This is a genomic window from Micromonospora sp. C97, from assembly GCF_018070385.1.
Taxonomy (GTDB): Bacteria; Actinomycetota; Actinomycetes; order Mycobacteriales; family Micromonosporaceae; genus Micromonospora; species Micromonospora parva.
In genome coordinates this window covers 55,823-100,858 of sequence record NZ_JAGPXU010000022.1, presented here as the reverse complement: position 1 = coordinate 100,858, position 45,036 = coordinate 55,823, and the positions used below count along the sequence as shown (strand labels likewise).

General features: G+C 72.4%; 42 protein-coding genes (1 of these 42 running past the window's edge). 17 read left to right on the top strand and 25 right to left on the bottom strand.

The genetic code is table 11. The annotated features are described in order from the left end of the window. Nucleotides 1-239 precede the first annotated feature (239 nt). Nucleotides 240-770 carry a M48 family metallopeptidase gene (locus tag KBX26_RS24250; protein ID WP_030337586.1) on the bottom strand — a complete coding sequence of 177 codons (531 nt, stop codon included), beginning with the start codon at nt 768-770 and terminating at the stop codon, nt 240-242. Nucleotides 771-1,283: 513 nt separating this feature from the next. Here KBX26_RS24250 and KBX26_RS24245 point away from each other — a divergent pair. The 3 genes from KBX26_RS24245 to KBX26_RS24235 all read left to right on the top strand — a co-directional run bounded on the left by KBX26_RS24245 (nt 1,284) and on the right by KBX26_RS24235 (nt 4,134). Then, complete coding sequence (locus tag KBX26_RS24245; RefSeq protein ID WP_167457767.1) at nt 1,284-1,454, top strand: DUF5679 domain-containing protein; 171 nt, start codon at nt 1,284-1,286, stop codon at nt 1,452-1,454. 224 nt (nt 1,455-1,678) lie between these two features. After that, the gene (locus KBX26_RS24240) at nt 1,679-2,791 is read left to right on the top strand and encodes a TOMM precursor leader peptide-binding protein (RefSeq protein ID WP_030337585.1); all 1,113 of its coding nucleotides are present in this window, start codon (nt 1,679-1,681) and stop codon (nt 2,789-2,791) included. Beyond that, nucleotides 2,788-4,134: an AarF/ABC1/UbiB kinase family protein gene (locus KBX26_RS24235; protein WP_030337584.1), complete on the top strand. Its 1,347-nt coding sequence runs from the start codon at nt 2,788-2,790 to the stop codon at nt 4,132-4,134. The genes KBX26_RS24240 and KBX26_RS24235 overlap by 4 nt, the downstream gene beginning before the upstream one ends. Nucleotides 4,135-4,487: 353 nt before the next feature. On the opposite strand, the gene KBX26_RS24230 is transcribed toward KBX26_RS24235, so the two are convergent. The 3 genes from KBX26_RS24230 to KBX26_RS24220 all read right to left on the bottom strand — a co-directional run bounded on the left by KBX26_RS24230 (nt 4,488) and on the right by KBX26_RS24220 (nt 7,519). Then, a complete protein-coding gene (locus KBX26_RS24230; protein ID WP_030337583.1) occupies nt 4,488-4,853 on the bottom strand; it encodes a WhiB family transcriptional regulator in 366 nt (121 codons plus the stop codon). 130 nt (nt 4,854-4,983) lie between these two features. Beyond that, nucleotides 4,984-5,232: a hypothetical protein gene (locus KBX26_RS24225; RefSeq protein ID WP_210866499.1), complete on the bottom strand. Its 249-nt coding sequence runs from the start codon at nt 5,230-5,232 to the stop codon at nt 4,984-4,986. Between the two features lie 121 nt (nt 5,233-5,353). Next, nucleotides 5,354-7,519, bottom strand: a complete 2,166-nt coding sequence (locus tag KBX26_RS24220) for an ATP-dependent DNA helicase UvrD2 (protein ID WP_210866498.1) — start codon at nt 7,517-7,519, stop codon at nt 5,354-5,356. Between the two features lie 92 nt (nt 7,520-7,611). On the opposite strand from KBX26_RS24220, the gene KBX26_RS24215 reads away from it, so the two are divergent. Beyond that, nucleotides 7,612-7,854, top strand: a complete 243-nt coding sequence (locus tag KBX26_RS24215; RefSeq protein ID WP_030337579.1) for a mycoredoxin — start codon at nt 7,612-7,614, stop codon at nt 7,852-7,854. Between the two features lie 9 nt (nt 7,855-7,863). On the opposite strand, the gene KBX26_RS24210 is transcribed toward KBX26_RS24215, so the two are convergent. After that, nucleotides 7,864-9,216, bottom strand: a complete 1,353-nt coding sequence (locus tag KBX26_RS24210; RefSeq protein WP_210857828.1) for an MFS transporter — start codon at nt 9,214-9,216, stop codon at nt 7,864-7,866. Nucleotides 9,217-9,429: 213 nt separating this feature from the next. Here KBX26_RS24210 and KBX26_RS24205 point away from each other — a divergent pair, with 213 nt between their 5' ends. The 3 genes from KBX26_RS24205 to KBX26_RS24195 all read left to right on the top strand — a co-directional run bounded on the left by KBX26_RS24205 (nt 9,430) and on the right by KBX26_RS24195 (nt 11,233). Continuing rightward, complete coding sequence (locus KBX26_RS24205) at nt 9,430-10,410, top strand: helix-turn-helix transcriptional regulator (protein ID WP_030337576.1); 981 nt, start codon at nt 9,430-9,432, stop codon at nt 10,408-10,410. Nucleotides 10,411-10,482: 72 nt separating this feature from the next. Then, nucleotides 10,483-10,722 carry a DUF397 domain-containing protein gene (locus KBX26_RS24200; RefSeq protein ID WP_030337575.1) on the top strand — a complete coding sequence of 80 codons (240 nt, stop codon included), beginning with the start codon at nt 10,483-10,485 and terminating at the stop codon, nt 10,720-10,722. A gap of 235 nt (nt 10,723-10,957) precedes the next feature. After that, nucleotides 10,958-11,233 carry a hypothetical protein gene (locus KBX26_RS24195; RefSeq protein WP_210866497.1) on the top strand — a complete coding sequence of 92 codons (276 nt, stop codon included), beginning with the start codon at nt 10,958-10,960 and terminating at the stop codon, nt 11,231-11,233. Between the two features lie 126 nt (nt 11,234-11,359). On the opposite strand, the gene nudC is transcribed toward KBX26_RS24195, so the two are convergent. Genes nudC through KBX26_RS24180 form a run of 3 tightly spaced genes read right to left on the bottom strand, consistent with a single transcriptional unit; the run spans nt 11,360 to nt 14,963 of the window. After that, nucleotides 11,360-12,319, bottom strand: a complete 960-nt coding sequence (gene nudC, locus KBX26_RS24190) for an NAD(+) diphosphatase (protein WP_210857825.1) — start codon at nt 12,317-12,319, stop codon at nt 11,360-11,362. Then, nucleotides 12,316-13,656, bottom strand: coding sequence for a pitrilysin family protein (locus KBX26_RS24185; RefSeq protein WP_210857824.1), 1,341 nt, complete (start codon nt 13,654-13,656; stop codon nt 12,316-12,318). The genes nudC and KBX26_RS24185 overlap by 4 nt, the downstream gene beginning before the upstream one ends. Next, nucleotides 13,653-14,963, bottom strand: coding sequence for a pitrilysin family protein (locus KBX26_RS24180; protein WP_030337570.1), 1,311 nt, complete (start codon nt 14,961-14,963; stop codon nt 13,653-13,655). Before KBX26_RS24180 ends, KBX26_RS24185 begins: the two co-directional genes overlap by 4 nt. Before the next feature lie 354 nt (nt 14,964-15,317). Here KBX26_RS24180 and KBX26_RS24175 point away from each other — a divergent pair, with 354 nt between their 5' ends. From KBX26_RS24175 to KBX26_RS24160, 4 genes are read left to right on the top strand one after another with little or no spacing between them, the layout of a single operon-like run. Next, nucleotides 15,318-16,382 carry an ABC transporter substrate-binding protein gene (locus KBX26_RS24175; protein WP_210857823.1) on the top strand — a complete coding sequence of 355 codons (1,065 nt, stop codon included), beginning with the start codon at nt 15,318-15,320 and terminating at the stop codon, nt 16,380-16,382. Next, complete coding sequence (locus KBX26_RS24170; protein WP_030337567.1) at nt 16,379-17,158, top strand: ABC transporter ATP-binding protein; 780 nt, start codon at nt 16,379-16,381, stop codon at nt 17,156-17,158. Before KBX26_RS24175 ends, KBX26_RS24170 begins: the two co-directional genes overlap by 4 nt. Beyond that, nucleotides 17,148-18,032: an ABC transporter permease gene (locus KBX26_RS24165; protein ID WP_030337566.1), complete on the top strand. Its 885-nt coding sequence runs from the start codon at nt 17,148-17,150 to the stop codon at nt 18,030-18,032. The genes KBX26_RS24170 and KBX26_RS24165 overlap by 11 nt, the downstream gene beginning before the upstream one ends. 1 nt (nt 18,033) lies before the next feature. Then, complete coding sequence (locus KBX26_RS24160) at nt 18,034-18,480, top strand: Rrf2 family transcriptional regulator (protein WP_210866496.1); 447 nt, start codon at nt 18,034-18,036, stop codon at nt 18,478-18,480. 248 nt (nt 18,481-18,728) lie between these two features. On the opposite strand, the gene KBX26_RS24155 is transcribed toward KBX26_RS24160, so the two are convergent. The 7 genes from KBX26_RS24155 to KBX26_RS24125 all read right to left on the bottom strand — a co-directional run bounded on the left by KBX26_RS24155 (nt 18,729) and on the right by KBX26_RS24125 (nt 29,809). After that, nucleotides 18,729-18,929: a hypothetical protein gene (locus KBX26_RS24155; protein ID WP_036412564.1), complete on the bottom strand. Its 201-nt coding sequence runs from the start codon at nt 18,927-18,929 to the stop codon at nt 18,729-18,731. Nucleotides 18,930-19,157: 228 nt separating this feature from the next. Next, nucleotides 19,158-20,471 carry a DEAD/DEAH box helicase gene (locus KBX26_RS24150; protein ID WP_030337563.1) on the bottom strand — a complete coding sequence of 438 codons (1,314 nt, stop codon included), beginning with the start codon at nt 20,469-20,471 and terminating at the stop codon, nt 19,158-19,160. Nucleotides 20,472-20,694: 223 nt separating this feature from the next. Further along, nucleotides 20,695-20,898 (bottom strand): cold-shock protein, encoded by a 204-nt coding sequence (locus KBX26_RS24145; RefSeq protein WP_007464836.1) that lies wholly within the window; start codon nt 20,896-20,898, stop codon nt 20,695-20,697. A gap of 226 nt (nt 20,899-21,124) precedes the next feature. Further along, entirely contained in the window at nt 21,125-24,616 is a 3,492-nt protein-coding gene (locus KBX26_RS24140) for an ATP-dependent helicase (protein ID WP_210866495.1), read from the bottom strand. An 86-nt stretch (nt 24,617-24,702) separates the two neighbouring features. Next, complete coding sequence (locus tag KBX26_RS24135; protein ID WP_210866494.1) at nt 24,703-28,257, bottom strand: ATP-dependent DNA helicase; 3,555 nt, start codon at nt 28,255-28,257, stop codon at nt 24,703-24,705. 140 nt (nt 28,258-28,397) lie between these two features. Beyond that, complete coding sequence (locus KBX26_RS24130; RefSeq protein ID WP_210866493.1) at nt 28,398-28,943, bottom strand: TIGR00730 family Rossman fold protein; 546 nt, start codon at nt 28,941-28,943, stop codon at nt 28,398-28,400. Continuing rightward, nucleotides 28,943-29,809: a TIGR00730 family Rossman fold protein gene (locus KBX26_RS24125; RefSeq protein WP_030337558.1), complete on the bottom strand. Its 867-nt coding sequence runs from the start codon at nt 29,807-29,809 to the stop codon at nt 28,943-28,945. Before KBX26_RS24125 ends, KBX26_RS24130 begins: the two co-directional genes overlap by 1 nt. A 154-nt stretch (nt 29,810-29,963) precedes the next feature. Between KBX26_RS24125 and KBX26_RS24120 the strand changes: the two genes are divergently transcribed. After that, nucleotides 29,964-30,131: a hypothetical protein gene (locus KBX26_RS24120; RefSeq protein WP_156057972.1), complete on the top strand. Its 168-nt coding sequence runs from the start codon at nt 29,964-29,966 to the stop codon at nt 30,129-30,131. Nucleotides 30,132-30,173: 42 nt separating this feature from the next. On the opposite strand, the gene dapE is transcribed toward KBX26_RS24120, so the two are convergent. Continuing rightward, nucleotides 30,174-31,247, bottom strand: a complete 1,074-nt coding sequence (dapE, locus tag KBX26_RS24115; protein WP_210866492.1) for a succinyl-diaminopimelate desuccinylase — start codon at nt 31,245-31,247, stop codon at nt 30,174-30,176. Between the two features lie 78 nt (nt 31,248-31,325). On the opposite strand from dapE, the gene dapD reads away from it, so the two are divergent. Continuing rightward, nucleotides 31,326-32,285: a 2,3,4,5-tetrahydropyridine-2,6-dicarboxylate N-succinyltransferase gene (gene dapD / locus KBX26_RS24110; protein WP_210866491.1), complete on the top strand. Its 960-nt coding sequence runs from the start codon at nt 31,326-31,328 to the stop codon at nt 32,283-32,285. A 51-nt stretch (nt 32,286-32,336) separates the two neighbouring features. Here dapD and KBX26_RS24105 read toward each other — a convergent pair whose 3' ends face one another. After that, the gene (locus KBX26_RS24105) at nt 32,337-35,675 is read right to left on the bottom strand and encodes a S8 family serine peptidase (RefSeq protein WP_247681011.1); all 3,339 of its coding nucleotides are present in this window, start codon (nt 35,673-35,675) and stop codon (nt 32,337-32,339) included. Between the two features lie 156 nt (nt 35,676-35,831). Here KBX26_RS24105 and KBX26_RS24100 point away from each other — a divergent pair, with 156 nt between their 5' ends. Next, nucleotides 35,832-36,389, top strand: coding sequence for a sugar O-acetyltransferase (locus tag KBX26_RS24100; RefSeq protein ID WP_307857893.1), 558 nt, complete (start codon nt 35,832-35,834; stop codon nt 36,387-36,389). Between the two features lie 45 nt (nt 36,390-36,434). Next, nucleotides 36,435-37,073, top strand: coding sequence for a dihydrofolate reductase family protein (locus tag KBX26_RS24095; protein ID WP_210866489.1), 639 nt, complete (start codon nt 36,435-36,437; stop codon nt 37,071-37,073). A gap of 21 nt (nt 37,074-37,094) precedes the next feature. Here KBX26_RS24095 and KBX26_RS24090 read toward each other — a convergent pair whose 3' ends face one another. From KBX26_RS24090 to fdxA, 5 genes are all read right to left on the bottom strand, one after another. Then, nucleotides 37,095-37,742 (bottom strand): nucleoside/nucleotide kinase family protein, encoded by a 648-nt coding sequence (locus KBX26_RS24090; protein WP_030337549.1) that lies wholly within the window; start codon nt 37,740-37,742, stop codon nt 37,095-37,097. Beyond that, the gene (locus tag KBX26_RS24085; RefSeq protein ID WP_030337548.1) at nt 37,742-38,389 is read right to left on the bottom strand and encodes an SIMPL domain-containing protein; all 648 of its coding nucleotides are present in this window, start codon (nt 38,387-38,389) and stop codon (nt 37,742-37,744) included. The genes KBX26_RS24090 and KBX26_RS24085 overlap by 1 nt, the downstream gene beginning before the upstream one ends. A 10-nt stretch (nt 38,390-38,399) precedes the next feature. Beyond that, nucleotides 38,400-39,419 carry a prephenate dehydrogenase/arogenate dehydrogenase family protein gene (locus KBX26_RS24080; RefSeq protein ID WP_030337546.1) on the bottom strand — a complete coding sequence of 340 codons (1,020 nt, stop codon included), beginning with the start codon at nt 39,417-39,419 and terminating at the stop codon, nt 38,400-38,402. Nucleotides 39,420-39,554: 135 nt separating this feature from the next. Continuing rightward, nucleotides 39,555-40,658 (bottom strand): succinyldiaminopimelate transaminase, encoded by a 1,104-nt coding sequence (gene dapC, locus KBX26_RS24075; RefSeq protein ID WP_036412562.1) that lies wholly within the window; start codon nt 40,656-40,658, stop codon nt 39,555-39,557. Further along, on the bottom strand, nt 40,655-40,981 hold the full coding sequence (fdxA, locus tag KBX26_RS24070) for a ferredoxin (RefSeq protein ID WP_007464872.1): 327 nt from the start codon (nt 40,979-40,981) through the stop codon (nt 40,655-40,657). Before fdxA ends, dapC begins: the two co-directional genes overlap by 4 nt. Before the next feature lie 79 nt (nt 40,982-41,060). Here fdxA and KBX26_RS24065 point away from each other — a divergent pair, with 79 nt between their 5' ends. Then, nucleotides 41,061-42,146 carry an N-acetyltransferase gene (locus tag KBX26_RS24065; RefSeq protein ID WP_210866488.1) on the top strand — a complete coding sequence of 362 codons (1,086 nt, stop codon included), beginning with the start codon at nt 41,061-41,063 and terminating at the stop codon, nt 42,144-42,146. Between the two features lie 192 nt (nt 42,147-42,338). Here KBX26_RS24065 and KBX26_RS24060 read toward each other — a convergent pair whose 3' ends face one another. The 3 genes from KBX26_RS24060 to mshB all read right to left on the bottom strand — a co-directional run bounded on the left by KBX26_RS24060 (nt 42,339) and on the right by mshB (nt 44,301). Then, nucleotides 42,339-42,803 carry a hypothetical protein gene (locus tag KBX26_RS24060; RefSeq protein WP_030337542.1) on the bottom strand — a complete coding sequence of 155 codons (465 nt, stop codon included), beginning with the start codon at nt 42,801-42,803 and terminating at the stop codon, nt 42,339-42,341. Nucleotides 42,804-42,919: 116 nt separating this feature from the next. Continuing rightward, nucleotides 42,920-43,378, bottom strand: a complete 459-nt coding sequence (locus tag KBX26_RS24055) for a hypothetical protein (protein ID WP_030337541.1) — start codon at nt 43,376-43,378, stop codon at nt 42,920-42,922. Then, nucleotides 43,375-44,301, bottom strand: a complete 927-nt coding sequence (gene mshB / locus KBX26_RS24050) for an N-acetyl-1-D-myo-inositol-2-amino-2-deoxy-alpha-D-glucopyranoside deacetylase (RefSeq protein ID WP_030337540.1) — start codon at nt 44,299-44,301, stop codon at nt 43,375-43,377. Before mshB ends, KBX26_RS24055 begins: the two co-directional genes overlap by 4 nt. Before the next feature lie 86 nt (nt 44,302-44,387). Between mshB and KBX26_RS24045 the strand changes: the two genes are divergently transcribed. Beyond that, nucleotides 44,388-45,036: the 5' end (the start) of a prolyl oligopeptidase family serine peptidase gene (locus KBX26_RS24045; protein WP_030337539.1), read on the top strand. It continues 1,496 nt past the right edge of the window; only the first 649 of its 2,145 coding nucleotides appear in the window; its start codon is at nt 44,388-44,390; its stop codon lies off the right edge, out of view.

Genomic DNA, 45,036 nt, shown 5'->3' with positions numbered 1-45,036 from the left:
CGACCCACCCGGCGCGGCCCGACCTGCCCGGCCCACCCTGCCCGGCCCACCCGGCGCGGCCCGGCGGCATGATCGACTCGGTTTCATTGAAGTCGCGGTGTCCCAGGGCCATCAATAGCGTGGTATTCAGGAACGCGAGTGGATCTAGGCTGATCGCGCCTCAGATGGTGTCCGGCGCGGCACCCGACGGGGCCTGGTGCGCCGGAACCCACGCGCCCCGGGGGGTGGGAGGGTGTGGATCAGGTGGGGAGCGGTGCGCAGGAGGCGGCGGCGACCCCTTCGAGATAGCCGCGGGCGCGTTCCGCCTTGGGATAGCGACCGACCAGCGCCCAGAACCGGGCGTTGTGGCTGGGCACGATGAGGTGCGCCAACTCGTGGAGCAACACGTAGTCGATCACCCACTCGGGCATCTCCTGGACGCGGTGCGAGATGCGGATGCTGCGGTCCGCCGGGGTGCAGGAACCCCACCGGCCGTTCTGGTTGGTGACCCACCGTACGCTGGCCGGGACCGCTTTCGCGGGGTACTCGGCGAGATAGAGGTCGATGAGCCGGTTGGCGCGGGCCAGCAGCTCGGCGTCGGAGCGGGCCAGTCGCCCCTCACGCGCGGCGAGTCGGGCGAGCATCCGGTCGACCCACTCGCTCTCCTCGGCGCGGGAGAACTGGTCGGGGATGAGGACGACCACTCGCTCACCGTCACGGTACGCGGACACCGTGCGTCGTCGACGCTGGCTGCGCCGCACCTCGACGACAGGCTTGCGCGTCCCCGCCATCACTGGCCCGCGCAGCCTCGGCTACGTGTCACGAAGGAAAGCTAATGCCCACTGACCAGGGGTCCGCAAGAGTCAACCGCACGACACGCGCCCAGAAAATGGTGATTGGTCGCCAGGCGTCCCGAAAATTTCTTGACGGATGCGCCATCGCGCCATCTCGTCACCCTTCGTGAACGCCGATGACGCGGGTACGCGGCACGTCCCCACCGTAGGTGATCACCGTCCCGGATGCCCCTGCGGGGGCACTCGCACGGGTGGCTGTCAGGGTTTGGTCGGCGTGTCCCCGCCAAACTGACTTATCCGACCTATTTCGCCATGCACACTCTCGACGTCGACTTGCTCACAGTGTCGATGCACAGCTGACATGGAACTGCCCAGACCTGGGTAGGGTCCGCGAACCAGCGGTCACGAAGGTGGCCGCGGAGTGAGACCCAGCGCCGGCGCCCCGTGTGGCCCGCCGCCGGGCACCCCGCCGGAACGGCATTGACCGGCGGACGAGACGAGGAGGGCACCGTGGCCGACCAGGCCCAGACGACCTACAACGGTTACTGCGTGAAGTGCAAGGAGAAGCGGGACTTCGAGGGGCACGTCGAGGTCTCGAAGACCGGAATGAACATGGCCAAGGGCAAGTGTCCGGTATGCGGAACAACAGTGAACCGCATCCTGGGCAAGGCCAAGGTCTGACCCGAACGGGGTGAACGGGGGTGGGGTGGCCGGTGGCCACCCCACCCCCGTTGCCGATCGGCGCTCGACGCCACCGGCGTCGGGGGCGGCCCTGTCGGTTGGCTGACAACACGGCTCGCGGGCTGTGGAAAACCCGCCAGATCCTGTGGATAGCGCTGGACAGCGGCCTGACCGCCTGTGGACAACGATCGACCGAGCGCGAAGACGCGGTCACGATTCGTGACATGAGCCGCACCGCACTGCTCCGCCCCACCCTGCTGCCCGGCCTCAACCGGCTTTGGCGGGACCGGCACACCCTCCAGCTCGGCGTCGGCCCCGGTCCGGCAGTCCTGCTGGAGTTGGCCAACCCCCGCGCGGCCCACCTGCTCGACCTGCTCGACGGCACCCGCAGCGAGCGCACCGTGCTGGCCGAGGCGACGACCGCCCAGGTCAGCGCCAACGACGCGCGTACCCTGCTCGACGCGCTGCAAGCTGCCGGCCTGTTGGTGCCGGCGCACAGCCTGGTCCCCCGCGACCTGACCGGCCCGGTCCGGGCCCGACTCGCGGCGGAGGCCGGCGCGCTGGCCCTGACCGCCACCCGGCTGCCCGGCACCCCGGCTCAGGTCCTGCGTCGGCGGCGGGCGGCCCGCGTCCTGCTCACCGGTGTCGGGGCGCTCGGCGGGCCCCTGACGGTGGCGCTGGCCCAGTCCGGCGTGGGCCAGGTGATTCCCCAGCTCACCGGCCCGGTACGCGCCGTCGACCTGATCGGCACGGGCATCCCCGCCGCCGACCTGGGTCGCCCGCTGGCATCGGCGGTACGGGCCGCGGTCGATCGCGTCGCGCCGGGCACCGGCACCCACCCGAGCCGCGCCGGGCGGGTCGACCTGGTGATCCAGCTCGGCATGGACCGGCCTCCCGCGCTGCTCGCCGCCGGTTTCGCCCAGCGCCGGCAGCCGCACCTGCTCGTCACACTCCGCGAAGGCGTACCGGTGATCGGGCCCTTGGTCCGCCCGCCCGCCGGGCCCTGCCTGCACTGCGTCGAGCTGCACCGGGCCGACCGCGACCCGGATTGGCCGCGGCTCGCCGCTCAACTCGCCGTCGCCGACCCGGTGGCCGCCGGAACGACCGGCACCCTGCTCGCGGCCTGCGGGTACGCGCTGGCCGAGGCGCTGACGCAGCTGGACGGGGGCCAGCCGGAGACGCTTGGTGGTGCCGTGGAGATCGCCGGTGCCGGCCGTTTCCGTCGTCGGGGTTGGCCGCCACACCCGGCGTGCGGGTGCTCGCAGGGCCGAGTGTCCGCACCAGCCCGGCCGCAGAGCAGCAGGGGGGCCCTCCGGTCGGTAACAATGACCGGGTGACCGACATCCCGCGCCGCGCCGTGTCCCGCACCGCCAAGCTCGCCGCCCTGCCGCTCGGCTTCGCCGGCCGGACCGTTCTCGGGATGGGAAAGCGCGTCACCGGGCTCGCCTCCGACGTGATCTCGGCGGAGATCCAACAGCGCACCGCCGAGCAGCTGTTCAGCGTCCTGGGTCAGCTCAAGGGCGGGGCGATGAAGTTCGGCCAGGCGCTGTCGGTCTTCGAGGCGGCTCTGCCGGAGGAGATCGCCGCGCCCTACCGGCAGGCGTTGACGAAGTTGCAGGAGGCCGCGCCGCCGCTGCCGGCCGCCAGCGTGCACAAGGTGCTGGCCGAGCAGCTCGGCCCCGACTGGCGGGACCTGTTCGTCGAGTTCAACGACGTTCCGGCCGCCGCCGCGAGCATCGGCCAGGTGCACCGGGCGCGCTGGCGCGAGCCGGGGTTCGACGCGGCGGGCGCACCGAACAGCCGCGACGTGGCGGTCAAGATCCAATATCCGGGGGCCGGCGACGCCCTGCTCGCCGACCTCAAGCAGCTCTCCCGACTGGGCGGGATGTTCCGGGCCATCCAGCCCGGCCTGGACGTCAAGCCGCTCCTGGCCGAGCTGCGCGAACGGATCACCGAGGAGTTGGACTACGAGCTGGAGGCCGAGTCGCAGCGCGCCTTCGCGTCCGCGTACGCCGACGACCCGGAGATCTACATCCCGGAGGTGGTCAACGCCTCGCCGCGGGTGCTGGTCACCGAGTGGGTGACGGGCACCCCGCTGGCCGACATCATCCGGGAGGGCACCGAGGAGGATCGGAACGAGGCCGGCCGGTTGATGGCCACCCTGCACCTCTCCGCGCCGCAGCGGGCCGGGCTGCTGCACGCCGACCCGCACCCGGGAAACTTCCGGCTGCTGCCCGACGGTCGGCTCGGCGTGATCGACTTCGGGGCGGTGGCCCGTATGCCGGAGGGCACTCCGGAGCCGATCGGTCGGATCGCCGCGATGGCCCTGCGCGGCAACGCCGACGAGGTCGTGGCGGGGCTGCGGTCGGAGGGGTTCATCGGCTCGGCCGACGAGATCGACGCCGAGGGGGTGCTCGACTTCATCCGTCCCATGCTGGAGCCCATCGCGGCGGACGGCTTCCGGTTCACCCGAGCCTGGCTGCGGGCCGAGGCGGGTCGACTGGCCAGCCCTCGCTCCCCCACGTACCAGCTGAGCCGGCAGCTCAACCTGCCACCGTCGTACCTGCTGATCCACCGGGTGACGCTCGGGTCGATCGGGGTGCTCTGCCAGTTGGAGGCGAAGGCCCCCTACCGGAGCATCCTGGAGCGCTGGCTGCCCGGCTTCGCCCCGGTCGCCTGAGCAGGTCGAGGCCCGGTCGCCTGAGTCGAGGCCCGGTCGCCTGAGCACGTGAGGGGCTGAGAACGTGAGGAAGGGCGGGTGCCGGTCGGCACCCGCCCTTCTGAGTGGAGTGGTACTAGAGAACGCCCAGGTCGCGAGCCGCCTGATTGCGGCCGGTCATGGCGACGGTACGGGCGGATCGGGTTGCCTCAGTGCTCGTGGTGGTACGACCGGCCTGAGGCCGGCGCATTCGAGCCCTGGTCAACGCTTCGTTGAGTAGTTGCATCTCGAAGGCTCCACTCGGAATGTTCAACATCGTTTTCTCACTCACTGCCGGTAGGACACCGGCGTCGTTGGAACGGGTCGGGAACATGTCAGGCTGCCAGCCGGACCGCGCCACGCACCTCGGACAGCCCACTGGCTGCCAGGCGCGCCTCGGCCTCGACCCGAAGCGCGGCGTCACGGGCGACGTCCTCCTTACGCGGACGGCCACGGGGCCGCTTACGCGGGACAACCGCGCCACGCTCGAAGATCTCGCCGCCCCAGACGCCCCAGGGCTCCGCTCGCTCAACGGCTCCGGCCAGGCACTCGACGCGCAGCGGGCAGTCCCCGCAGAGCGACTTGGCCAGCTCGAGCTCGGTGGGCGAGTCGGAGAACCACAGGTCGGGGTCGAACTTCCGGCAGGGCAGGTTCGCCTCCATCTCGACGCTCATGTCGAGGGGGGCCAACGCCAGACTCATCTCCCGGTCACCTCTCTCTCACTTCGATCTCGTGGATCGCATTCCGACGTACTTACGGCGGGCAAAAAACTGAGGCCGCGGATCCCGGTAAGCGGGTTCCGCGGCCTCGAGGTGAGCCGGAGTCTGATGGTCAGACCGGTTTACCTCGAGGTGGAACGCCGCGGACATCCACGCGCTTCTTGACGTCATTGATGCCCATGCCCGTGAAGCCACTGGTCCCCTCGACTCCGACGGGCGCGACGGTCAGGGTCAGCTCGGCCTGAACCTGGTGCACCTGCGGAACCGACGGTCGTGCAGCCGTGAGGGCCACCCGGACAGCCGACAGCGGAGCGCAGACAGACGGCATCGCCGTCAGACGCTCATAGGTGAAGATCTTCACGGTGGCCACCTCCCTCACGTTCCTCGAATCGACTGGACCGCCCCCGTGAGCAGCCGGAATGGCGCCGCTCGCGTGGTGTGTCCTGAGGCTATTCCTCGCGCCGGGGCGAGGGCAAACGAATTTACGACGAGATTTCGAAAGTTTTCTCCGGGCAGACATCGTCCACCCCGGCACCTGCCACGAGGGCCAGCACCGACTCCCCGTAGAGGCCCAGCTTGCGGGGGCCGATACCGGCGATGGCGATCAGCTCCTCCGACCGGGCCGGTCGCCGCTCGGCCAACGCGACGAGCGTCGCGTCGGTGAAGACCACGTACGCCGGGACCTTCTGCGCACCGGCCACCCGCTGCCGCCACTCGCGCAGCCGTTCGTGCAGCTCATCGTCGATGTCGGACGGGCAGGTGGGGCAGCGGCCGAGCTTTCGGTCCGGGCCGGCGAGCAGAGTGGCACCGCAGATCCGGCAGGAGACGATCTGGGTGCGTCGCCGCTCGGGACGGCGGGCCGGACCGGTGCCGCCGCTGGCCCGTTCGGTGCCGCCGGAGCGGTCCAGGTGGGGCAGGAACCGCGACGGCCGCCGGGCCCGTCCGCCCGGCGACCGCGCGGCCGCGTACGACAGCCAGAGCCACTCGCGTGCGCGGGTGATCCCGACGTAGAGCAGCCGGCGCTCCTCCTCGACCTGCTCGACGGTCTTCGCGTACGTGGTGGGCAGGGTGCCCTCGGCGAGACCGACCAGGAAGACCGCGTCCCACTCCAGGCCCTTCGCCGAGTGCAGGGACGCCAGCGTCACGCCGTCCACGGTCGGTACGTGCTGCTGGGCGGCCCGGCGGGCCAGTTCCTCGGTGAAGTCGGTGAGGGTGACCGGGCGTTCCACCGAGGCGGCCTCGCCGATCGGCACGACCTCGGGGGTCGCCGCGTACTCCTCGGCGAGCTGGACCAGCGCGGACAGCGCCTCCCACCGCTCGCGGGCGGCACCGCCGGTCGGTGGGGTGTCCGGGGTCCAGCCGACGGCGGTGAGCGCCTCGACGACGGCGGCCGGCAACGGTGTCTCTCCCGGGATCGAGCGGGTGGCGGCACGCAGCGCGACCATCGCCTGGCGCACCTCGGCCCGTTCGAAGAACCGCTCCGCGCCTTGCACGACGTACGGCACCTCGGCCTCGGTGAGCGCCTTCTCGTACGCCTCGGACTGGGCGTTGACCCGGAACAGCACGGCGATCTCCTTCGCCGGGGTGCCCGCGTCGATCAGGGAACGGCAACGCGCGGCCACCGCGTTCGCCTCCGCCGGCTCGTCGGTGAAGATCCGCAGATCCGGTTCGGGGCCCGGGGGGCGCTGGCCGCTCAGTTCCAGGCGCAGGCGCGCCTCGGTGCCCCGGGCCTGGGAGATCACCGCGTTGGCCAGCCCGACCACCTGCGGGGTGGAGCGGTAGTCACGGACCAGCCGGACCACCGTGGCGTTGCGGTGTCGGCGCGGGAAGTCGACCAGGTACGCCGACGTCGCCCCGGTGAACGAGTAGATCGTCTGGCTGGCGTCCCCGACCACTGTCAGGTCGTCCCGGCCGCCGAGCCAGGCGTCCAGCAACCGCTGTTGGAGGGGGTTGACGTCCTGGTACTCGTCGACGACGAAGTGCCGGTACTGGCCACGGACCTGCTCACCGACGTCCGGGTGCTCCTCGATCCCCCACACCGCGGCCCGCAGCATGTCCTCGAAGTCGATCACACCGTTCGAGCGCTTGAGCTGCTCGTACGCGGTGAACACGTCGGCCACCTTCGCCGGCTCGTGGGGTGTGTCGCGCAGCGCCCGGGCCGCGGCCACCACGTAGTCCGTCGGTTCGACGAGCGACGACTTCGCCCACTCGATCTCGCCGGCCAGGTCGCGGGCGGCGGCCCGGTCGGTACGCAGGCCGACCCGGGCGGCAGCGAGGGTGACCAGTCGTACCTTGCTGTCCAGCAGTTCGGGCATGGCACGCCCGGCCAGCAGCCGGGGCGCGAAGTACCGCACCTGACGCAGCGCGGCGGCGTGGAACGTCCGCGCCTGGACGCCACCCACCCCGAGCACCGTGAGACGACTCCGCATCTCGGCGGCGGCGCGGGCGGTGAAGGTGACAGCGAGCACGTGTCGGGGGGAGATCTCCCCGGAGAGCGCCCGGTGGGCGATTCGGGAGGTGATCGCGCGGGTCTTGCCGGTGCCGGCGCCGGCCAGGATGCAGACCGGGCCGGCGGGTGCGGTCACCGCGGCGCGTTGCTCCGGGTCCAGCCCGGCGAGCACCTGTTCCGACGCTGAGTGAACCGCCACAACCAGGAATCATCTCAGCTCCTCCCAGCGTTGCAGCGAACAGCCTCGGCTTGATCGGCAAGCCGCGGCCGGAGGAGTTGGAGGATCCGACCATGTTGACGATGTATTCCACCCCCTGGTGCGGCTACTGCCACCGGCTGAAGTCGCAGCTCGACCGGGAGGGCATCGGTTACGAGGTGGTCGACATCGAGCAGGACCCGAAGGCCGCGGAGTTCGTGATGAGTGTCAACGGCGGTAACCAGACGGTGCCGACGCTGCGCTTCGCCGACGGCAGCGCGCTGACGAATCCCTCGATCACCCAGGTCAAGCAGCACCTGGAAACCCTCAACGCCTGATCTGCCGGTTCATCCTCGGCGCACGGCCGCCCCACCGGGGCGGCCGTTCGTCGTGTCTGGGCACGAGTCACGGTGGCGACGGTCGGCGGGCGTTGGAAGTCCGGGTCGGTCGGTGTCCTCAACCGGTCGGCGGGGTGCCGGGAGCGTCGGGCGGGTGGGTGGCGTCGGTGCGGGTGCCCCGGGCGGCGCGCTCAGGTGGCGGCCCCGCCACAGGTAGCTACCGGCGGCCAGGGTGGCCACTCCGACCAGCGCGAACAGCAGCCGGTAGTCCAGTAACCCGACCAGCAGGGCACCCGCCCCGATGGAGAACGCCTGCGGCCCGCTGACCACCGCCTGGGTGGCCGCGGCGACCCGGCCGACCAGCGCGGGCGGGGTGCGGCGCTGGATCAGCGTGTGCAAACCCACCATCGTCAGCGGGAGCGAGACCCCGGCCAGCAGCACCGCCGCGAACCCGAGCCGCAGATCGGGGTACGCGAGCGCGAGCGCGGCCGGCGAGAAGAAGGCGACCCCGGCGGCCAGCGTGCCGACCTCGCCGAGCCGGCGGACCAGCGTCGGTGAGCAGAGTCCGCCGAGCAGACCACCAACGCCCTGCACGGTGACCAGCACACCCACGAACGCGGCATCCCGGTTCAGCCCCTGGTCCACGTAGGCGAAGATGAGCGACTCGCTGAAGCCCATCACCAGTGAGCCGAGCCCGTAGCCGAGCAGGGCCCGCCGCAGGGCCGGCTCGCCGGCCAGGTGCCGCAGGCCGGCGCCCAGCTCGGCCGGCCACCGCAGCCGTACGGTCGGCGGCACCTGTTGCGGGGCGGGCAGCGCGGTCACCACCGCCGCCGCGGTCAGAAATCCGACCATGCCGATTCCGGCCAGCGCCCAGCCGCCGAGCGCCGCGTAGAGAGCCGCGCCCACCAGCGGGCCGACCAGTCGTATCCCCTGGCGTACGGTCTGCAGCACGCCGTTCGCCTCGGCCAGCAGCTCGACCGGCACCAACTCGCGGATGAGCCCGCTGAGCGCCGCACCGAGCGTGATGGACGAGAGTCCGTAGAGGGCGGCCACCAGGTAGACGACCCAGACGTCGCCCGCGTCGTGGACGGTGAACAGCGGGGTGAGCAGGGCGGCGGTCGCCACGTTCGCGGCGACGAAGAACGGTCGGCGCGGGTAGCGGTCCACGACCCAGCCGACCAGCGGTGCCAGCGTCATCGGCGCGATGACCGCGAAGATCGTGGCACCGGCCAACCCGTCCGAGCCAGTCAGATCCTTGACCCAGATGGCGAGTGCCAGCAGCAGGATCGACTCGGCGGTCATGCTGGCCAGCAGGCCGCCGAAGAGCAGACGGAAGTCGGGTCGGCGCAGGATCGTGCGCATGGGTCCCTCCGGCGGGATGGCGTGCCCAGGTGGGCGAGGTCGACGGCCGCGACCGCGGGTCCGTCGTCGTCCGGCATTCCCGTGGTCCGATTTTCGCAAGACACGCCCTCGCCGGAACCTCCGACACCGGTCGCGCCGTCCATACTGACCGTGGGGGGCGAATTTCATACAGTTACCGTCGCGTCTGCGGCGGTCGACGGGAAAGAGGACACTGTGCCTCCTGCCGCACCCAGCCCGATCCTGCGTCGTCGCCGGTTGGGCATCGAGCTGCGCCGCCTGCGTGAGGCCGCGGGCCTCACCGGCGATCAGGTCATCGAGCGTATCGGTTGGGCCTCCGCGTCCAAACTGTCCCGCCTGGAGAATGGCCGCAGCCGACCGGACCCGCAGGACGTCGGCGACCTGCTCGACCTCTACGGCGCCGACCAGGCGCTGCACGACGAACTGCTGGGCATCACCAACGAGGCCGGCGACATGCGCGGCTGGTTGAAGAACTTCCCGGTGATGACGCAGCAGCAGCGCGGCTGGGCCGAGTTGGAGGCGGGCTGCGCGGAAATCTCCGAGTACAACCCGGTGCTGGTGCCGGGCCTGTTGCAGACCCCCGGGTACGCCCAGCTGCGGATCGTGTCGGCCCGCCAGGTGAGCGCGGGCGCGGGCGAGCCGGAGCCCGGCGACGAGCCGGAGACCGAGGTGCAGGCGCGATTGGCCCGCCAGTCGCTGCTCACCCGGGAGCCGCACGCTCCCCGCTACACCGCCGTGCTGGAGGAGGCCGCTCTCGGCCGCCGGGCCGGGCCGCCGGAGGTGCTGCACGAGCAGCTGCTCCAACTCTGCGAGCTGGCCCTGCTGCCGAACGTGACCCTGCACGTGCTGCTCCGGGACACCCAGATCGGCAGTTGGTTCCTTCCGCCGACCGCGTTCTCGGTCTATCGGTTCGCCGATCCCCTCGATCCGGAGACATTGGCCATCGAAGGTGGCTTCACCGACGTCATGTCGACCGAGGCAATCACGCTAAATCGCTATAAAGTGGTGTTCGAGTGGCTATGCACGGCGGCACTTAACGCCTCGGACACCCTCTCCTGGCTGATCGAGGCGGCGGGACGGCTGACCGAGGCGACGCCCCCATCCACAGTGGCGTTCGGGCCGGCAACGGCGCCGACCCAACGCCGCCAGGGTTCGGGGCGACTGACGGACCGGTGATCCACGGGGGACCTCCGTCGGGCGTGCGGCACCACTCGTCCCATCGGATCGCTGCACATCAGGAGCAGAACCATGAACGACATCCGCAACACGCCGTCCGTCTCCGCCCACTCGTTGGCGGACGCCCCGTGGCGTACCAGCACCCGCAGCCAGACCTCCAACTGTGTGGAGGTCGCCCCGCTCGCCACCGGCCCGTCGGCGGTCGCCCTACGCGACAGCAAGGACCGGGGCGGCCCGGTGCTGCTGTTCAACCGCGCGGGGTGGCTCGGTTTCATCACCGGCGCCAAGAAGGGCCAGTTCGATCTGAACTGACCCGGTCATCGGGTACGGGGCCGTCGGCGTAGCGCCGGCGGCCCCGTCTCGTCACACCCGTCGACCCGTCGCCCGGTGACCCGCCAACCCTGCTGAGCAGCCATCGACTGATCGGACGAGGCTCGAAACCGATAGGCGCGTTTCAGTTGCTGAGACGAACACGGGGCGTAACATGGCCCTCGGATACGTGGAACTTCCACACTGCTCATCCGTCGCGGTTCATCCGGAGACCCACATGCGGTTCCTGATCGTTCGCACCGACATCCGCGCCGTCGCCGACGGGGACATCGCCGCCGCCTGGGCGGACGGCCATCGACTTCGCGACGAGACGACCGCGCCCGAGCCGCGACGTCAGATCGTGCACGCCGAGGACCGGGACGCCGCGCTGCTGCTGGCCCGCGCCCTGGCCACCGTCGGCGCGGTCCGCGCCGGCAAGCAGCGGGTCAAGGTCCTCCCGCTGATCGAGTCGCGGCCCGCCTTCCGACACAGACCGGGCCGTACCGGCACCTGATTCACAGGTCGTCCGTCGTGGTCGGACCGGCTCCCCCGCCGCGTTACTCGCACCCGCCGACCACGACGGCCCGTGTTCCCGGCCCGTGACCGTCGCGGCAACGGCGGCCGCGGGCCGGGACCGCGCTCAGCGGTCGGCGTCCACCCAGCCGTCCAGCCACCGGTGAATGAGGAAGAGCGCGATCGACGACGGCGGCGGCAGGACCAGTCGGGCCCCGTCGCCCACGTCGACCGTCTGCCCGGCCAGTGCCGCCCCGATCTCCTGGCGGGAGAACCACCGGGCGTACGCGATCTCGGACGGGTCGACCCGCACCGGCTCGGCCGGGTTCGCGGTGGCAAGGAAGCCCAGCATCAGCGAACCGGGGAACGGCCAGGCCTGGCTGCCCACGTACCCGATGCGCTCGACCCCGATGCCCACCTCCTCGCGGACCTCGCGCAACACTGCCGCCTCCGCCGACTCGCCCGGCTCGACGTAGCCGGCCAGGCAGGAGTAGCGGCGACCACCGGGGGTGCCCTGCCAGCCGGCGTTGTTGCCGAGCAGGCAGCGGCCGTCCGGGCCGTCCACCCCGTCGTGAACGAGCACGATCATCGCCGGGTCGGTACGCGGCCAGATCCGCCCGCCGTTGCGGTCCACCCGGGACCAACCGGCCTCGTCCATCGCGGTCGGCGCACCGGTGCTGGTCGAGTAACCGTGCCGGGTGTGCCAGTTGACGAGTGCCAGCGCGGTGGTGAAGATGCCGGCCTCCCGGTCGGCGAGCAGGTGACCCACCTCGCGGAGGTGGACCGCCCGGGTCCCCGGGATCGCCGGCAGCGGCGCGTCGACGGCGAAGACCGGCACCCCGTCCGGCTCGACCCCCAGGAACATCGCCGCCGACTCGGAGCCGGCGGGCACGTCACCCGCCCCGAACAGCACCAACGTCGGCGGCGACGTCTCGGTGCGGGCCAGCGTCCGACCGTCGTCGGTCGAGTCGATCAGCAGCACCCGGGCGCGCAACCACGCCTCGGTCAACCACTGCGAGTCGCCCCGCCGGTGCGCCGCCCGATCCAGCGTGGACCGCGCCAACGGCGGCGCCGCCTCCCCGCTCACGCCTGTCGCTCGGTGTGGACAGCGGTCAGCGCGGCCAGCCCCGGGGTGATCCGCTCCGCGTCGCCGAGCACCACGATCGCCGCCCGAGCCGGTGCCAGGTACCGGGCCGCCGCCTGCGCCACGTCCTCGATGCTCGCCTTCGCCAACCGCGCCGCGTACTCGGCGAGGAAGTCCAGGCGTAGCCCGTTGCCCGCGTACGCGCTGGTCAACGCGGCCAGCCCGGCCTGGGTGGACATGCCGAGCTGAAGGGTGCCCAGAGCGTACTGCCGGGCCTGCTCCAACTCCTCGGGCTTCGGTGGCAGCGACGCCAACCGGCCCAGCTCGTACGTCGTCTCCAGCAGCGCCGGACCGGTGACCTCGGTGGCCACGTCGGCGGCGGCGACCAGCACCGACCCGGCGACGGAGTGCTCGATACCCGAGTGCGGGCCGTACGTGTAGCCCTTGTCCTCGCGGATGTTCTCCACCCACCGGGAGGAGAAGTAGCCGCCGAAGATCAGGTTGGCGAGTTGCAGCGGGGCGTGGTCCGGGTCGGTGCGCGACACCGCCGGAAGCGCGATCCGCAGCGACGACTGCACCGAGCCCGGCCGGTCGACAAGCAGCAGCGGCCCCGGCTCCAGCGGCGGGGTCGCCGGCAGGTCGGCCACACGCCCGGCACCCGACCAGCCGCCGAGTGCCCGCTCGGCGGCGTCCAACGCCTTCTCCGGCTGCACGTCACCGACCAGCACCAACTGCGCGCCGGTCGGATGCACCCGCTCCGAGTGCAGGGTGCGCAGGGCCGCCGGTCGGACGGCCCGGATCTGGTCGGGCTCGGGCGTCTGCGTCGCGTACGGGTGCCGGCCGTAGATCCGCTTGAGCAGCGCCTCCCGGGCCAGGTGCGCCGGTTGACTCTGCGCCACCTGGATCCGGTCGACCAGTCGGTCCCGTTCGGTGGCCACCTCGTCGCTGGGGTAGCTGGCGCCGGTCAGCACCTCGGCCAGCAGCTCCAGCATCCGGTCCAGACCGGTGACCAGGCCGGCGCCGGAGAGCATCAGCCGGTCCGGGTCGACGCCCGCGGAGAGCCCGCCGCCCACCTTCTGCAACTCGGCGGCGATCTGCACGCTGGTCATCGACCCGGTGCCGGAGAGCATGGTCTGCGAGAGCATCGCGCCGCGGGCCAGGTGCACCCGACCGAACGGCACCCAGAGCCGCAGTTCGACCAGGGGCACGGCGGGCCGGCGTACCGCGATCACGGTGAGCCCGTTGGGCAGCGTCCGCTCGGCCTGCTTGGGCACCTTGAGCTTGCGGGTCGGACCGAGCGGGGGAAGCGTGCGCGGCGCGGCGGCCACAGTCCCGGTCATCGGGCACCTCCGGGGATGACTTCGATGGCGGCGCGACGCTCCGGACGCACTGTGGCCGCGGCGGCCCGGACCTGCTCCTCGGTGACCTCGCCGACCAGCCGGGGCAACTCGTTGAGCAGGCCCGGCTCGCCGCGTTGCTGCTCCAACACTGCCATCCGCAGCGCCCGACCGAGCACCGCGTCGGTGTCCCGCAGCAGGTGGGTCGCCATCCGGGCCTGGGTGCGGGCCAGCTCACCGTCGGTCAGCCCGTCGGTGGCCAGCCGGTCCAGCTCCTCGTCGATGGTGCGCAGCACCTTGTCCACGTCACCCCCGGGCGGCAGGTGCGCCTGCAACAGCAGCGCGGTGGGGTCGCGGACGTCGAACGGGTCGCCCATGAAACCGAGGTATCCGCCGAGGCTGGTCACTGTGCGGTCGCGCTGCACCAGCCGCTCGACCAGCCGCGACGCGTCGCCGTCGGTGAGCACCTCGGCCAGCACCACGTACGGCAGGTAGCCGGCGAAGTCGGTGACCGGGTCGGGCACCCGCCACGCGCCGGCCACCGCCGGCAGCGGCGCCAGGGCGTCGGTGTACGAGGTGCGCCGCTCGGCGCTCAGGTCGGGTTCGGTGAAGTCGGGCCGTTGCGGTGCCGGCCGGGCCGGCACGTCGCCGAAGTGCCGGCTGACCAGCTCGGTCGCCTCGGCCACGTCGATGTCACCGCTGACGGCGAGCACGGCGTTGCCGCTGGCGTAGTAGCGGCGGAAGAAGTCCGCTGCGTCGGCGACGGTCGCCGACTCCAGGTCGTCGAAGGAGCCGTAGCCGTCGTGGGCGTTGGGGAAGGTGTCGAACATGACCGGCGGCAGGGTCAGCCAGGGGAAACCGCCGTACGGCCGGTTGAGGACGTTGACCCGGATCTCCTCCTTGACCACGTCGACCTGGTTGCGCAGGTTCTCCTCGGTCAGCCGAGGGCCGCGCATCCGGTCCGCCTCCAGGAACAGTGCGCGTTCCAGCGCGTTGCTCGGCAACGTCTCGAAGTAGTCGGTGTAGTCCAGGTGGGTGGAGCCGTTGAAGGTGCCGCCCGCGCCCTGCACGTGTCGGAAGTGAGCCAGCTTCTCCAGGTTTTCCGAGCCCTGGAACATCAGGTGCTCGAAGAGGTGGGCGAAGCCGGTGCGCCCCTCGGGCTCCGAGCGGATGCCGACGTCGTAGACCACCGCCACCCCGATCACCGGGGCACTGCGATCGGGGGTGAGCACCACCCGCAGGCCGTTGTCGAGGGTGAACCGCTCGACCGGATACTTCGTCGCTGGAATTCTGGATCTCCGCGCCGCCACGGAGTCGACCCTAGCGCGTCGACACGGTCGCCACCCGCGACCTTCCCGGAGCCGCCGCGACGGGGGCGGTCACCAGGGTCAGCACCTCGTTGGCGACCCGTTCGGCCTCCTCGCGGTGCGGCCGAGTCGATCCGACGGAACCGGGCCTTTGCGGCGGCGATCCGCTCCGGGCTCGTCCCGGCCAGCAGCCGGTCGCTCCCCGCCAACGCTACGCCGCTTATCACAGCAAGCTGGTAGGAAATGCCGACATAACTGAGACGCGCCATCCCGCCATGTGGATGGGTCTTGACGCTGACCACGGCCTGGCCCACTCTTCCTACCAACTAAGTAGGAATACTGCGGATTGGATGGACGATGAGACGGCTCCCCCTGCGCCGGACGGTCACGCTGATGACCCTCGCCGCCCTCGGCGCGGCGACCCTGGGCAGCACCGCCGGGTGCGGCGACGACAGCGAGGGCGCGGGCGGCAGCTCCGGCCCGGTGACGCTGCGCCTCGGCTACTTCCCCAACATCACCCACGCGCCAGCGGTCGTCGGCGTGGAGAAGGGCATCTTCGCGGAGAAGCTCGGCACCGACGTCAAGCTGGACCCGAAGACCTTCAACGCCGGCCCGGCCGCCATCGAGGCGGTCTTCTCCGGCGCGCTGGACGCCACCTACATCGGTCCGAACCCGACGGTGAACGCCTTCTCCAAGTCCAAGGGCGAGGCTGTCCGGGTCATCTCCGGAGCGGCGTCCGGCGGCGTGGCGCTGGTGGTCAAGCCCGGCATCACCGGGGCGCAGGACCTGAAGGGCAAAAAGATCGCCACCCCGCAGCTGGGCAACACCCAGGACGTGGCGGTCCGGTACTGGCTCAAGCAGCAGGGCCTCACCACCACCAAGGAGGGTGGCGGTGACGTCAAGATCGTGCCGCAGGAGAACGCCCAGACCATCGAGACGTTCACCAGTGGCGCGATCGACGGGGCGTGGGTGCCCGAGCCGTTCGTCTCCCGCCTGGTCAACGCCGGCGGCACGGTGCTCGTCGACGAGCGTGACCTGTGGCCCGACAAGAAGTTCGTCATCACCAACCTGCTGGTGAGCACGAAGTTCCTCAAGGCGCACCCGGACGTGGTGCAGAAGCTGGTCGACGGCCAGGTGGCCGCCAACGAGTTCGTCAACACCAAGCCGGAGGAGGCGCAGCAGGCCATCTCCGACGCGATCGGCAAGATCACCGGCAAGCCGCTGGACCTGAAGCTGATCAAGCAGGCGTGGCCGACGTTGGAGTTCACCAACGACCCGATCCCGTCCTCCCTCAAGGCCGGGCTCGACCACGCCGTCGACGTGCAGCTGACCGAGCCGGTGGACCTCAAGGGCCTGTACGACCTGAAGTACCTCAACAACGCGCTGAAGGCCGCCGGCAAGCCCGAGGTCGTCCAGCCATGACGTCGACCACGACGACGCCGCGGAGCGCGACCACAGCCGTCGCGCTCTCCGGCGTGACCAAGGTGTACGGACGCGGGTCGAGCGCCGTCCTGGCCCTGGACGGTGTGTCGCTGGACGTCGCGCCCGGCGAGTTCGTCTGCCTGGTCGGCGCGTCCGGCTGCGGCAAGAGCACCCTGCTCAACCTGGTGGCCGGGCTGGACCGGGTCAGCGGTGGCCAGATCACCCTGGCCGGCGACGTCAACCCGGGCCTGATGTTCCAGGAACCGGCGCTCTTTCCGTGGCTGACCGTCGACGCCAACGTGGAGGTCCCCCTCAAGCTGCGCCGGCTCCCCCGGGCCCAACGCCGCGAGCGGGTCGCCGAACTGCTGCGGACGGTGCACCTGGGCGACTTCGGCCGCAAGCGCCCGCACGAACTCTCCGGCGGGATGCGGCAACGGGTCGCGCTGGCCCGCACGTTGGCCCTGGACACCCCGGTGCTGCTGATGGACGAGCCGTTCGGCGCGCTGGACGCGATGACCCGGGACATCCTGCACGACGAGCTGGAACGGATCTGGTCCGAGCGCCAACTCTCGGTGCTCTTCGTGACGCACAACGTCCGCGAGGCGGCCCGACTGGCCGACCGGATCATCCTGCTCTCCAGCCGACCCGGCCGGATCATCTACTCCACCGAGGTGACCATCCCGCGCCCCCGTCGGATCGACTCCCCCGAGGTCGCGGCCATCGCCGCCGAGGTCACCGAGCGGCTCCGTACGGAGGTGGGCCGCCATGGCCAGTGACACCCTCACCAGTTCGGCGCGTACCGACGCCGAGATCACCGGCCTGGACGCGCTGGAGATCGCCGGTCGGGACAAGGACGTCTCCCGGGGCACCCGCCTCTGGGCGGCCACCTGGCCCAAGCTCGCCGCGCTGGCCATCGCCATCGCCGCCTGGCAACTCGTGGTCCTCTCGGGCTGGAAGCCGCCGTACTCGCTGCCCGGCCCGCTGGAGGTCGGCCGCGAGCTGATGGCCCAGGCCCAGAGCCCGCAGCTCTGGGACGGCCTGGTCACCACGTTGCGCCGGGCCGCCCTCGGGTACGTCTTCTCGGTCGCCGTCGGCCTGCTGCTCGGCCTCGCGGTGGCCCGGTCCACCGTGCTGCGCGCCGCCATCGGCTCGATGATCACCGCGTTGCAGACCATGCCGTCGATCGCCTGGTTCCCGCTGGCCATCCTGCTCTTCGAGCTGAGCGAGAAGGCGATCTTCTTCGTGGTGGTGCTCGGAGCGGCACCGTCCATCGCCAACGGGGTGATCTCCGGAGTGGACTACGTGCCGCCGCTGCTGCTGCGCGCCGGCCGCAACCTGGGCGCCCGTGGGCTCAACCTCTACCGGTACGTCATCGCTCCGGCCGCCCTGCCGGCGATCGTCGCCGGGCTCAAGCAGGGCTGGGCGTTCTCCTGGCGCAGCCTGATGGCCGGTGAGCTGCTCGTGGTCGGCATCTCGCAGACCTCACTCGGCGCCCAGCTCACCTACTCCCGCGAACTGTCCGACGCGCCCTGGCTGCTCTCCACGATGATCGTCATCCTGGTCGTCGGCCTGGTCGTGGACGCCGCGTTCGGCGCTGCGGACAAGGCGATCCGGCGTCGCTGGGGCGTACTGGACCAGGCTGGTCAGTGACGTGTTCGTCTCCGCGCGCAGCGACTACGCGCTCCGGGCGATGCTCGCCGTCGCCGCCGCCGGTGGTGGCGACGGCGACGGCGACAGGGCCGGCGAGTTGGTGAAGGCTGCCAGCCTGGCCGATGTGCAGGGCATCCCGCTCAGCTTCCTGCAGGGCATCCTGCTCGACCTGCGCCGGGCCGGTCTGCTGCACAGCCACCGCGGTGCCGACGGCGGGTACGCGCTGACCCGCCCGCCCCACGAAATCACCGTCGGGGACGTGCTGCGCGCGGTCGGCGGTTCGCTCACCACGGTGCGCGGCCTGCCGGCCGAGCGGGCCGACTATCACGGAGTGGCCGCGGGGCTCACCGACGTCTGGCTGGCGGTGCACGGGGCGATCGCCACCGTCGTCGACAGCACCACCCTCGCCAACCTGCTCACCCAAACCCAAACCCCCACAACCCCCTAGCCCGCCCGCGCCGCGCCCCCGCGCCCCCGTGTCCCGCGATCTTGCACTTTCTGTCGCGGCAAAAGGGACGCATCCTGCCGAATTGACAACCGAAAGCGCAAGATCGGCGCATGCGTGGGTTGCGGTGGGTTGCTGTGGGTTGCGGCGACGGTGATGTGGTCGGGCCGGTGCCCCGCCGACCCGACCACACCTCGCACCGATCCTGACCGGGCCTGCCCCTCCGCCGGCACCGGTAGGCCGGTCGCTGCTCAGCCCACGTGTGCGTCCGCCGGGCCGGAGCCCGGGCCGCCAGGACTGTGCAGCTCCACCAGACCGGCGGGAGCATTGCCCGCCGGGGTGGCATGCCAGGGCGCGAAGGCCGCGACCATGGCGAGCAACAACCCGGCGAGCGCGACCGCGACCACCAGGATCAGTTCACGCAGTGCGCCCGAGCCGGCTTCGCCCGCCATGGTCACCCCTCCCGTGTCGGGCCCCCCGCCCGACTTCCCCCGTCCGTCAGCCTCGACCACCACCGGCCGGGGCGCAGTCGGCCAGCCGACCCAGCGGAGGCTGATTACCGACTCAGCCGAACGGGTGACCGAGCCCTCATCACGAGGCGGCCCGGAGGGCACGCGATGGGCGGGAACGACACCGACCCGCCCAGCCGAAGCGGGACGGGTCGGTCGACGAGCGGAAGATCAGACGGTACGGGGGCGACGCGGGCGCCGGGAGCGTCCCGACGCGCGGTGCGCCGGCCGGGCGCCGCCGTCGGAGGCCGAACCACCGGAGGTACGCGTCCGAGAGGCGGGCACCGGCGGCGCGACGATGGTCACCGGCACACCGGACGGCTCACGGGCACCGGTCACCCGGGCCAACGCCGCGTCACCGGGGCGCACCTGGACCGACTCGGGTCGGATGCCGGCAGTGGCCATCAGCCGGGACACGTCCCGGCGCTGCTCCGGCAGGACCAGGGTGACCACGGAACCGGACTCGCCGGCCCGGGCGGTACGGCCGCCCCGGTGCAGGTAGTCCTTCGCCTCGGTCGGCGGGTCCACGTTGACCACCATGTCCAGGCCATCCACGTGGATGCCACGGGCCGCCACGTCGGTGGCGACCAGGGCGGTCACCTGACCGTTGCGGAACTGCTCCAGGATCCGGGTGCGCTGCGGCTGGGACTTGCCGCCGTGCAGCGCGGCAGCGCGTACGCCCTTGGAGAGCAGCTGACGGGCCAGCCGGTCGGCGCGGTGCTTGGTGCCCATGAACAGGATGGTGCGGCCCTCACGGGCGGCGATCCGGGTCAACGCGTCGGGCTTGTCGGCGGCGTCGACGTGCAACACGTGGTGGGTCATCGCGGTGACGGTCGCGGTGCCCGGGTCGACCGAGTGGGTGACCGGGTTGCTCAGGAAGCGGCGGACCAGCCGGTCCACGCCGCCGTCCAGGGTCGCGGAGAAGAGCATCCGCTGCCCCTGCGGCGCGACCTGCTCCAGCAGCTTGGTGACCTGCGGCAGGAAACCCATGTCGGCCATCTGGTCGGCCTCGTCGAGCACGGTGATCTCGACCTGGTCGAGCCGGGCGTCGCCACGGTTGATCAGGTCGTGCAGCCGGCCGGGGGTGGCGACGACCACCTCGGCACCGGCACGCAGCGCGTCCGCCTGCCGTTGCAGCGACAGCCCGCCGACGACGGTGGCGCAGCGCAGCCCGACGGCGCGGGCGTACGGGGCCAGGGCGGTGGTGACCTGCTGGGCCAGTTCGCGGGTCGGCACCAGCACCAGGGCCAGCGGGCGACCCGGCCGGGCCTTACGGCCGGCGGTGCGCGACAGCAGGGGAAGCCCGAAGGCGAGGGTCTTGCCGGAGCCGGTACGGCCTCTTCCCAGCACGTCCCGGCCGGCGAGCGAGTCGGGCAGCGTCGCCGACTGGATCGGGAACGGCTCGGTGATGCCCTGCGCGGTCAGCGCGGTGAGCAGCGCCGGCGCCAGACCGGTATGGGCGAAAGAGGGAATAACTGTGGTCATGCGGAAGCCTTCCTCGACGCGGCACGTGTCGAGGGAGGGCGCCGAAGTCGGCGCTGTCAACCAGCGGAAAGAGACCGCCAGGACTCACAAGCACGAACCGAAGGGAGTACAGGCCGGCCCGCCGCCGGGCCGCCGCCTGCGGACGCAGGCGGCGGCGGGGCGGGCCGGTCCCGTCACCGTCACACCCGGAGGGCGCGACAGGTAATGCTGACCGATCCGAAGATCAGAGCGGGCGGATGTTCTCCGCCTGCGGGCCCTTCTGGCCCTGGGTCACCTCGAACTCGACCCGCTGGTTCTCGTCCAGGCTCCGGTAGCCGGAGGACTGGATCGCCGAGAAGTGGGCGAAGACGTCAGCGCCGCCGCCGTCCGGGGTGATGAAGCCGAAGCCCTTGTCAGCGTTGAACCACTTCACGGTGCCAATAGCCATGTGTTTCGTCTCCTTGACGGAACGTCGGACGCGCACTTGTTGCACGCCCGAAGAGGAGCGCTCCGCGCGGGGATGCGCGAATCGCCTGTCGCTTCTGGTCGCCCCGCCCGGAGAACTCCGGACACAACAAAGAGCGCCTGGGGCCACAATCCCGCCAGGCGCACACAGAGTCTCTGGTAACCAAAACTGCAACCCGGTCAACCTACCACGGTTTTCCCCGCAGTGGTCAATGTTGGGCAGAATCCTCGGGCAACTGGGCGATCATGGCCGTGAGGCCCGCCACATCCAGCAGGTCGGCGGGCCGTACGGTCACCCCGTGCCGGACGTAGTGGAACGCCGCGCCCACCCGCTCGACCGGCACACCGGCCAACTCCGCCCAGGCCAGCCGGTACACGGCCAGCTGCACGGCGGCCACCTCAGCCGCCGGCCCGGTGGGCTGCGCGCCGGTCTTCCAGTCGACCACGTCGAACCGGCCACCCGGCCGGGCGAAGACCGCGTCCATCCGGCCTCGTACCACCACCCCGGCGATCACCGTGGCGAACGGCACCTCCACCTCCACCGGTGACCGGTCGGCCCACTCGCTGGCCAGGAACCGCTCCTGAAGCTCGACAAGCGCCTCGTCGGGTGCGGCATCGGCATCGGCAGCGCCGGGCAGTTCGTCCAGGTCCAACAGGCGGTCCGCGCCGAAGCGCTGCTCCAACCAGGCGTGGAAGGCGGTGCCCCGACGCGCGTACGGGTTGGGTTCGGTCGGCACCGGCCGGCGCAGCGTACGGGCCAGCGCCGCCGGATCGCGCCGCAACGCGACGAGTTGGGTGACGCTCAGCGCCCCGGGCAGCGCCACCTCGACCGCACCGGAGAGCCGGGTCAGCTCGGCGCGCTCGGCCAGCAGCAGGTCCGCCTCACGCTGCCAGCGCGCCACCTCCGGGTCCACCTCCGGCTCGGCCGCCTCGACAGTCGGCCCGCCCGGCATCACCGACCCGGCGGGCGCCGAGCCGGCCGCCGCCACCGATCCGGCGGGCACCGAGCCACTCGACCCGACCGGCCCGGGGAGGACCGGCCCGACCGGTCCCGGGAGCGCCGCCGCCGGACCGTCGGCCATCAGGCGACGCACCAGCCCGGCAGCCTCGGCCAGCGCCGGCCGGCGACCACCCAACGGGTCGGCCGGCCACTCCGCGCGGAGCACCACCTCGGCCGTGGGGTTCGTCGCGTCCGGGGTCGGCTCCGGTGCCCACACGTCGATCAGGTGCCCCGGCCCACCGTCGAGGCAGGCGTCGTACACCTCACGCAGGAAGACCGACGGACCTCGCGGTCGCTTCGTGCCCTCCCCCCACCAGTAACCGGAGCAGAGCAGCAGCCGGCGCGGCCGGGTCACCGCCACGTACGTCAGCCGGCGTTCCTCCCGCTCGTCGTGGGCCCGCCACGCGTCGGTGAAGTCGGTCACCGCCCGCGCCACGGCCCGCTGGTCGCCCGCCTCGTCGAGCGCCAACTCGGGCAGCCCGTCGGCGTCACCGCGCAGCGGGAACGGCAGCACGCCCAGCCCGCCCAACCAGTGGTCGGAGTTGCGGACCGGCCCGGGCCACAGCCCGCGACTGAGCCCGGCCACCGCCACCACGTCCCACTCCAGACCCTTGGCGGCGTGTGCGGTGACCACCTGCACCGCGCCCTCCACCACCTCGACCTCGCCCGGCGCCAGACCACGCTCCTCGTCCTCGGCGGCGGCCAGATAGGACAGGAAACCGGACAGGGTGGCGCCGGGCGTCTCCCCGCTGAACCGGGCCGCCACGTCGCCGAGCGCGTCCAGGTGCCCCCGGGCCAGGCCCGCGTCGCCGGCGCCGTCGCGGCCGGCCCGCACCGCGACCTCCACGTCCAGGCCGATGGTTCGCTCGATGTCCGCGATCAGGTCCGGCAGCGCCTGGTCCAGTCGGTAGCGCAGCAGCGCCAACTCCCGGCCGTACGCGCGCAGCCGCGCGAACCCCTCCGCCGAGTACGCCTGCGCCGGCCCGAGGTCGGCCAGCGCCTCCACCAGAGTCGCCTCGTCCAACAGGTCGGGGCTGATCTCCGCGTCGTCGTCGGCGGCCACCTGCCGTCGAGCTTTAGCGATGGCCCGAGCCCGGCGGTGCAGGGCCACCAGGTCACGCGGCCCGATCCGCCAACGGGCACCGGTGAGCAGCCGCAACAGCGCGGCCCCGTCGGTCGGGTCGGCCAGCACCCGCAACGTGCACACCACGTCGCGCACCTCGGGAGTGTCCAGCAGGCCGCCCAGCCCCACCACCTCGACCGGCAGACCACGCTCGCGCAGCGCCGACTCGATCGCCGGGATCTGGCTGCGTACCCGAACCAGCACGGCGGTCGTCGGGCGCCGCGCCACCGGGATGTGCTCCGGGGCCACGCCCGGCATCCCGGCCGCCCCACGCCAGGCGGCCAGCACGCTGTCGGCGATCCAGTCGGCCTCGTCGGCGTACGTGGGCAGCATCGCGCAGTGCACGGTGCCCCCGGCCGCACCGGCCGGGCTGCGGTGCGGGATCGGGTCCCGGACGGTCAACGCCGAGCGCAGCTCCGGCACCCGGGCACCCGCCGCCCGCAGCGGGGTGGAGAGCGCGTTCGCCACCCGGAGGATCTCCCGACGGTTGCGCCAACTCGTGGTGAGCCCCAGCGCCGGGGCCGGCTCACCGTCGGCGCGGGCGAACTCGGTGGGAAACCGGTCCAGGGTGCCCGCGCTGGCCCCCCGCCAGCCGTAGATCGACTGGCACGGGTCGCCCACCGCGGTCACCGGGTGCCCCCCACCGAACAGCGCGTTGAGCAACACCACCTGGGCGTGGCTGGTGTCCTGGTACTCGTCGAGCAACACCACCCGGAACCGGTCCCGCTCGATCGCGCCGACCGCCGGATGGTCCCGGGCCACCCGCGCCGCCCGGGCGAGCTGGTCGGCGAAGTCCATCGCTTCGAAGTCCACCTTGCGCCGGGCGTACGCCCGCACCAACGGCAGCAGCCGCAACCGGGTCTGCTGCAGGGTGAGCGCCTTGCGCACGTCGGCGTACACCCGACCCGGCCGGGACTGCACCTCGGCGAAGAACCGACCGGTCCAGGCCGCCAACTCGTCCGGCGCGACCAGGTGCTCGTCCAACTCCCCGGCGAGCGCCAGCACCGCGTCGGTGATGGTGCTCGGCATCCGGTCCACCTCGGACATGTCGCCGTCGTAGTTGCGCACCAGCAGGTCCACCAACTGCCAGCGGGACGCTTCGGTGAGCAGCCGGGTGGACGGCTCGTAGCCAGCCCGTAGCCCGTGCTCGGTGACGATCCGCCCCGCGTACGAGTGGTAGGTGGAGACGGTGGGCTCACCGGCGAGCGGATCGTCCAACGGGTCCCGCCCCTGCCGGCCGACGCGGCGGATCAGCTGGTCGAGCCGGGTGCGTACCCGATGGGCCAACTCGCCGGCCGCCTTGCGGGTGAAGGTCAACCCGAGGATCTGCTCCGGCCGCACGTACGAGTTGGCCACCAGCCAGACCACCCGCGCGGCCATCGTCTCGGTCTTGCCCGACCCGGCACCGGCGACCACCAGCAGCGGCTCCACCGGAGCGGCGATGATCGCGGCCTGCTCCCGGGTCGGTGCCGGCAACCGCAGCAGCTTGGCCAGCTCCACCGGCGTGTACCGGGGGCCGGAGTCCGCGAGCCGGGGCGTCGGTGCGGGACCCGCGCCGAACAGGGTGGGCTGACTCACGGTGTCGTCACAGGCTGCAACACCGGCTCACTCCTCGCCCTCACTGTGCCGTCTTGGTTCGTGACTGCGGGGCTCGCAACACCGGCTCACTCCTCGCCCTCACTGGTGCGCCGGACGGTGGGCGGCTCGACGACCTGGCGCCCCTGCCCGGAGACCGGGCAGCTGGTGCGCACCGGGCAGACCCGGCACTTCGAGTTGGCCACCGCCGCGAACGTGGCGGCTGCCATCGTATCGGCGGTTCGCCGGACCAGCGCGGTCGCCCAACCGGCCGCCGGCCCCTCGCTGGCCGCCGGTTGGTTCTGCTCCCTGGCGTCCTTGGCGGTGGTCCCCAGCTGCACCAGCGCGGCGCCCCCGGACTCGTCACCGAACTCGGCGAACGCCCCCGCCTCCACCGCCGCCTGGTAGGCGCCAAGCTGCGGGTGCTCCGCCAGGTCGGCGCCGGTGACAGCTGTGGACTTGCCGGTCTTCAGGTCGATCACCACCAACCGCCCGGCCTCGTCGACCTCCAGCCGGTCGACCCGACCGGTCAGCTCGACGGGCCGGTGGGGATCGTCCAGGCGGACGGCGAACTCGTGCTCGATGGCGAGCAACCGACGCGGGTTGGTGGCCAGCCAGCGCAGCAGCTTGTCGACCATCGCCTCGGCGCGCTCCCGCTCCGGCCCGGCCATCCACCGGGCCGCCAGCTCGATCGCGTCGAACCGGGCGGCCACGTAGTCGAGCAGCGCGCCCCGGTCGGCACTGGCGTCCTCGGCGAGCATCGCGGCGGCGTGCACCAGGTTGCCCACCCCCTGCGCGGTGCTGGTCGGCCCGCTGCCGCCATGCCGTTCCAACAGCCACCGCAGGCTGCACCGCAGCGCGCTCTCCATGGCCGACGGGGTGACCCGCACCGGGTCGCCGTCGTCGACGAGCGGCCGGTCGTCGGAGAGCGCCCGCAACCCCCACCAGTCGTCGGGGTGCGCGCCGGGCACTCCGGCGGCGGCGAGCCGGGCCAGTTCGGCCGCCGCGGCGCGCCGCCGGGTCGCCGGGGCGGCCGGGTCGGTGATGGCGGTACGGAGTTCCGCCACCAACGCCGGCAGGGTGAGCGCCCGGGGTGGACGGGTCACCGGCAGCGCCCCCGGATGGTCCGGCCCCTCGTCGCCGGCCTCACCCGCGGTGGTGCCACCGGAGGACGGCTCGGTGCGGGGACCGGGCGGCGGGCCCGGCGCTGTCGGCGGGGTGCCGGGCGGCGGCGTGCCGGGCGGGGTGTTCGGGATCAGCTCGTGCAGGAACCGGCTCGGCTGCTCCTCGTGATCGTCACCGCCGACGGCGGCCGACGCCACCGCGCTGACCAGCAACCGGTGCCGGGCCCGGCTGACGGCGACGTGGAAGAGCCGACGCTCCTCGTCCAGCAACGCCGAGGTCTGACCCACCACGTTCGCCGCTCTCGCGCCGTCGACCGACCGGCCGGCCAGCACGTCGACCAGCCGCTCGGAGCCGAGCAGGCTGCCGCGCAGCCGCAGGTCCGGCCAGATGCCCTCCTGCACGCCGGCCACCGCGACCAGGTCCCATTCCAGGCCCTTCGCCGCGTGCGCGGTGAGCAGGCGTACCGCCGCACCCCGGTCGGCGGTCGGCGCGATGGTGTCGGCCGGCAGATCCTGGGCGAGCACGTGATCGAGGAACACCTCGGTACGGGCACCGGGCAGCCGGTCGGTGAACCGGGCCGCCGCGTCGAAGAGGACCAGCACGGCGTCCAGGTCACGGTCGGCCGCCTCGGCCCGCCGTCGCCGGGCCAGGTCACCCTCGCCGACCTCCGGGCGGCCCTGGTTGATCGCGCCGGCCCAGCGTTCGGCGAGACCACTGGCCTGCCAGACGGCCCAGAGCACGTCCTCGGCTGTCGAACCCGGCCGATCGGCGGCCTCGCGTGCGATGGCCAGCAGCCCGGCCACCGCCTGCGCCGGTTCCGCCCAGCGACGGTCGATGCCGGCCAACTCCTCCGGATCGCGCAACGCCTCGACGATCAGCTCACCGGAGGGACGTCGGTCACCGGCAGCCAGCGCGAGCGCCCGCAGGCCCTGCCGCAGTCGCCGCTCGGCCAGCGGGTCCGCCCCACCCAGCGGCGAGTGCAGCAGTGCGACAGCCGACTCCTCGTCGAGGCGTTCCGGCTCCAGTGCGCACCGCAGCAGGAGCAGCAGCGGCGCGACCGCCGGTTGCAGGTGCAGGGGCAGGTCCTCACCGTGCACCACTGTGGGCACCCCGGCCGCGTGCAACGCCCGTCGCAGGGTGGGCAGCTGCAACGCGGTGGACCGCACCAGCACCGCCATCCGGGACCAGGGCACGCCGTCGAGCAGGTGCGCCGAGCGCAGCGCGTGGGCCAACCAGGCGGCCTCGCTGGTCGCCGAGCGGAACGTGTGCACCTCGACCACACCGGGCGGCGCGTCCGGCAGCGGGTGCAGCCGGCGGTGCGCGGCCGGACCCCGCAACCGGCGACCCAGCCGGGCGATCGCCGCGAGCAGACCCGGCCCGGCCCGGTACGACGTGGACAGCAGCACCTGTGCGGCGGGCGCACCGGAGGCCGTCCGGAACCGGTGCGTGAACGTCGTCACCCCGGCCGGGTCGGCGCCCCGGAAGGCGTACGTGGACGAGTCGGGGTCGGCGAACGCGACAAGCGACTTGCCGTTGCCCGCGATGACCGAGAGCAGCTCCAGTTGGGCGGGGTCGGTGTCGGCCAACTCGTCGAGGTAGACGTGGGCGAGCCGGCGGCGCTCGGCGGCCAGCAACTCCTCGTCGTCGCGCAGCAGCCCGGTGGCCGCCCGGACCAGCTCCGCCGGGTCGTACGCGATGGAGCCGCGGTTGCTGACGTCGCGCAGCGCGAGCACTGCCACGTACTCCCGCAGGAAGCGGGCGGCAGCCGGCCAGTCGGCGCGGCCGAGCTTCTCACCCAGCCGGGCCAGGTCGGCCGAACCCACCCCGCGTTCGGCGGCGCGCATCAGCAGGTCACGCAGCTGGCCGGCGAACGCCCTGGTCCGCAGGGCGGGGCGCAGGTCGGTCGGCCAGCCGACCGGGTCGTCCTCGGGCTCTTCGCCCACCACGTCCAGCAGCTCACGGATGATCAGATCCTGCTCGGGGCCGGTGAGCAGCCGGGGCGACGGTTCCCCCCGCTCGGCGGCGGCGCGGCGGAGCAACCCGAAGGCGTACGCCGGGAAGGTGCGCACCAGCGGCTCCCGCAGCACCCGGTGGCCGTCCTGCGCGATGCGGGCCTCGATGCGCTGCCGCAGTGCGGTGGCGCCTCGGCGGCCGAAGGTCAGCACGAGGATCCGTTCGGGGTCGACCCCCTCGGCCACCCGGGCGGCGACCGCCTCGACCAGCGTGCTGGTCTTGCCGGTGCCCGGACCACCGAGCACGAGCATCGGCCCGTCGGTGTGCCCGACCACCTCGGCCTGCACCGGATCGGCCCGCCAGCCGCCGCCGACCGCCACCTCAGGCCCGACCACACGCTCGGCCCCACCAACGCCTACGGGCCCATCGGAGCGCGCGGACCCACCCGCCGCCCCGACACCGCCGCCGGACGTGCCGTCGCTGGCAGGCACGGAAGCGCCGTCAGGCGTCGCCCCGTCCCCCCGCGCCGGCCCACCGGGCCGCCGCACCAACCGGTACGCCTGCATCAGCTCATCCCATCAGACCCATCCGACACCAACCCACCCACACCCCAACCCACCTCGTCGATCATGAAGTTAGCGGCGCGACACGCCGACAGCGACGTCGACAACTTCATGATCACCGCAGGGGGCGGAGGGGGTGCGGGTCAGGTCAGGTGGGATTCGAGGATGTCCAGGGCCTCGGTGACGGTGGTGGCCACGGTCAGCAGGTCGCGGCCGGCGGGCTTCAGGAAGGTCTGATCGGCCAGCGCGTCGAGCCAGTCCAACAGGGGGCGGTAGAACCCGTCGGTGTCGATCAGCACCATCGGCTTCGCGTGCAGGGCGAGGGTGGCGGTCGTCCAGACCTCGAACAACTCGTCCAGGGTGCCCAGGCCGCCGGGCAGGGTGAGGAAGGCGTCCGACTTGTCGATCATCACGGTCTTGCGGGTGGCCATCGAGTCGGTCACCAGCAGCTCGTCCGAGGCCAGGTCGGCGACCTCCAGGTCGACCAGCGACTGCGGGATCACGCCGAGGGTGCGCCCACCGGCGGAGCGGGCGCCGTCGGCCAACGCGCCCATCATGCCGACGCAGCCACCGCCGCTGACCAGCGTGTGCCCGCGCCGGGCCAGCTCCGCACCGGTCTCGGCGGCCAGGTCCAACCAGCGCTGGTCGAGGGTACGAGAGGAGGCGCAGAAGACGCAGATCGCCGCCATCAGTCGTGATCCCGGGGCTGCTCGGTGGCCTGGACGGCGGCGGCCTGCTGGTCCGCCCCGGTCCGGGCGACGGCCTCCTCGCGGACCGCCTCCTGCTCGGCGGAGAGCACGGCCTCCGCCTCGACGATGTACCGGACCGCCTCGTTGACCTCGTCGGTGAGACAGATCAGGTCCAGGTCGACCGGCCCGATCTTGCCGGTGGCGGCCATCGTGTCGCGCAGCCAGTCCAGCAGGCCCTGCCAGTAGGCGACGCCCATCAGCACCACCGGGAACCGGGTGACCTTGCCGGTCTGCACCAGGGTGAGCGCCTCGAACAGCTCGTCCATGGTGCCGAACCCGCCGGGCAGCACGACGAACGCCTGGGCGTACTTGACGAACATCGTCTTGCGGGCGAAGAAGTAGCGGAAGTCGATGGCCAGGTCGACCCACTCGTTGATGCCCTGCTCGAACGGAAGCTCGATGCCGAGGCCCACGGAGAGCCCGCCGGCCTCGCTGGCGCCGCGGTTGGCGGCCTCCATCACTCCGGGCCCACCTCCGGTGATCACCGCGTAGCCGGCTCGGGCCAGCGCGCCACCCAACTCCTCGGCCAACTGGCACTCGGCGCTGTCCGGCGCGCTGCGCGCGGAGCCGAAGACGCTGACCGCCGACGGCACGTCGGCGAGGGTGTCGAAGCCCTCGACGAACTCGGCGAGGATGCGCAGCGCGCGCCAGGCGTCCTTGGTCTTCCAGTCGCCGCGCCCCCGCGAATCCAGCAGACGCTGGTCGGCGGTGCTGCTCGGGATCGCCCCCCTGCGCAGGGTGACCGCACCGCGATGCCGCTCCTGGCCCGGACCGCGACCGGCCTCCCGCCCGTTGCTCTGGCTCATGGAGCAACCGTAGTGGAGCAGCACCGGCCGGGTGCGCGGGGCGGGGACGCCGAGAAATTGTTCGCGATCAAGGGCAACTATTCGACGCTCCCGTACGTCTTACTATTCACATACCGGGTATGCCCCGGCGCGCGCCTTCGGGGGAGGAGACAGCGTGATCAGCAATAGCGAGATGATCCGGATCCGTCGCCAGATGCAGCGACGGATCCGAGACGTGGTGGCCGAACGCCGCCGCACCCGCCAGCAGAACCCGATCCCCACCTCCCCCACCCCGTCCGGAGCCGATCAAGAGGTTTGCGTCGCCGACAACGGGCCAGGCTGACGCAAACCTCTTGATCACCGACGGAAGCCGGGCCGCGACCGGTCAGGCTGGGGCTAGCCAGCGGTGCAGGGTTGCCGCGCCGTCGCGGATCTTGCTGATCTCGACGTGCTCGTCGGGGTGGTGGGCCAGGTTCGGGTCGCCGGGGCCGAAGTTGAGCGCGGGGATGCCCATCGCCGCGAACCGGGCCACGTCCGTCCAGCCCAGCTTGCCGATCGGCGCGGCGCCGACCGCCGCCAGGAACTCCTTCGCGGGGGCCGCTTCGAGCCCGGGCGCGGCACCGGCAGCCATGTCGGTGACCGTCACCTCGAAGCCGTCGAAGACCTCCCGCAGGTGCGCCTCCGCCTCGGCCGGCGTACGGTCCGGCGCGAACCGGTAGTTGACCTCGACCTCGCAGTGGTCGGGAACCACGTTGCCGGCGACCCCGCCGTTGATCCGTACCGCGTTCATGCCCTCGCGGTAGTCGCAACCGTCGATGGTGACCCGGCGGGCCTCGTACGTCTGGAGACGCCGCAGCACCTCACCGGCGGCGTGGATGGCGTTCACCCCGTGCCAGGAGCGCGCCGAGTGGGCGCGTACCCCGGTCGTGGTGACCACCGAACGCATGGTGCCCTGGCAGCCCGCCTCGACGATGCCGTAGGTCGGCTCCAGCAGCACCGCGAAGTCCGCCTGCAGCCACTCCGGGAACGCCTGGGCGACGAGGTTGAGGCCGTTGTACCGGGACTCGATCTCCTCGGCCTCGTAGAAGAAGTACGTCACGTCGTAGCGCGGCTCGGGCAGGGTGACCGCCAGGTGCAGCGCGTACGCGGTGCCGGACTTCATGTCGGAGGTGCCGCAGCCGTACATCAGGTCGCCGCGCATTGTCGACGGGAAGTTGTTGTTCAACGGCACCGTGTCGAGGTGCCCGGCCAGCACCACACGCTGCGACCGACCGAGGTCGGTGCGCGCCATCACCGTGTTGCCGTGCCGGTGGGTGGTCAGGTGCGGTACGCCCCGCAGCACCTCCTCGACACAGTCGGCGATCGCCTTCTCGTTGAGGGACACGGACTCTATGTCGACCAGAGCGCGGGTCAGCTGCACCGGATCGGCGAGGACCTCGGGGGTCAGCGGGTTCTCCATGGTTCGCACGGTACCTTCAGGTCTGTCAGTGCGAGGAGCGAGCCGAGGTCAGCCCGGCCGTGACCGAGAGGTGTAACAGTGACGTCCGCAGATTCCGCCTGGGGCATCGGCCTGGCTACGGTCACCGCAGACGAGCAGGTGCTCGACACCTGGTACCCGACCGGCAAGCTGGGCCTGGGCGAGCTGCCGCTGGTCGCCGGCGAGGACAAGGCGGACGTGCTCGACCTGCCGCCGGCCGCGCTCGGTGACCGGTCGCTGCCCGGTCTGCGTACCGTGCAGGTGGTCACCGTGATCGGCTCGCTGGACGACCCGATCAAGGACGCGTCCGACGCGTACCTCCGGTTGCACCTGCTCTCGCACCGCCTGGTGCGACCCAACCGGGTCAACCTGGACGGCATCTTCGGCAAGCTGGCCAACGTGGCCTGGACGTCCGCCGGGCCGTGCCCACCGGATCGGGTGGACGAGCTGCGGGTGATCGAGCGGGCGGCCGGCCGGCACCTGTCGGTGTACGGGGTGGACAAGTTCCCCCGGATGACCGACTACGTGGTGCCGTCCGGGGTGCGGATCGCCGACGCCGACCGGGTCCGCCTGGGCGCGCACCTGGCGGCCGGCACCACAGTGATGCACGAGGGCTTCGTCAACTTCAACGCCGGCACCGTGGGCACCTCGATGGTCGAGGGGCGGATCGTGCAGGGCGTGCTGGTCGGCGACGGCTCCGACATCGGCGGCGGGGCCTCCATCATGGGCACCCTCTCCGGCGGCGGCACCGACAAGATCAGCATCGGTGAGCGGAGCCTGGTCGGCGCGAACGCCGGCGTCGGCATCTCGCTCGGCGACGACTGTGTGGTCGAGGCCGGCTGCTACATCACCGCCGCGTCGAAGATCACGCTCCCCGACGGCCGGGTGGTCAAGGCCCGGGAGCTGTCCGGCGTCGACGGGCTGCTGTTCTGGCGCAACTCGGTCACCGGCGGGCTGGAGGCCCGGCCGCGCACCGGCCGGGGCATCGAGCTGAACGCCGCCCTGCACGCCAACGACTGACGGCCCCGCCGGGTCCGCGGCGTTCGGCCACGGACCCGGACGGGGTACGCCTCAGCGCAACCGGTACGCCTGGATGATCCGCTGGGTCACCGTGTTGCCGGCGGTGTCCCTGGCGGTGGCCCGCAGCGACACGTGGCCGGTGCCGGCCGGATGCCGCAACAGCGCCGACCAGCCGTCGGCCGAGGTGCGGACCAGCTTCGCCCTGCCCCAGGTCTTCCCACCGTCGTACGAGACGTCGACGGTGAGCTTCTCCACCCGGGCGCTCGGCGCGCCGGGCTGCCGCTGCACCCGTACCGGGATGACGAAGCCCTGACCGGCCGGAGCGCTGTTGTCGACCCGCAGCGGCGGCGCGAAGCGCACCACCGACAGTGGCAGTCGGGCCGGCGTGTCACCGGCGACGTGCCGCGACCGGAAGGTCCAGCTGGACTCCACCTCGGTGCTCAGGTCGGTGAAGCTGCGCTTCGCCGACGTGACGAGCCGGTAGTCCGCCTTGCCCGGCGGCACTGCGAACTCGCCGTAGCCGGCGTACTCGCTCTCGCCGACCAGCTTGCCGTTGCGCCAGAGCTTGGTCTGCTCGCTGTCGTTCAGTGAGCCGCCCGGGTGCCCTGCCGCGTCGCTGTGGATCGGCACGTCGACCACTATCGTGTCGCCGTCGCGGGTGACGCTCTGGTGCGGCCAGCGCGGCTTCGGGAACGACGGTCCGTACGGGCCCTGGTTCCAGATCTCCTGCACCGTCCGCCCAGCCCGGTACGCGGTGGGGACGGAGAACAGCACCGTCTGCGGGTTCAACCAGCCTTCGTCGTCCACCGTCCCGAAGGAGACCTCGGATTCCCACGTCACCCCCTTGGTGTTGTAGTGCTCGACCCGCTGGCCGGGCACGGCGGTGGGCAGGATCAGGGCGGAGCCGCCGACGTTGTACTCCAGTACGGGGTACACGATCCGCTCGGCCTGCATGCCCGGGTAGCCGCCACGGAACCGGTGCACGACGGTTGCCAGGTCCCGTCGGGTGTAGTCGCGGACGAACCCGGTCGGCATCCGGCCGGGGATCGCCTCGGCCAGCGCGTACAGGTACGGGCTGTTGGTCGGGTCCGGCGTGGTCCACTGGCTGCTGACGGTGGCGACGAACCGGTCGGCGGGGCTCGGCTTGCCGAGCTGACCGCTGGTCAGGTCGGCGAACGTCTCGGCCCAGAGGCCGACGGTGTACGCGCTGCCGTCGTCGGCGGTGAAGTTGCCGCTGACGTCGATCAGGAGCGGTACGGCGGTCCGGTCCGGAATGGTCGTCCGCACCGGCTTGGCGCGGCGGGCGTCCACCACGATCCGGGTGTCCCGCTCGACTGTCACCTCGGGCTGCGCCAACAGGGACATCCCGCGCGGCTCATCCTCCGGACCGGGCTCGAAGACCAGACCGCTGAGGCCGTAGCGCCCCTTCGGCACCCGAACGCTGGCCACCCCGTCGGAGCTGACGACGTCCCAGGCGCCGAAGGTGTCCATCCCGAGCAGCAACGTCCAGTGGTCAGCGGTGCGCTCACCGGCCCGGTTCAGGTGCTCCACTGTCAGCGTGTAGCTCTCCACCTCCCGGTTCACTGCCAACGGGGTGACCGCGACCGCCGCCCCGGATCGGGCCACGATCCGCCCGGTCCAGTAGCCGTCGGCGTCGCCGAGGCGGGTGTCGGTGGTGACGGTCGTGGCGGCCGTGCCGCCGGCCGGCACGGTGAGTTGGTTGGCACCCAACTGGAACAGGCCGGCTGGCAGCGCGCGACCGCCGGGGCCGGCGCCCTCGACGCTCAGCTCCAGGGTGACCGCCGCCGGACCGTCGTTGCGCCAGGTCACCGTGCGGGTGATCGGCGCGTCGTCACCGTGCGGCCAGAGCGCACGCCCGAACGAGACACTCACCGGGTCGGTGGTGACCTGCTGGGTGATCGCGTGCGCGACGTCGACCCGCCCGGCTCCCTGCTGGTAGGCGGTCTGCTCCGGGTGCGGCTTGGCGGCGGCCATCAGGGTGGCCTTGATCCGGTCGGCCCGCCATCCCGGGTGCTGCTGGGCCAGCAGCGCGGCCGACCCGGCCACGTGCGGGGTGGCCATCGAGGTGCCGGAGATGGTGACGTAACGGTCGTCGACCGGATCGCCGATGAAGCCGTTGGCGGACCGGGCGGCGACGATGTCGACGCCGGGCGCGGTGATGTCCGGCTTCACCGCGTCGTCGCCGACCCGGGGACCCCGGCTGGAGAAGTCGGCCAGTTCGTCGTCCCGGTCCACCGCACCCACGGCGAGCCCGGCGTCGGCGCTGGCCGGGGAGCCCACCGAGCCGTCCGAGCCGTCGTTGCCGGCGGCGAGGACGAAGAGGGTGCCGGTCTGCGCGGTCAGCGTCTGCACGGCCTCCTCCAGCGGGTCCACCTCGGGGGTGTCCCAGCCGCTGAGGCTCATGTTGACCACGGCGGCCTTCTTCTCGACAGCGGCCCACTGCATCCCGGCGAGGATCGCCGAGTCACTGCAGCCGGCGTCCTCACAGACCTTGCCGTCCAGCAGCGTCGCGTCCGGCGCCACACCCCGGTACTTGCCGCCGGAGGCCGCGCCGCTGCCCGCGATGGTCGAGGCCACGTGGGTGCCGTGGCCGACCGTGTCCCGAGCGTCGGTGGCCTCGGTGAAGTTGCGCGCCTCGGCCACCTTGCCGGCCAGGTCGGGGTGCGTCGCGTCGACGCCGGTGTCCAGCACCGCGACGGACACTCCCGCGCCGGTGAACCCGGCCGCCCAGGCGGCGGGCGCGCCGATCTGCGGCACGCTGTGGTCGAGGGTCACCCGTCGACGGCCGTCCAGCCAGATCCGTTCGACGCCCCCTGCCGCGTCGAGCCGGGCCCCAGCGGGACCGGTGGTCACCGTCTCCCAGACCGCGCCCAAAGAGGATTTGTCGCTGGCCAGCGCGGCGCCGCGAATCACCGGCAGGTCGCGGGTCTGCCGGGTGCCGGGCAGCGCGGCCGGGGCACGCCGGGCGGCACCCGTCGAGCCGTACGTCACCAGGAGCGGCAGGGTGTCGCGGTGGGCGTCGTCGTAACCCGCCTCGACCAGCCCGGTGACGTCGAAGAGTCGCCGGTCCACCCGGCCCGAACGCAGCAACGGCAGCGCGTCCGTCGGCGTCACCGAGAGGCGTCCGCGCTCGCGCCGGACGAGGAACTGCACGCTCTCCCGGCCGGCGCCGGGCCGGACCGCGGCGCCGGAACCGGTGACGGTGACCCGGTCACCGGTGATCAGCGTGACGGTGCTCGAGCGGTTGGCGGTGGGTCCACCCGGCGTGGTCTGGCCGGTGCCGCCGGGTAAGGCGGGCGCGGTGGCCGTGGCTGAGGCGGGAGCCGGCGCGGATAGCGCCAGCGTGAGCACGAGGCCGACGGCGGCCAATCTTCTTGTCTGATGCAACGGATCCTCCTGGTCAAGCGTCTTTGATACATGGGAGTCGCATTGACATCCCACAATTACATACTGGGTATGCAAAATGAAGTACAAAAAATGACGGACCCGCCACGAGCCGACGAACCGGGCCGGCATGATCGGGCGGTGACCTCCATGAAGGACAAGATGCTCGCCGGCGAGCCGTACCTGGCCGACGATCCGGACATCGTCGCCGACCTGGCCCGGGCCGCCCGGCTGATGGAACGCTTCAACACCAGTCCCGCCGACGACCCCCAGGCCCGGATCACGGCGCTGCGGGACCTCCTCGGCGAACTGGGCGAGGACACCTGGATCCGCCCGCCGTTCTACTGCGACTACGGCTGGCAGATCCGAATCGGCCCGCGCAGCTTCGTCAACTACAACGCCGTCTTCCTCGACGTCGGCCGGATCACCCTCGGCGCGGACGTCCAGGTCGGCCCGAACGTGCAGCTGCTCACCCCGACACACCCGGTCGAACCCGGCCCGCGACGGGACAAGTGGGAGGCGGCCCGACCGATCACCATCGGCGACAACGTGTGGCTCGGCGGTGGCGCGATCGTGTTGGCCGGCGTGACGATCGGCGTGAACACCGTCGTCGGGGCGGGCGCCGTGGTCACCCGGGACCTGCCCGCCAACGTCGTGGCGGTCGGCAACCCCGCCCGACCCGTCCGTCAACTCGACTAGGGTGCGCCATCGAGGGCTAACTCGAGCGGGAACACGGAGGACAGCATGGGCACGATCCACATTGACCTGTTCGCGACACTCGACCTGGTCGCCCAGGCCCCGGGTGGTCCCGAGGAGGACCCCGAAGGCTTCCCGTACGGAGGGTGGCAGGCGCCCCTGTTCGACGAGACGGGCGGCCGCCAGGTCATGGACGGCATGCGGGGCATGGACGCGCTGCTCCTGGGCCGCCGGACCTACGACATCTTCGCCGCGTACTGGCCGCACCAGGCCGACGGCGTCGACGGCGGAATCGCCACCCTGTTCAACAGCATCCCGAAGTACGTCGCCTCACGCGGCAACCCGGATCTGGGCTGGGAGGGCTCGACACACCTCGGACCCGACCTGGTGACCGCCGTCCGGGCGGTGCGGGACAAGCACGAGAAGGTCCACGTGATCGGCAGCCTGAACCTGGTGCAGACGCTGCTGCACGAGCGCCTCTTCGACCAGCTCAACCTGTGGATCTTCCCCATCGTGCTGGGCGTCGGCAAGAAGGTGTTCGACGGCGGCGCGGTGCCCGCGAACCTGACCCTGCTCGAACCGCCAGCCACCTCCGGCAGGGGCGCGGTGCTCCTGCGGTACGGCCTCGCCGCCGGGACGCCCGGCACCGGGGACATGAGCCGCCCGGGACGCGGCGTCGAGCAGTAGCGCGTCCCGGCTGGCCCGTGGTCAGGCCGGCGGGGGCTCCGACAGGCGGACCACCAGATCAGCCCGGTCGGCGGTGGGGGTGATCAGGGCCGCGTTCGCCTCGTCGCTGCCCAGCGCCCACGCCCGCGCCTGCTCCGGGGACCTACCGAACGCCTCGTGCCGGGCGGTCAGCCGGCGGTGCCGCACCTCGGCCTCCAGGTCGAGAAACCACGCCTCGTGCAGCAGCGGTCGGATCTCCTGCCAGGGGAAATCCCGCAACAACAGGTAGTTGCCCTCGGTCACCACCAGCCGGACCGAGGGCAGCACCTCGATGGCGCCGGCCACCGGCTCCTCCAACTCCCGGCGGAACTCCGGGGCGTAGACCGACGTCGGCTCCAACCGGTGCAACCGGCGCAGCAGCGAGACGTACCCGTTGACGTCGAAGGTGTCCGCCGCGCCCTTGCGGTCGGCGCGGCCCAGGCGGACCAGCTGCGCCTGCGCCAGGTGGAAGCCGTCCATCGGCACCAGACAGGCGGCCGACCCGACCTCGGCGACGATCCGTTCCGCCAGGGTGGATTTCCCGGCCCCCGGCGCGCCGGCGATGCCGAGCAGTTGTCGCGGGCCCGCCTCGGCGAGCGCCTTCGCCCGCGCCACCAGCTCGTCGACGGAGAGCACCCGGGCCGGCGGCATCAGCCCAGAACCGGGTCGCTGATGGTGAACCGCGCCTGCACGGCCGCCTGCACGGTCTGCGGCTGCGGGTCCAGCTGAAGCTCCGGCGGACCGCCCGCGTCGGCGGCCCCGGCGAAGGCCGCACGGGCGAACATCGGCCGGTCGACGGGGCCCGCGTCGGCCAGCTCGATCAACGAGGTGACCCGCGCGCCCAGCGCCTCCGCGTACTCCCGGGCGCGCAGCAGCGCGTCGCTGATCGCGGCGTGCCGGGCCGCACGATGGGCGGGGCTGTCCGGACGGAGCTCCCACCACGGGCCGGCCACCTCGACCTGGTCCTGGTCGGCGAGCCGGAGCATCAGCTCACCCAGCGCGGTGAAGTCGGTGACGGTGACGGTGGTGGTGACACTGCCGTGCCAGGCGACCACCCGCTCACCCGAGCGCCGGGTCTCCGGCCACACCCGCAGGTCGCCGGTCTCCCGCCGGGCCACCGCCGGCCCGGAGCCGTCCAACAGCACCCGGACCGCCGCGGCCCGCTCGGCCAACCGGGTCAGCGTCGCCTCCCGGTCCCGGTCGCGGGCTGTCGCGGTGACCGCGAACCGGGCCAGCTCGGGCGGCACCTCCTGGTACGCCTCGCCGCGCACCTGCACCACCGGACCGTCCACCGCCATGCCCCTCAGCCTAGTCAGCCACGGGACGCCGCGCCGCGTAGGAGACAGTGTCCGCGTCGACGTGCAGACCGCTCAGATGGCCGCCGCTCACCCCCAGCTCCCGCAGCCAGGACACCTCTGCGGCGTGGTCACCACCGGCCGGGAACCGCCTGTCGTCCGCATCGAACCGCCGGTCGCGCAGCGCCGCGCGGGCGGCGCGCGCCTCGTCGTACCGGGCGGTGAGCCCGGCGGCGTCGTCGGCGCGCAGCGCGGTGGTCAGGTCGTCCAGGAACCTGGTGACCTCGGCCAGCTCCCGCAGCACCTGGTCCCGGTTGCCCAGCAGCATGTTGGCGGTCCGATCGGCCGGGGTCCCGGCGACCCGGGTGCCGTCGGAGAAGCTGCCGGCGGCGAGCGCGAGTATCGCGTCGCGCAGTGGTGCGCGCTGCACAGCACCGGCCAGCGCGCCGGCGAGCAGGTGCGGCACGTGTGAGGCGAGCGCGGCGGCCGAGTCGTGCTCAGTGGCCGACATCGGCACCACCCGGGCCTCGAAGTGCTCCACCAGCAGCGCGGCCAGCCAGCGGAACGCGGTGATCGCCGGCCCGGGGGCCGGACAGAGCACCCAGGCCGCGCCGGTAAGCAGGTCCGCCCGCGCGGCGGTCAGCCCGGCCCGGTCGGTGCCCGCCATCGGGTGGCCGGGCACGAACCGGTGCGTCAGCCCCTGCGCGGCGGCGAACGCCGCCACCTGTTCCTTGGTGCTGCCGACGTCGGTCAGCACACACCGCTCACCGGTCATCGCCGCCACCTCGACCAGCGTCGACGGCAGGGTGGGCAGCGGCCCGCACAGGAAGACCACGTCCCGGTCGGCCACCGCCTCGACCAGCCGGTCCGGCGCGGGTACGCCCGCCCGTCGGGTCTCCCGCCGGGTGGCCTCGTCCGGGTCCCACCCGACCACGTCGACGCCGGCGGCCACCAGCCGGAGCAGCAGCGAACCACCGATCAGGCCGGTGCCGACCACCGCCGCCCGCACCCGCGCACCTGGCCTGTCCACCATCCGCACACCTCGATGTTCCTGCTGGGCTCGCGGGGCCGCGACGGCCCCGACCAGGTCCGGCGCCGAGGATATCGGTCGGCGCGGGCCGGTCGTCGCGCCGCGGACCCGGGACGGCTCGACCCGCCCGGACCGCGATCAGGCCAGGCGCGCGGCGACGGCGGCGACGTGCTCGTCGGACTCGGTCAGGGCGACGCGGACATGCTGCCCGGCCGTGGGGCCGTAGAAGACGCCGGCGGCGACCAGGATGCCGCGTCGGGCCAGCCAGTCGACCGTCTGCCAGCAGTCCTCACCTCTGGTCAGCCAGAGGTACAGGCCCGCCTCGGAGTGCTCGACGGTGAACCCGGCACCGGTGAACGCCGCGGTGAGCACCTCCCGCCGGGCGCGGTAACGCTCCCGCTGCTCCTCGGCGTGTCGCTCGTCCTCCAGCGCTGCCACCATGGCCGCCTGCACCGGCGCGGGCACGATCATGCCGGCGTGCTTGCGCACCTTGAGCAGCTCGGCGACGAGCGCCGGGTCGCCGGCGACGAACCCGGCCCGGTAGCCGGCGAGGTTGGACCGCTTGGAGAGCGAGTGCACGGCCAGCACCCCGGCGTAGCTGCCCCCGCTGACCTGCGGAGACAGCACCGAAACCGGGTCGGCCGACCAGCCCAGGGGCAGGTAGCACTCGTCGCTCGCGACGACGGCGCCGCGCTCGCGGGCCCAGTCGACCACCTTGCGCAGGTGCGCCGCTGGCAGCACCCGGCCGGTCGGGTTGCCGGGCGAGTTGACCCAGACCAGCCGGACCCGTGGGGTCGGCCCGAGCGAGGTGAGCGAGTCGGTACGGACGACGGTGGCGCCGGCCAGCCGAGCACCGTCCTCGTAGGTGGGGTACGCGATCGACGGCACCACCACCACGTCCCCCGGGCCGATCCCGAGCAGCGTCGGCAGCCAGGCCACCAGCTCCTTCGAGCCGATGGTCGGCAGCACTCCGAGACCGTCGACGCCAGCGCCACAGGCCCGGGACACCCACGCCGCGATGGCGGCCCGCAACGCCGGGGTGCCGGCGGTCAGCGGGTAACCGGGAGCGTCGGACGCGTCAGCAAGCGCCCGCCGGATCACCTCGGGCACCGGGTCGACCGGCGTACCCATGGAGAGGTTGATCAGGCCCTCCGGATGCGCCGCGGCCAGTGTGGCCGCGGCGTCCAGGGTGTCCCAGGTGAACTCGGGCAGCCGCGACGAGACCGGCGCGGGCCGGTTCAGTGGCCCTCGCCGCGCGGCGGCTGCGCGGCGACGAAGGTGGCGTCCTTCTCCACCTTGCCGATCTTCGAGGCACCACCGGGCGAGCCCAGATCCTCGAAGAACTCGTAGTTCGCGCCGGTGTAGTCCTTCCACTGCTCCGGGACGTCGTCCTCGTAGAAGATCGCCTCCACGGGGCAGACGGGCTCACAGGCACCACAGTCGACGCACTCGTCGGGGTGGATGTAGAGCATCCGGTTGCCCTCGTAAATGCAGTCGACCGGGCACTCCTCGATGCATGCCTTGTCGAGCACATCTACGCACGGCTCGGCGATGATGTAGGTCACCGGTCTTCTCCTCCGCAAGACTCGCCGCGATCTCCCGCGACGGTAAGAGCCTAGTATCTCGCCGGGGAGGGGGTCGATCGTGCTCCGACAGCAGGATGTGGGACACCGAATCGTGGTCCGCCGGATTGTGGGGATTCGCGAGGGCCGCCCGCTATTCTCCGACGCTCTCGGCGAGCTGGTCGAGCTGAGCGAGACTCATCTCACGCTGGCCACCGCGCAGGGGCAGCTTCGGGTTCCGGTGGCGCAGGTCCACCGGGCCAAGCGCGTACCGCCGACCCGTCGGCCGACCGCCGCCGCGGTGGTGGCGCTGGAGCGGGCCGCCGACGAGGCCTGGCCGGCACCGACCCGGGGCCGGCTGGGTGACTGGCTGCTCCGGTCGGCCGAGGGCTGGACCGGGCGCGCCAACTCGGCACTGCCGATCGGCGATCCGGACCGGCCGCTGGCCGCCGCTGTCGACGCCGTGCAGCGCTGGTACGCCGAGCTGGGCCAACCCGCGTTGGTCAACACGCCGCTGCCGCTCGCCGCCCCGGTCGGCGCCGAACTGGACGCCCGCGGCTGGGGCACCCGCCCACCGACGCTGGTGCAGACCGCGCCGCTCCCCCGGCTCGCGTCGGCCCCCGCCGACGAGCACTGCGGCACGTCCATCGACCAGGGCGACGCCAGGGGTGCACCGACCGATACTGCCGACCCCGCCTCCGGCACACCGGACGCCGCCGCTCGGATCGACGCCGCCGCCGGTGCGCCAGCCGGCGGGAGCAGTGCGGTCGTCGATCTGGCCGCCACGCCGAGCGACGAGTGGCTGGCCATCGCCGCCGGGCGCAAGGGCGGCCTACCGGAGGCCGCCCGGCACGTCCTCTCCGCGGTGGACCAGGTCCGCTTCGCCCACGTGTACGCCGACGGCACCCTGGTGGCGATCGGCCGTGGCACAGTGACCGGCCAGGGGCGCTGGCTGGGCCTCAGCCTGATCGAAGTGCTGCCGGTGGCCCGCCGACAGGGACTGGCTCGCCGTGTGATCAACGAACTGGCCGGCTGGGGGGCGTCCGGCGGCGCAACGCACGCCTTTCTCCAGGTCGAGCAGCGCAACGAAGCGGCGGTCGCGCTCTACCAGCGGCTCGGGTTCGTCACCCACCACACCTACCTGACCCGGGTCGCCCCGAGCAGATGATCGACTCGAGTGTCAACAAGTCGCGGCGTCCCGGCGGTGGTCGACTCGACTTTCCGGAAATCGCGGCATTCCGGCGCCCGGGACACCCCGACTTCACGGAAACCGAGTCGATCAAGCTTGGGGGCGTGGGACGGACCGCCACACGTACCGCCGGACGGGCCGAGGCTGGCGCGGGTCGGGCTGGGCCGGTGGTCAGCGGCGCACGACCCGGCGCGGCTTGGCGGCCTTGACCTCCGCGTACCGCTTGAGCTGCTGAGAGCGGTAGTCACGGCCGAGCGCGGTGAGCACCAGGTAACCGACCAGCACCCCCGCGCCGGTGGCGAGCAGGTAGAGCCAGATCTGGGCGAAGAACGTCCCCGCGCCACCGGCGAACGGGTTGTGACCGACCAGCAGGGGCCCGACCAGCACTGTCAACACCATCGCCACCGGCACCACGAGGGCCATGTCAGCCGCCCAGTCCGCCAACGGCCGGCGTCGACCCCAGCGGAAGGCGACAACGGCGAGGATCAACCCGATCACCGCGAACATCGTCAGCGACACCCGGTCGGCGGCGGTGTCGTCACCGTCGAAGCCGAACTCGGTGATCAGCCGGGCGACCACGTTGACCGCGAACAACGCTGCTACGAGCACCCCGATGTCACGCCACCGCTTGTCCATCGCCGGACCCTCCTGCCGTACGCCCCGTCGTGGGGTTCGCATCCCTGGCAGGAATATCTACCACCCTTACCTGGGATCCGTCATCAGCCGGCAGCAGCCCGGCAGCAGCCACGGCGTCAGCCGCCGAGCATGGGCGGCTGCGGGGCGAGAATCTGCCGGAAACCCATCACCGCGAACGTCATCGCGCCCGCCACGATCATGGCCAGCCCGACCCAGTTGTCGCCGGCCAGCAGCAGGTCGCCCTCGCTGGTCCGGATGGCGGCGACCGCCATCAGCGCGAACCACGGCACCGCCGGCAGCGCCACCGCCCAGCGACGGCCGACCGCCTCGTGCGCGAACCAGCTCAACACGATGTTGGCGCCGATGGCGAGGAGCACCGACACACCGACCAGTTGCCCGCCGACGCGGACCGTGGCGAGCAGCAGCTCCAGCACGCCGGTCACCACCCCGGCGACGGCCACGACGAGCGCACCGACCAGCCGCAGACCCAGGTCCACCAGTCGCGGCGGTGGCCCCGCCGGGGGCGGGGCTTCCTGGTCGTCCACGACCGTCACCGGTGCGGCCGGCAGCGTCACCGCAGACCCGCCGCCGCGACCGGGGAACGGTCCGGGGCGGGCTGCGCGGGCAGACCGGCGAAGAGGTCGTCCTCCCAGCCGTACGGCCCGGCGCCCGGACCCTTCTCGCCGACCGCGAGGGTGAAGAACTCCACACCCATGAACTCGCCGCCGAAGTTGCCGGCGATCGAGTAGAGCCAGGAGTTGGCCGGGATCTGGGTGGCGTGCGCCCGCATCGCGGCCTCCTTGGCCAGGTGCTGGTCGGTGCCGTCGATCCGGGCGGCGATCTGGGCGTCCGGGGTGCCGAAGGGCAGGTCGGCGATGTCCTCGATGCCGCCGAACGGGTTGTCGGACGACTCGGCGAAGTGCGCCATGCCGGCTTCCAGGACGCTGAGCGGCATGGCCGTCCAGTAGACCTTCGCCGGGGCGCAGCCCTGCGCGGCGGCCAGCTCGACGGCGCGCATGGCCACCCGGTGCGCCTGGATGTGGTCGGGGTGGCCGTAGAAGCCGTTCGGGTCGTACGTGACGAGCACTTGTGGGCGTACCTCCCGCATGATCTCCACGAGATGCCCCGCGGCCTCGTCGAGGTCGGCCTGCCAGAAGGCCCGGGGGTGCTCGTTGGTCGCGAGCCCCATCATCCCGGAGTCGCGGTATCGGCCCGCGCCGCCGAGGAAGCGGTGGTCGCGGACGCCGAGCGCGGCACACGCGGCAGCCAGCTCGGCGATGCGGTACCCGCCGAGCTGGTCGGCCTCGGCGGCGGCGAGCTGGGCCAACGCGGGCACGTGGATCTCGCCCTCCTCGCCGAGCGTGCAGGTCACCAGGGTGACGTGCGCGCCGGCGGCGGCGTAGTGGGCCATCGTCGAGCCGGTGCCGATCGACTCGTCATCGGGGTGCGCGTGGACCAGCAGCAGGCGGCGGTCGGGCAGCATCGTCACGACGGTCACTCTAACTGGCAGTTCTCCCCGGCCGAGGCTGACGCGTCCGCCCAGGTCGGCCACATCACCTCCGCTGCGGCTCTACGATTTGGCGTGTGGACTTTCCGGAGCTGGCCGCCCGCACCCGCCGGTTCAGCCACGGCGCGCCACGCGCTGTCTCGGTGGCTGAGGACGGCTCCCGGGTGATCTTCCTGCGCTCCGCCGGCCCCGAGGATCCGGCGGACGCGCTCTGGCTGCTGGACGTCAGCACCGGCGAGGAGCGGCTGGTCGCCGATCCGGCGACCCTGCTGGGCGAGGGCGGGGACGTTCGGTCCCTCTCCCCCGGCGAACGGGCGCTGCGCGAGCGTCTGCGGCTCAGCGCCGCCGGCATCGGCTCGTACGCGTTGGACGCGGCCGGCCGGGTTGCGGTGTTCGCGCTGGCCGGGCGGCTGTTCCGGGCCGACCTGGTGCACGGCGACGTGGTGGAGGTGGCGGCCGTCGGCCCGGTGCTGGACCCCCGTCCGGACCCGAGCGGGCAACGCCTGGCGTACGTGACGGACGCCGCCGACGGTGTGCGTCGGGGTGAGCTGCGGGTGATCGACAGCGACGGCACCGACACCCTGCTGGCCGGCGAGGACGCCGGGGTGAGCTGGGGGTTGGCCGAGCACATCGCGGCGGAGGAGTTCGGCCGGTACCGGGGGTACTGGTGGGCGCCGGACGGCCGGATGGTGCTCGCCGCCCGGGTCGACGAGTCCCGCCTGGAGC

Coding starts and splice junctions, on each gene's coding strand:
- KBX26_RS24195 (WP_210866497.1), top strand. CDS start 10,958: ATGCGGTTCCTGATCGTTCGCACCGACATCCGCGCCGTCGCCGACGGG.
- KBX26_RS24090 (WP_030337549.1), bottom strand. CDS start 37,742: ATGCCGCCGGCCCGGGTGCTCTCCGTCGACGAGCTGGTGGCGCGGGCG.
- KBX26_RS24240 (WP_030337585.1), top strand. CDS start 1,679: ATGAGCCGCACCGCACTGCTCCGCCCCACCCTGCTGCCCGGCCTCAAC.
- KBX26_RS24085 (WP_030337548.1), bottom strand. CDS start 38,389: ATGGCGGTGGACGGTCCGGTGGTGCAGGTGCGCGGCGAGGCGTACCAG.
- KBX26_RS24135 (WP_210866494.1), bottom strand. CDS start 28,257: ATGCAGGCGTACCGGTTGGTGCGGCGGCCCGGTGGGCCGGCGCGGGGG.
- KBX26_RS24210 (WP_210857828.1), bottom strand. CDS start 9,216: ATGCGCACGATCCTGCGCCGACCCGACTTCCGTCTGCTCTTCGGCGGC.
- dapE (WP_210866492.1), bottom strand. CDS start 31,247: ATGGAGAACCCGCTGACCCCCGAGGTCCTCGCCGATCCGGTGCAGCTG.
- KBX26_RS24165 (WP_030337566.1), top strand. CDS start 17,148: ATGGCCAGTGACACCCTCACCAGTTCGGCGCGTACCGACGCCGAGATC.
- KBX26_RS24175 (WP_210857823.1), top strand. CDS start 15,318: ATGAGACGGCTCCCCCTGCGCCGGACGGTCACGCTGATGACCCTCGCC.
- KBX26_RS24145 (WP_007464836.1), bottom strand. CDS start 20,898: ATGGCTATTGGCACCGTGAAGTGGTTCAACGCTGACAAGGGCTTCGGC.
- KBX26_RS24150 (WP_030337563.1), bottom strand. CDS start 20,471: ATGACCACAGTTATTCCCTCTTTCGCCCATACCGGTCTGGCGCCGGCG.
- KBX26_RS24230 (WP_030337583.1), bottom strand. CDS start 4,853: ATGAGTCTGGCGTTGGCCCCCCTCGACATGAGCGTCGAGATGGAGGCG.
- KBX26_RS24130 (WP_210866493.1), bottom strand. CDS start 28,943: ATGGCGGCGATCTGCGTCTTCTGCGCCTCCTCTCGTACCCTCGACCAG.
- KBX26_RS24125 (WP_030337558.1), bottom strand. CDS start 29,809: ATGAGCCAGAGCAACGGGCGGGAGGCCGGTCGCGGTCCGGGCCAGGAG.
- KBX26_RS24060 (WP_030337542.1), bottom strand. CDS start 42,803: ATGGACAAGCGGTGGCGTGACATCGGGGTGCTCGTAGCAGCGTTGTTC.
- KBX26_RS24215 (WP_030337579.1), top strand. CDS start 7,612: ATGTTGACGATGTATTCCACCCCCTGGTGCGGCTACTGCCACCGGCTG.
- KBX26_RS24170 (WP_030337567.1), top strand. CDS start 16,379: ATGACGTCGACCACGACGACGCCGCGGAGCGCGACCACAGCCGTCGCG.
- KBX26_RS24155 (WP_036412564.1), bottom strand. CDS start 18,929: ATGGCGGGCGAAGCCGGCTCGGGCGCACTGCGTGAACTGATCCTGGTG.
- KBX26_RS24250 (WP_030337586.1), bottom strand. CDS start 770: ATGGCGGGGACGCGCAAGCCTGTCGTCGAGGTGCGGCGCAGCCAGCGT.
- KBX26_RS24095 (WP_210866489.1), top strand. CDS start 36,435: ATGGGCACGATCCACATTGACCTGTTCGCGACACTCGACCTGGTCGCC.
- KBX26_RS24185 (WP_210857824.1), bottom strand. CDS start 13,656: ATGACCGGGACTGTGGCCGCCGCGCCGCGCACGCTTCCCCCGCTCGGT.
- KBX26_RS24080 (WP_030337546.1), bottom strand. CDS start 39,419: ATGGTGGACAGGCCAGGTGCGCGGGTGCGGGCGGCGGTGGTCGGCACC.
- KBX26_RS24200 (WP_030337575.1), top strand. CDS start 10,483: ATGAACGACATCCGCAACACGCCGTCCGTCTCCGCCCACTCGTTGGCG.